At 47.4% G+C, this 45,573-nt stretch carries 40 protein-coding genes and 1 pseudogene; 23 read left to right on the top strand and 18 right to left on the bottom strand.

From position 1 onward, the window contains the following. Positions 1-79 precede the first annotated feature (79 nt). Together COW15_RS11260 and COW15_RS11265 are read left to right on the top strand one after the other, a co-directional pair. Positions 80-1,807, top strand: a pseudogene (locus COW15_RS11260) (EAL domain-containing protein); the annotation flags it as partial. 108 nt (positions 1,808-1,915) lie between these two features. Then, entirely contained in the window at positions 1,916-2,344 is a 429-nt protein-coding gene (locus COW15_RS11265; RefSeq protein WP_293632656.1) for a hypothetical protein, read from the top strand. 284 nt (positions 2,345-2,628) lie between these two features. Here the strand turns inward: COW15_RS11265 and COW15_RS11270 are convergent, their stop codons facing one another. From COW15_RS11270 to fadI, 3 genes are all read right to left on the bottom strand, one after another. Beyond that, positions 2,629-2,829, bottom strand: coding sequence for a hypothetical protein (locus COW15_RS11270; RefSeq protein ID WP_293632657.1), 201 nt, complete (start codon positions 2,827-2,829; stop codon positions 2,629-2,631). 343 nt (positions 2,830-3,172) lie between these two features. Next, positions 3,173-5,293 (bottom strand): fatty acid oxidation complex subunit alpha FadJ, encoded by a 2,121-nt coding sequence (fadJ, locus tag COW15_RS11275; RefSeq protein ID WP_293632658.1) that lies wholly within the window; start codon positions 5,291-5,293, stop codon positions 3,173-3,175. Positions 5,294-5,298: 5 nt separating this feature from the next. Further along, positions 5,299-6,609 carry an acetyl-CoA C-acyltransferase FadI gene (gene fadI / locus COW15_RS11280; protein ID WP_293632659.1) on the bottom strand — a complete coding sequence of 437 codons (1,311 nt, stop codon included), beginning with the start codon at positions 6,607-6,609 and terminating at the stop codon, positions 5,299-5,301. A gap of 251 nt (positions 6,610-6,860) precedes the next feature. On the opposite strand from fadI, the gene COW15_RS11285 reads away from it, so the two are divergent. The 17 genes from COW15_RS11285 to COW15_RS11365 all read left to right on the top strand — a co-directional run bounded on the left by COW15_RS11285 (position 6,861) and on the right by COW15_RS11365 (position 28,386). Further along, positions 6,861-7,817, top strand: coding sequence for a MoxR family ATPase (locus COW15_RS11285; RefSeq protein WP_293632660.1), 957 nt, complete (start codon positions 6,861-6,863; stop codon positions 7,815-7,817). Between the two features lie 24 nt (positions 7,818-7,841). Then, complete coding sequence (locus COW15_RS11290; protein ID WP_293632661.1) at positions 7,842-8,795, top strand: DUF58 domain-containing protein; 954 nt, start codon at positions 7,842-7,844, stop codon at positions 8,793-8,795. A 2-nt stretch (positions 8,796-8,797) separates the two neighbouring features. After that, positions 8,798-9,436, top strand: a complete 639-nt coding sequence (locus COW15_RS11295) for a DUF4381 domain-containing protein (RefSeq protein WP_293632662.1) — start codon at positions 8,798-8,800, stop codon at positions 9,434-9,436. Further along, a complete protein-coding gene (locus COW15_RS11300) occupies positions 9,430-10,449 on the top strand; it encodes a VWA domain-containing protein (RefSeq protein ID WP_293632663.1) in 1,020 nt (339 codons plus the stop codon). Before COW15_RS11295 ends, COW15_RS11300 begins: the two co-directional genes overlap by 7 nt. Further along, the gene (locus COW15_RS11305; RefSeq protein ID WP_293632664.1) at positions 10,449-12,437 is read left to right on the top strand and encodes a VWA domain-containing protein; all 1,989 of its coding nucleotides are present in this window, start codon (positions 10,449-10,451) and stop codon (positions 12,435-12,437) included. Before COW15_RS11300 ends, COW15_RS11305 begins: the two co-directional genes overlap by 1 nt. Continuing rightward, positions 12,431-14,152: a BatD family protein gene (locus COW15_RS11310; protein ID WP_293632665.1), complete on the top strand. Its 1,722-nt coding sequence runs from the start codon at positions 12,431-12,433 to the stop codon at positions 14,150-14,152. Before COW15_RS11305 ends, COW15_RS11310 begins: the two co-directional genes overlap by 7 nt. 72 nt (positions 14,153-14,224) lie before the next feature. Further along, positions 14,225-14,788, top strand: coding sequence for a sigma-70 family RNA polymerase sigma factor (locus COW15_RS11315; RefSeq protein ID WP_293632666.1), 564 nt, complete (start codon positions 14,225-14,227; stop codon positions 14,786-14,788). Beyond that, positions 14,781-15,485, top strand: a complete 705-nt coding sequence (locus COW15_RS11320; protein WP_293632667.1) for a DUF3379 domain-containing protein — start codon at positions 14,781-14,783, stop codon at positions 15,483-15,485. Before COW15_RS11315 ends, COW15_RS11320 begins: the two co-directional genes overlap by 8 nt. 157 nt (positions 15,486-15,642) lie before the next feature. Further along, on the top strand, positions 15,643-17,094 hold the full coding sequence (gene putP, locus COW15_RS11325; protein ID WP_293632668.1) for a sodium/proline symporter PutP: 1,452 nt from the start codon (positions 15,643-15,645) through the stop codon (positions 17,092-17,094). Between the two features lie 348 nt (positions 17,095-17,442). Further along, entirely contained in the window at positions 17,443-18,759 is a 1,317-nt protein-coding gene (locus tag COW15_RS11330; RefSeq protein ID WP_293632669.1) for an outer membrane protein transport protein, read from the top strand. 101 nt (positions 18,760-18,860) lie between these two features. Next, complete coding sequence (locus COW15_RS11335; protein ID WP_293632670.1) at positions 18,861-19,247, top strand: VOC family protein; 387 nt, start codon at positions 18,861-18,863, stop codon at positions 19,245-19,247. A gap of 108 nt (positions 19,248-19,355) precedes the next feature. Further along, positions 19,356-20,072 (top strand): SIMPL domain-containing protein, encoded by a 717-nt coding sequence (locus COW15_RS11340; RefSeq protein WP_293632671.1) that lies wholly within the window; start codon positions 19,356-19,358, stop codon positions 20,070-20,072. Positions 20,073-20,236: 164 nt separating this feature from the next. Then, positions 20,237-21,250 carry an efflux RND transporter periplasmic adaptor subunit gene (locus tag COW15_RS11345; RefSeq protein WP_293632672.1) on the top strand — a complete coding sequence of 338 codons (1,014 nt, stop codon included), beginning with the start codon at positions 20,237-20,239 and terminating at the stop codon, positions 21,248-21,250. A 36-nt stretch (positions 21,251-21,286) separates the two neighbouring features. After that, positions 21,287-24,520: an efflux RND transporter permease subunit gene (locus tag COW15_RS11350; RefSeq protein WP_293632673.1), complete on the top strand. Its 3,234-nt coding sequence runs from the start codon at positions 21,287-21,289 to the stop codon at positions 24,518-24,520. A gap of 42 nt (positions 24,521-24,562) precedes the next feature. Continuing rightward, on the top strand, positions 24,563-24,775 hold the full coding sequence (locus COW15_RS11355) for a DUF2892 domain-containing protein (RefSeq protein WP_293632674.1): 213 nt from the start codon (positions 24,563-24,565) through the stop codon (positions 24,773-24,775). A gap of 19 nt (positions 24,776-24,794) precedes the next feature. Beyond that, positions 24,795-25,208, top strand: coding sequence for a rhodanese-like domain-containing protein (locus tag COW15_RS11360; RefSeq protein ID WP_293632675.1), 414 nt, complete (start codon positions 24,795-24,797; stop codon positions 25,206-25,208). A 733-nt stretch (positions 25,209-25,941) separates the two neighbouring features. After that, positions 25,942-28,386, top strand: coding sequence for a S8 family serine peptidase (locus tag COW15_RS11365; protein WP_293632676.1), 2,445 nt, complete (start codon positions 25,942-25,944; stop codon positions 28,384-28,386). A 56-nt stretch (positions 28,387-28,442) separates the two neighbouring features. Here the strand turns inward: COW15_RS11365 and COW15_RS11370 are convergent, their stop codons facing one another. The 9 genes from COW15_RS11370 to COW15_RS11410 form a co-directional block, all read right to left on the bottom strand. Continuing rightward, positions 28,443-28,988 carry a YaeQ family protein gene (locus COW15_RS11370; protein WP_293632677.1) on the bottom strand — a complete coding sequence of 182 codons (546 nt, stop codon included), beginning with the start codon at positions 28,986-28,988 and terminating at the stop codon, positions 28,443-28,445. An 83-nt stretch (positions 28,989-29,071) separates the two neighbouring features. Next, positions 29,072-29,983 carry a bifunctional precorrin-2 dehydrogenase/sirohydrochlorin ferrochelatase gene (locus tag COW15_RS11375; RefSeq protein WP_293632678.1) on the bottom strand — a complete coding sequence of 304 codons (912 nt, stop codon included), beginning with the start codon at positions 29,981-29,983 and terminating at the stop codon, positions 29,072-29,074. Between the two features lie 42 nt (positions 29,984-30,025). Beyond that, the gene (locus COW15_RS11380; protein ID WP_293632679.1) at positions 30,026-30,343 is read right to left on the bottom strand and encodes a DUF2007 domain-containing protein; all 318 of its coding nucleotides are present in this window, start codon (positions 30,341-30,343) and stop codon (positions 30,026-30,028) included. Between the two features lie 235 nt (positions 30,344-30,578). After that, entirely contained in the window at positions 30,579-31,526 is a 948-nt protein-coding gene (secF, locus tag COW15_RS11385; RefSeq protein WP_293632680.1) for a protein translocase subunit SecF, read from the bottom strand. Positions 31,527-31,538: 12 nt separating this feature from the next. Next, positions 31,539-33,389 (bottom strand): protein translocase subunit SecD, encoded by a 1,851-nt coding sequence (secD, locus tag COW15_RS11390; RefSeq protein WP_293632681.1) that lies wholly within the window; start codon positions 33,387-33,389, stop codon positions 31,539-31,541. Between the two features lie 38 nt (positions 33,390-33,427). Further along, positions 33,428-33,760, bottom strand: a complete 333-nt coding sequence (gene yajC / locus COW15_RS11395; protein WP_007649452.1) for a preprotein translocase subunit YajC — start codon at positions 33,758-33,760, stop codon at positions 33,428-33,430. 26 nt (positions 33,761-33,786) lie between these two features. Next, positions 33,787-34,911 carry a tRNA guanosine(34) transglycosylase Tgt gene (tgt, locus tag COW15_RS11400; RefSeq protein WP_293632682.1) on the bottom strand — a complete coding sequence of 375 codons (1,125 nt, stop codon included), beginning with the start codon at positions 34,909-34,911 and terminating at the stop codon, positions 33,787-33,789. A 160-nt stretch (positions 34,912-35,071) separates the two neighbouring features. Continuing rightward, positions 35,072-36,109 (bottom strand): tRNA preQ1(34) S-adenosylmethionine ribosyltransferase-isomerase QueA, encoded by a 1,038-nt coding sequence (gene queA, locus COW15_RS11405; protein ID WP_293632683.1) that lies wholly within the window; start codon positions 36,107-36,109, stop codon positions 35,072-35,074. 64 nt (positions 36,110-36,173) lie between these two features. Next, positions 36,174-36,380 (bottom strand): hypothetical protein, encoded by a 207-nt coding sequence (locus COW15_RS11410; RefSeq protein ID WP_293632684.1) that lies wholly within the window; start codon positions 36,378-36,380, stop codon positions 36,174-36,176. A gap of 201 nt (positions 36,381-36,581) precedes the next feature. Here COW15_RS11410 and COW15_RS11415 point away from each other — a divergent pair, with 201 nt between their 5' ends. The 3 genes from COW15_RS11415 to COW15_RS11425 all read left to right on the top strand — a co-directional run bounded on the left by COW15_RS11415 (position 36,582) and on the right by COW15_RS11425 (position 38,659). Then, the gene (locus COW15_RS11415) at positions 36,582-37,208 is read left to right on the top strand and encodes an acyl carrier protein phosphodiesterase (RefSeq protein WP_293632685.1); all 627 of its coding nucleotides are present in this window, start codon (positions 36,582-36,584) and stop codon (positions 37,206-37,208) included. Positions 37,209-37,366: 158 nt separating this feature from the next. Then, positions 37,367-37,903, top strand: a complete 537-nt coding sequence (locus tag COW15_RS11420; protein ID WP_293632697.1) for a protein disulfide oxidoreductase — start codon at positions 37,367-37,369, stop codon at positions 37,901-37,903. An 84-nt stretch (positions 37,904-37,987) separates the two neighbouring features. Then, positions 37,988-38,659, top strand: coding sequence for an RluA family pseudouridine synthase (locus COW15_RS11425; protein ID WP_293632698.1), 672 nt, complete (start codon positions 37,988-37,990; stop codon positions 38,657-38,659). 56 nt (positions 38,660-38,715) lie between these two features. Here the strand turns inward: COW15_RS11425 and COW15_RS11430 are convergent, their stop codons facing one another. Beyond that, complete coding sequence (locus COW15_RS11430; RefSeq protein ID WP_293632686.1) at positions 38,716-39,150, bottom strand: hypothetical protein; 435 nt, start codon at positions 39,148-39,150, stop codon at positions 38,716-38,718. Between the two features lie 381 nt (positions 39,151-39,531). After that, positions 39,532-39,999: a DUF3617 domain-containing protein gene (locus tag COW15_RS11435; protein WP_293632687.1), complete on the bottom strand. Its 468-nt coding sequence runs from the start codon at positions 39,997-39,999 to the stop codon at positions 39,532-39,534. A 556-nt stretch (positions 40,000-40,555) separates the two neighbouring features. Between COW15_RS11435 and COW15_RS11440 the strand changes: the two genes are divergently transcribed. Continuing rightward, on the top strand, positions 40,556-41,941 hold the full coding sequence (locus COW15_RS11440; protein ID WP_293632688.1) for a Gfo/Idh/MocA family oxidoreductase: 1,386 nt from the start codon (positions 40,556-40,558) through the stop codon (positions 41,939-41,941). Here COW15_RS11440 and COW15_RS11445 read toward each other — a convergent pair. From COW15_RS11445 to COW15_RS11460, 4 genes are all read right to left on the bottom strand, one after another. Continuing rightward, positions 41,915-42,379, bottom strand: a complete 465-nt coding sequence (locus COW15_RS11445) for a CIA30 family protein (protein WP_293632689.1) — start codon at positions 42,377-42,379, stop codon at positions 41,915-41,917. The genes COW15_RS11440 and COW15_RS11445 overlap by 27 nt on opposite strands. Before the next feature lie 77 nt (positions 42,380-42,456). Continuing rightward, complete coding sequence (gene sstT / locus COW15_RS11450; RefSeq protein ID WP_293632690.1) at positions 42,457-43,683, bottom strand: serine/threonine transporter SstT; 1,227 nt, start codon at positions 43,681-43,683, stop codon at positions 42,457-42,459. 161 nt (positions 43,684-43,844) lie between these two features. Further along, positions 43,845-44,744: a chemotaxis protein CheV gene (locus COW15_RS11455; RefSeq protein ID WP_293632691.1), complete on the bottom strand. Its 900-nt coding sequence runs from the start codon at positions 44,742-44,744 to the stop codon at positions 43,845-43,847. Positions 44,745-44,903: 159 nt separating this feature from the next. Continuing rightward, positions 44,904-45,374, bottom strand: coding sequence for a dual specificity protein phosphatase family protein (locus COW15_RS11460; RefSeq protein WP_293632692.1), 471 nt, complete (start codon positions 45,372-45,374; stop codon positions 44,904-44,906). Positions 45,375-45,573: the final 199 nt, after the last annotated feature.

Consider the following 45,573-nt stretch of genomic DNA (forward strand, 5'->3'; position numbering starts at 1 on the left):
TCGTTAGCATAACATGCTTGCTCTGATCCTGTTTAAGCCTAAAAGTTTCCGTTAGTTAACAAAGTATGATCCCGCCCTGCTGCGAATGACTGGAACCATTAAAAACATTAGCCAGTTTAAGCAAAAAGAAGAACAGCTAAAACTATTTGAAAAAGCGATTGAAAATATTTCAGAAGGTATGTTTATTCTCGATAGTGAATATCGTTTTGTCGAAGTCAATGAAGCCTGTTGTAAAATTTCATTACGAAACCGCTCCGAGTTTATTGGTAATTTATTGACATTTGATTTGTATCCAGAGTCATTTTCGGTTCAAATTCGAACCATGCTTAAGCAACAAGGCCGCTGGGCTAACGAAGTAGAAGCAGCCAGAGGAGACAAGAGTCATTTCCATATGGAACTCACCATAGATGCTATTTATGACGAGTTAGGTGAACTTTCGCACTACGTAGGTGTTTTTTCTGATATTTCACGGCGTAAGCAGCAGGAAGAAGAACTGAGAAAATTAACCAACAATGACCTTCTCACTGGACTACCAAATCGCTCAAACCTACAGGTCACCCTAAGTAACTTAGTGAATAAAGAAATATCTCACACCTTAATGGTATTAGATTTAGATAATTTCAAACGTATTAATGATTCATTAGGCCATCAAATTGGCGATCAACTACTCAAATTAGTATCGATAAGAATTAAATCATCACTCCCAAGGAACACCAGTATTTATCGTCTTGGGGGGGATGAATTTGCAATAGTATTGGATAAAGAAGCAGATATTAGTGCCAGTGCAGTAATGGCTGGACGAGTCATAGAAGCTTTTAAGACTGCTTTTGATATTAATCACGAACAATTAGTCTTGGGACTCAGTATAGGTATCGTGCTTTACCCTGAGGATGAGCAAAATGAGCAAGCGTTACTCAGAAAAGCGGATATTGCCATGTACCATGCAAAATCAGCCGGTGGTAATTGTTATCAATTCTATTCAGAGTCACTGAATCAGCATGCTATTCGGCAGCTAGAGATTGAAAATCTGATACGCGAAGGGCTAAAAGAAGATCTATTTGAAGTTTACTATCAACCTAAGGTTGATCTAAAACGCGGCCGTGTTGCAGGCATGGAAGCCCTTGTCAGATTAAATCACCCGACACGCGGCTTAATTCCGCCCAATGATTTTATTCCTCTCGCGGAAGAAAATGGATTAATTATTGAAATTGGTGAGATTGTTTTACGCAAAGCTTGTTTCGCCGCCCAGAAATGGCGGGAGCAAGGTCTGTTCAATGGCAGAGTCGCCGTCAATTTATCGTCGCGCCAGTTTGCTCTACCCGATATTCAGCAACGAATAGAGTCAATTTTAAGACTGACCCAGTTACCAGCATGTCACCTCGAATTAGAAATAACCGAAGGTACGGTTATTAAACAGCCAGAAACGGCCATTATCGTTATGCAACAACTCACCAAAATGGGAGTGAGCCTAGCCTTGGATGATTTTGGAACGGGTTACTCATCACTTTCCTATTTAAAACGTTTTCCTATTCACACCCTTAAGATAGACAAAGCCTTTGTTGATGATATAGATAAATCGGATCGCGATTTAAAGATGGTCGACTCTATCATTACCATTGCCCATAATATGGGGCTTTCAGTGGTGGGAGAAGGTGTAGAACAAACTGCACAGTTAAATATTTTACGCGCACTCAACTGTGAGGAAATTCAGGGCTACATTTTCAGCAAAGCGATAAAAGAGACTGAGTTTACCCAGCTACTCCAACAGGATATGGAAAAGTCAAACACAAAAATCAACATAATTTAATCATCTTACTCTCAATTTGATTTTTATTTACAACATTGGCACAACAGATGCATCAATTATTTCAGTGTCAATAATAAATCAATATCAACTACCTGAGAGACAATGAACATGATTAAAGGAATCTTGACTAGTGCATTTTTATTATCTGCGCTTGGTTTTACTGTTAATAGTGTGGCACAAGAAGGTTCACCAAATGTGAAATTCAAGCCTATTGAAGTCGCTGGTTCACCCAACGTTAAATTCAAGCCTATTGAAGTCGCTGGTTCACCCAACGTTAAATTCAAGCCTATTGAAGTCGCAGGTTCACCTAACGTTAAATTCAAGCCTATTGAAGTTGCTGGTTCACCCAACGTTAAATTCAAGCCTGTTGAAGTCGCAGGTTCACCCAACGTTAAATTCAAGCCTATTGAAGTCGCGGGTTCACCGAATGTGAAATTCAAGCCTATTGAAGTCGCGGGTTCACCCAACGTTAAATTTAAGTCAATTGAAATAGCTGGTTCACCGAATGTGAAATTCAAATCTGTTGTAGCAGCGTAATCAGAAACGATTAAGGAGCTAACATGCTAAATTCAATCAAAAAAGCACTCGGTTTATCTAAGCCAGCGCGTAAAAAAGTTAAATTGCCTGAAGGTCTAAACCACCTTGAAGTGATTTCTGCAAAGGGTTGGTGGAACTAAATTTACTCATCTGTGGTAATCAGTTCGCTGATACTGCTGACTGAAATTAAGCTAGCGCAGCTTAGAAAACAATAAAGGGAGCTATGCTCCCTTTAGTTTTTAAATACCTAGATGACGTTACAAATATCTATAAATACTTATAAATCAGAACGCTAACATCAACTCTTTCTGGCAACGTATCTTCCTCAGTGCCAAATGACTATGGGCAGTAAAGAGCGGAAAAGCCAAAGGGCCTAATATAAAACCCACTATCGCCCAATACTTAACTGAAAGACCTGCGGTAAATGCTGCCAAGCCAAAATACCAAGCCGAGATAAATGCAAGTAAAACGATCAGCAAAACCACAAATAGCCCCTCTAGAAACAAATAGAATCATATCGTTAGGAAATATAATCCCTTATCAAAAAGTGCTCACACACTCACTGTTCTTAGCCATTTTTTGTAATCCCACTCAAATGGTTAAATAAGTTATGTGCACGACCCTCAGTAAAGCTCCTCAGTAAAGTCCCTCACTAAGAGCAAAACAGTTAGCGTAAACGGTTTCTACTCGAGGGCACGGATGATACAAGATATCCGCCCCTATTGTGAACACTTTTTAGGCAAAAATATGCCTTATGGCAATAAAAAAACGGCAATTTACTGCCGTTTTTTTGTTCAATTTAATGAGGGCTGACTGAAAACAAATGGCTTAGAAAAAACGCTTATTCTCTTGTGCCATCGCTTTTAAGCGCTCACAAGGTTCGAATCTGTTACCTAATTGACTTTGATAACCTTCAAGAATTCGCACTAAGTTCGCGGCGCCTAAAGTGTCAATATGGTGGAATGGGCCACCGAGGAATGGTGGGAAGCCAATACCGAAAATAGCGCCAATATCACCGTCTCTTGGCGATGCAATAATGCCATCATCCAAGCAACGCACCGCTTCATTAAGCATTTGCACCACACAACGCTCGGCAAGTGCTTTTGCGTCTTTATTGGTGCCAGGCTTAATGCCTAATACGCCATACACAGTCTCATCGACTGCTTTAGCTTTCTTGCTCGATGCGCCGTATTGATAGAAACCTTTGCCATTTTTGCGGCCTTTACGATCGTCAGCTAAAAGCTTGTCAAATGCGGCTGGCGCTTTAAAACGTTCACCCAGTTCTTTTTCGAGGATTGGTGAAATCTTAGCGCCCACGTCAATTCCCACTTCATCGAGCAAGGTAATAGGTCCCACAGGGAAACCAAACTTAACCAGCGCATTATCCAAATGCTCAACACTTTGGCCTTCAAGCAATAATTGCGCGGCCTCGTTCATGTAAAGCGCAAGAATACGGTTGACGTAGAAACCTGCGCCATCCTGCACAACTATCGGTGTTTTACCTTGCTTACGGGCAAATGCGACAGTAGTCGCAATGGTTTCTGGCGACGTTTTAGCATGGGCAATCACTTCCACCAGCGGCATTTTTTCTACTGGTGAGAAATAATGCAGACCAATAACGTTCTCAGGACGCGTTGCCGCCTCGGCGATTTGGCTAATAGGCAAAGATGACGTGTTAGTGGCAAAAATCGTGTGCTCACCACACTCCCGCTCGATGTCTTTCACCATTTGATGCTTAAGCGCTAAGTCTTCAAATACCGCTTCCACAACGATGTCGGCATCTTTAACGCCTTTATATTCAGTGGTTGTGGTCATCAGTGCCATTAAACTGTCGCGGGCAGCGGGTGTCATATGACGGCGCTTAACCCCTTTATCCAACAACTTATAGGCGTAGGCTAATGCATTGCTTAAGCCCTTTTCGCTGATGTCTTTGACGCGAACGGGAATTTTAGCCTTGGTCGTCGTCACAGAGGCGATACCGCCGCCCATTAAACCGCCGCCTAAGATCACCGCTTTTTTGACTTTACGCGGGCTCACGCCCTCAGCGCCGGTTTCTTTCTTCATTTCTGTGGTGGCGAAGAAAATACTGCGCAGCGCTTCAGACTCTTTCGATACCACTAATTCGGCAAAATGACTGGCTTCGACTTCTAGCCCTTTTTGCATGCCCTTCGTAACCCCTTGACGCACACAGTCAATGATCTTGGCTGGTGCAGGATAATTACCTTGGGTTTTCTTCTCGACCTGTTTTGCCGCTTGATCGAAAATAATGTTACGGCCAAAGCTCGTGCCTTCAAGCACTCGATTAACGAGTGACTTTTTAACAGGTTTCGGTGCACGTTTACCCGCAAGCGCCATCTCAACTGCGGTTTGCAGTAAAATGGTCTGCGGCACAACATCATTCACTAGGCCCATTTTCAAGGCTTGTTTAGGACGAATCTGTTTGCCGGTCAGCATCATATCTAAGGCGGTGGTAATGCCGACTAAACGTGGCAAACGTTGAGTGCCGCCACCACCTGGCAATAGTCCAAGTTGGACTTCCGGTACACCGAGCATGGTTTTACCATCGTCGCTGCATACCCTTTGATGACAGGCTAAGGCTAACTCTAAACCACCACCTAAACAGGCACCATGGATTGCCGCAATCACAGGGATTTTTAACGCCTCTAACTCATTAAAAACCACATGCCCCTGCTGGGATAAGGCTTTGGCATCGTCTGGCGTTTTACAGGCATCGAGCATAGAAATGTCCGCGCCCGCGACGAAAGAATCTTTTTTGCCCGAGATCAACACTAAACCGCGAATGCTCGAATCACTCTTGATTTCGGCTAGGATCTCACTGATTTCAGGGCCAAACTGTGCTTTTAGGGTGTTCATGGTTTCGCCAGGAACATCCATAGTCAAAATGGCAATGCCGTCGTCGCGGCGGGTTAAATTAAAGGTCTTTTCCATGCCGATTACTCCACTTCCACTATCATAGCCACACCCAAACCACCGGCCGCACAGGCCGTTGTTAGGCCAGTGCCACCACCGCGGCGCTTAAGCTCACGACACACTTGGGTGATCAAACGGGTTCCCGTTGCAGCAAAAGGATGGCCGTAGGCAAGCGAGCCACCGAGCACGTTAAACTTGCTCATGTCGATTTCACCAATCGCGCGGTTACGACCGAGTTTTTCTTCGGCAAATTTTTTCGAGGCAAACATCTGCATATTCGCTAATGTCTGCGCCGCAAAGGCTTCGTGCATTTCAATCAGAGTAAGATCTTCTAATTCCATTCCAGCACGTTTTAACGCCAGTGGCGTCGCGTAGGATGGTCCCATCAGCATGTCTTGCCACACATCAATGGCGCTAAAGGCGTAACTCTTAATGTAACCAATCGGTTGATAACCTAAGGCTTTAGCTCGACCTTCGCTCATCAGGATAATCGCTGAGGCACCGTCAGTCAGTGGCGTACTGTTGGCCGCCGTCACAGTACCATGCTGTTTATCGAATGCAGGACGCAACTTAGCGTATGACTCCAGTACCGAGTTTTCGCGGATATTGTTATCGCGATCGATAAACTGTTTATACGGCGGCACATGGGCAACCATCACTTCGTCACGAAGATGGCCCGAAGCCCAAGTTTCACTCGCTAAGGTGTGCGAGCGGTGCGCTAGGGCATCTTGATCGGCGCGGCTAATATGGTAGGTTTTTGCCATCTGCTCAGCGGTTTGTCCCATAGACAAGCCCGTCGAGTACTCTGCCACGGCAGGCGGCACAGGTAATAAATCTTTAATGCCTAAACGACGGAAAATTTGTAATTTTTGCCCAAAGCTACGGGCTTTATTCAGATCGACTAACGCATGGGCTAATTTTTTCGACACGCCGATAGGCAAGACAGAAGAAGAGTCGGCCCCGCCCGCAATACCGATGTCGATATTACCTGTCATGATAGATTCGGCCACGTTTACGGCAGATTGGAAGCTAGTCGCACAGGCACGAGTGACACTATAGGCATCGGTCGACACATTCATGCCAGTACCGAGTACGATTTCACGGGCGATGTTAGGTGCAGCCGGCATTTGCACCACTTGTCCATACACTAATTGCTCAATCAACTTAGGATCGAGTTCAGAACGCGCCAATAATTCATTGACCACCATTTTGCCCATATCGAGCGCCGATACACCGTGAAATGCCGTGGCTTGTTTTGCAAATGGCGTTCTTAAACCCGCTACTATTGCGATACGCTCGCCCTTGGCGTTCGTAACCTGTTGTCTATCACTCATTTGTCACCCTCTTTATGTGCGCAATCGCTGAGAGATTTCAGGCGGCGCTAGCTATTTCCGTGTTTGACCCATTGTTTTACGGCGAAAAACGCCCAATAACAGGTCTGACCATTAAAGTGTGATCTGATTCTAACTTCTTGTCAGCAAGTTTTAAACACCTGTTTGTTTTTTTAACACTAGCCAAACCCTAAGGGAATTCTTTACCATAGCGGTTGTCTATACATTTCCAACATAATAAAACGAGTAGCATCATGCCTTTGAGTCGCTTCCACGCATTACGCACTTACCTAAATAAGGTTGTTTTAGGGCAGCCAGTATTGACCGAAAATCTGCTCATTGCCTTAATTGCCAATGGTCACTTATTAGTTGAAGGCCCACCGGGACTGGCCAAGACCCGTGCGGTGAAAGCCCTATGTGACGGAGTTGAGGGGGATTTCCACCGCATTCAATTTACCCCAGATCTGCTGCCCGCCGACTTAACCGGCACAGATATCTATCGCTCGCAAACCGGCACCTTCGAATTTGAAGCCGGACCGATTTTCCACAATTTAATCTTGGCGGACGAAATTAACCGCGCTCCCGCCAAAGTACAATCGGCCTTATTAGAAGCCATGGCCGAGGGCCAAGTCACAGTCGGTAAGCACAGTTATAAGCTACCGCCGCTGTTTTTAGTGATGGCCACCCAAAACCCATTAGAAAATGAAGGCACATATCCGCTGCCCGAAGCGCAGCTTGACCGTTTTCTGATGCACTTAAACCTTGATTACCCGAGCGGCGAGACTGAGCTCGAAATTCTGCGTCAATCCCGTAAAGAAGCGCTAACCCACGAACTGCCAACCACTGAGCAGATTGCTCAGGCCGATGTGTTTGCCGCCCGTGACGAAGCCATGGAAATCTATCTCGCCGAGCCACTCGAAAAGTACCTAGTCGAAATCGTGATGGCGACCCGTGAGCCAAGCCGCTACAGCGAAGACTTAGCGAAATGGCTTGAGTACGGTGTTAGCCCACGCGCCACTATTTCGTTAGAACGCTGCGCCCGCGCCCGCGCTTGGCTGCACGAGCGAGACTTTGTTTCACCGGAAGACATTCAAGCCGTTGCGCCGAATGTGTTAAGACACAGGTTATTACTCAGCTACCAAGCTCAAGCCGAAGGCGTCAGCCGCGATCAGGTGATCAACCACATATTGAGTCAAGTTGCAGTACCTTAACGGTGAAGATAAAGGTGAAATAAGATGAGTGACACTGCACGACTCTCTGACTCGGTCTATGGTTTGCCGCTGTTTGCCGATGGCTTGCATTTAACCGAGCAAGAGCTGCTGGCGTGCCAAAATATCGCCCGTGCTATGCCCGAGCGTTATAGCCGTGCCCGCGCTAATTTAGCGGGCCATCGCAGCAGCTTAATTAAAGGCCGCGGCATGGAGTTTGCCGAAGTGCGCCACTATCAACAGGGCGACGATGTGCGCACCATTGATTGGCGCGTAACCGCTCGTACGGGCACAACTCACACTAAGTTATTTGTCGAAGAACGTGAGCGCCCTATTCTGTTGTTGATCGACTTAAGCCAAAGTCTCTATTTTGGCTCGAGTTTATTGCTGCAATCGGTGCAAGCAGGACACCTTGCCACCACCTTAGGTTGGAATGCCATTAACCATGGCGATCGACTCGGCGCCTTGATCGCCAGCGAATCTGAGCATCTAGAGCTTAAGCCCCGCAGTCGCCGCCAGGGCATATTGCAATTGATCTCGGGACTTCGCCGCATTCACGAAAATCAGCTCAATCATGTTGGCAGCGGCCAGCGCGATCCTGACCATATCCTGCGCGCCTGTCAGCGATTACAACGTATCGCCAAACCCGGTTCCTTGGTGTGGATAGTGACAGATGGCAGTCACTTTAGCCCCCAATGTATCGCGCCTCTCACCGAGCTTAAACGTCATTGCGATGTGGGCGCCTACCTTATTACCGATCCCCTGCGCCAAGGCACTCTGCCATTGCCGCCCAACTTTAGTTTGCCGGTACGGGATGGGGATGAAGATCTAGTGCTCACCCGTCACAGTTATCAGGCATGGCTCGACATTCAGCTGCGTCAGCAAAGGGACTTTATCGCCATGATGCAGCAACTGCGCGTGCACACCCAGCTCATCGATGCGGGTGCTCCCCTAGCCCATCAATTGGAATTATTGCGTTAACTATGGATCCAGCAACAGTGAATTCAGAAATAGTGACACCAGTGATAGAAAATCCACAGGCTGCAGTCCCCATGGCTTCAGCGACGCCAAACCCAGCGTTGGCGGATCTGCAGGATATTATTCATCCCGATCCAATCGGCGCTTGGCCTTGGGCAATCGGTTATTGGTTGGTTTTAGCACTTGTGATTGCCCTCATCACACTCTTAGTTATCTGGCTAAGAAAACGCGCCCGTGACTTAGCGCCGAAAAAAGCCGCGAAACAGTTACTCAGTCAACTTGATAAACAAGCGCCGTCCTATGTCTCTGATGTCAATAGCCTATTAAAGCGTACCGCCATGAGTTATATCAGCAGAGAAGCGATAGCCTCGTTAGATGGTGAAGCTTGGGCGACGTGGCTAGACAGCTATTTACCCGCGCCCAAACGCCAACGTATCGGTCCCTTGTTAGCCAAACGTCACCAACCAACGCCGTTGACCTTAGCTGAAGCCAATGAGTTACATGCACTCACAAAAGCTTGGTTGGCATCGAAAGCAACACTGAGTGCGCCCGTGCCTACTCAAACTCAAGCTCAAATCCAGCAAACTGGCACTAAAGCGCAAACCCAGCCAGCTGACACCAAACAACCGGAGGCACAATGTTAACCATTGCGTGGCCTTGGCTATTGATATTACTGCCTTTACCTTTGATTTTTTGGCGCCAACAAACCGTACAAGTGGATGGTGGCCGGCTGCAATTACCCGGAATAAGCCAAACAGGCAAACAAAGCTTAGCGGCCAACACGCGCCAGAGCCGCAAACGCTACTGGCTGATGTGGAGCCTGTTAGTGCTCGCTATCGCTCGTCCACAATGGCTAGGTGAACCTATCGAACTGCCGAGCCAAGGCCGCGATCTGATGATGGCGGTGGATTTATCCGGCAGTATGCAGATTGAAGACATGGTGGTAAATGGCAAAACCGTCGACCGTTTCACTTTAATTCAGCACGTTGTCAGTGACTTTATCGAACGCCGCAAAGGCGATCGTATCGGTTTAATTCTCTTCGCCGATCACGCCTATTTACAGGCACCGCTCACCCAAGATAGACGTTCAGTGGCGCAATTTTTAAAAGAAGCACAAATCGGCTTAGTCGGTAAACAAACCGCCATAGGTGAAGCCATCGCTCTAGCGGTAAAACGCTTCGATAAAATGGACGAGAGTAATAGAGTGTTGATTTTATTGACCGACGGTTCTAACAACGCGGGCAATATCGAACCAGAGCAAGCAGCGCAAATTGCCGCTAATCGTAAAGTTACTATTTATACGGTTGGTGTGGGCGCAGATGTAATGGAGCGCCGTACACTCTTTGGCCGCGAGCGGGTTAATCCTTCGATGGATCTGGATGAAAACCAACTTAAGCATATCGCCGACGTCACCCACGGCCGTTATTTTCGCGCCCGTAACAGCCAAGAGCTAGACCAGATTTACCAAGAAATCGATAAACTCGAACCCGTGAGTCGCGATCAATTAAGCTATCGTCCGCAGGCAGATCTGTTCTATTGGCCGCTGGCACTGGCATTACTGACGAGTCTGTGGATTGCCTTAGGTCAATTGCCACTGTTTGCAGCGCGCCGCGTTAAACCCTCTGTCGCAACCACTTCACAGGGGAACATCAAATAATGAGCCTACATTTTATTCGTCCTGAATGGCTACTCGCACTAGTACCGCTAGCCTTAGCCTTGTTGAGTTTATGGCGGCAACACGAGAGCCACAGCGCTTGGAATCGGTATATTGCGCCGCACTTAGCCAAGATATTGGTCACCCAAGGCAGCAAGAAATCCCGTCGTCCTTTGCATTTACTAGCTTTCACTTGGCTGATGGCGACTTTTGCACTCGCCGGGCCTGCCGTTAATAAACAGTCCTTACCTGTGTTCGCCGCCGAGCAAGGCCGCGTGCTGGTGATGGATATGTCCGTATCTATGTTTGCTACCGATCTTGCGCCAAACCGGTTAACCCAAGCCAAATTTAGGGCTACGGATCTGCTGCGTAATCTTAAAGAAGGTGAAACAGGTTTAGTCGCCTTTGCCGGCGATGCTTTTACTATCAGCCCGTTAACCCGTGATACCGGCACACTACTCAATTTATTGCCGACCTTAAGCCCTGAGATCATGCCGGTTCGTGGCTCAAACTTAGCGGCAGGTTTAACCCAGGCCAAAACGCTACTGGCTCAGGGTGGGCATATTCGCGGCGATATTATCCTGATGACAGATGGCATCACCGCGGCCCAATTTGATGACGCTAACTCGGCATTAAGTGGCACGCAATATCGCCTTGCTGTCGTCGCTTTTGGTACCAGCCAAGGCGCGCCAATTCGTCTACCCGATGGACAATTGCAGCGCGACAGCAGCAACGAAGTCGTTGTGGCTAGCACTGATTTTGGCCTGCTGCAAAAACTGGCCGCGGATAACAAAGGCGTGTTAATCCAAAATCGCACCGACGGCAATGATTTAGCCCAATTACAAGATTGGTTAAGTGATACGGGCGATGCCAAAGCCACAGATCTTGATGGTGAAACTTGGCAGGATCTCGGTCCTTACCTCGCCTTATTATTACTGCTCCCCGCCCTTTTCAGTTTTAGACAAGGAATCGTGGCAAGCATTGGATTTGCTACTCTCGCGGGCGGCATACTGCTCGCGGCTGCGCCTCAGCCTGTCCATGCCAGTCTGTGGGAAGATGTGTGGAAAACGCCAGATCAGCAAGGGATGCAGGCCTATCAATCCCAAGATTATGCCAACGCTGCTAAGCAGTTTGAGTCGCCCCAGTGGCGAGGCAGCGCCCAATATAAAGCCGGTGATTATGAGCAAGCGCTGAAAACCTTCGAGCAAGATAGCTCGGCCCAAGGCCTCTACAATCAAGGCAATGCCTGGATGCAACTCGGTAAACCCGATAAGGCCAAGGAGCGCTATCAAGCCGCACTAGAAAAACAAACCGATTTTCCTGCGGCAAAGGCCAACCTTGAACTGGCTGAAAAGTTATTGAAAGAGCAGCAAAAGCAGCAAGGTAAAAACGATCAACAGGATAAGAACCAAGATCAACAAGGCGATCAGCAGTCCGGCGACCAACAATCCGGTAATCAAAAAACGCAGGATAAACAGCAATCTGACCAAGATAGCGCTCAGAAAGATAAGCAAGATCAAGCTGAGCAAGAGTCTCAGGATCAACAGGACAATGCTCAGGACAAGCAGGATGAAGTTCAGCAAGATCGCGCTGAAGATAAAGCGCAACAGGCTCAACAAGCCGCGCAGCAAAATGCCGAGCAGGATGCAAAGAAACATGAACCTGTAGACGATTCACCAGCAGATAATGAAGCTAAGATACAAGCGCAGGCTAACGCCGATGCGAAGGAGCAAAAATCAGCAGAGCAAGCAAAGCAAGGCGTTGGCGCCAAAGAAGCGCCAGAGCAAAATGCGCAAGATAAACAAGAAGCTGCCATGAGTAAATCCGTCGAAGCGCCGCCCACCAATAGCGAACCGCTTCCCGCAGAAATGCAGCGAGCGCTGAGGGGCGTGAGTGAAGACCCCCAAGTGTTACTGCGCAACAAGATGCAGTTGGAATATCAAAAACGCCGTCAAAATGGCCAAATATCAAAGGGGAACGAACAGTGGTAATCAGACAATTTTTTATCCTGCTACTCCTTGCCATCGGAGTGGCTCAGCCCGCCTTTGCACTCAGCAAAATTGAAGCATCGGTCGATCGCAATCCTGTGATGGAGGGCGAATACTTTGTGCTCAACATCAGCGTCGATGATGAAATCGATACCGGTAAGCTAGATACATCAGCCCTGCTGAAAGACTTTATTGTCGGCCGCACCAGCGTGAGTCGCAGCACACAAATCATGAACTTCGATGCGGTCAAAGAAACCCGCTGGCAAGTGTTGCTCGCGCCAAAACAACAAGGTCAGTTAACCATTCCAGCCTTTATTATCGATGGCATCAGCTCGGCGCCGATCCCACTCAAAGTGGTCGAAACGGGCAGCCAGCCCGCGCAAATGAATAACCTATTCATCGATGCCAAAGTGTCAACCGACGAGGCCTATGTCGGCCAGCTCATTACCTACAAGGTAAAACTCTATCTAGCGGTGGAATTACAAAGGGGCGTATTGAGCGCACCAGTAATCGAAGGCGCGCAGATCAAACAAATCGGTGAAGATAAGGATGGCTCAGAAATAGTCGATGGCCGCCGTTACCGCGTGATTGAACGCACCTATGGCATCATTCCCGACCTACCCGGCCAAGTGAACATCAAAGGTGCAACCTTTGCGGGCGATGTGCTCGTCGAATCCCAACGTCGCGGCGGCATGTTTGGCTTTAATGAAAGCCGCCCAATGCAAGCGGGTGCGCCCTCACTCACAGTGCAAGTGAATCCTGCACCGACAAACTTCCAAGGCCAATGGCTGGTTGCCGATTTAGTGGCGCTAAAAGAAAACTTTCCCGAGGATATTAAGGAATTTACCGTCGGTAGCCCTATCACTCGCACTATTACTTTATTGGCTTCCAATGCCGATGAAAATAGCCTGCCAGATATAGTGCAAACCCTGCCGAATGAACTAAAGTCATACCCAGAAAAACCTCAGCGACAAACCTTTGTACGCGATGCACAAATTGTCTCCCAGTACAGTATGACTTCGGCAATCGTTCCCAGCAAAGCAGGAACATTTACCCTACCCGAAGTCAAAGTGCCTTGGTGGAATCCACGCCTTAAACGTCAAGAAACCGCAACGCTCCCCGCACGTACCATAGTGGTAACAGGCGGTGTTGTCACAGAGGCTCCCGCCCAAGCCTCTTGGCAAGCAAATTCAGCGGCCGATAACAATACCCCGTGGATGGTTAAGGTGTTTGCTGCGCTATGGCTGGTCACTCTCGTCGCTTGGATCATCACTTTAATCGCCTGGCGCCGCGCCTTAAAAAACCCATCGGCCGCCCCGACGGCACTTAACGCTTCCCTTAACGCCTCAATAAGTTCAGCACAATCAGCGAATATTGCGAGCTTACAAGGACTAGAGCAAGCCTGCGCCAGTGGCGATGTGAGCCGCATTATGTTGCAGTTACAGCACTACTTCAGCGAGTTACAGCAAACGCCTATGACACTGGATAAGATTGCCGAGCAGTCAGTGCAACTCGCACAGGCGATACAACAACTGCAAATTGCCGCCTATAGTGCGAAGGCCGATGCCAGCAGCCATACTGACAGTGCGAATACTAACAATGCTAATACTAACAAGCTGAACGCCGAGTGCGCCGCGTTGCTTAACGCAGTTAAGGCCTGTGCACATAAGCATTCAACCCCCAAATCAGCGCCATTAAGCCCACTGAACCCTAAGTAAATTAAGGGTTTAATGACAGATAAGCGAGTTCAACAATGCTAAACATTCAGCCAACAAACCGAAAAATTAAAAATGTTTGCTAACTGGCGTAAGAAATCCGTCGAGCCCGCGGTCTCTTCTGACATGCTAAGCAAACAACGACGATATAACAGCCTAGTCAAGGCGCTACATGCAGACATCTTCCGCTACGCCTACTGGTTATGCGGCGATAAACACGTGGCAGAAGACATTACCCAAGAAACCTTCTTGCGGGCGTGGCGCTCTTTGGATTCCCTCAAGGATGATAAAGCGGCGAAGGCATGGCTGATCACGATTCTTAGGCGTGAAAATGCTCGGCGTTTCGAGCGTAAACAGTTCGATTATTCCGACGTTGAACAAGATACCTTAGAGGACAATATCTCCAATAGCAGTGAAGAGCAGACCGAGCAATATTTGATCCGTAGGCAAATTGGCAAGCTGGATATCGAATACCGCGAGCCACTGTTACTCCAGCTGATTGGTGGTTTTAGCGGCGATGAAATCGCAGAACTGATGGAGCTCAATCGCAACACCGTCATGACGCGTTTATTTCGGGCGAGGAGCCAATTGAAAGAATTACTTGAGAAGAATGATCTGAGAGGTCAATCCAATGGATGAGCTTAAATTTAGACGTCAAGCTTACGAAGACCCTCATAATCAAGATGCTGATTTTCTGACACAAATTAATGCTAAGCCAGAAAACCAAGCCTTAATCAATGAGCTTAAAAACCTTGATGCCAAACTGACAAATGCATTGAAAGTCGATGTAGCGGACGATCTCGCCGATAAGCTGATTTTGCGTCAGCAGTTACAGCAGCACCATAAACAGCGTCGTCAGACGGGCTTTTTAGTCGCAATGGCTGCCTCAATTGCTTTTGTGATCGGCGTGAGTTTTAGCTTACTGCGCTTAGGCCCAGTCGATTTAGCCGAGCATGCGCTGGCCCATGTCTACCATGAAGATATGGCCTTACATCTTGACCAAAACGTCAACTTTAATCAGGTCAATGCCCAGCTCGCATCACTTAAAGATTTTGGTAATGCCAAGTTCACCCAACAACCGGGCAAAGTGTATTACACCTCCTATTGCGATTTTCAGGGTGTAAAAAGCCTACATCTGGTCGTGCAAGCTGAGCAGGGTAAAGTCACACTGTTTATTGTGCCGCTAGAGAAACGTATGGTGCTAGACCAAACCTTCGCCGATGGTAAATACCAAGGCATGGGCTTTGAAACCGCCGACGCCTTTATTTTACTCGTGGGTGAGGATAAAGCCGATTTAAGCTACGTAAAAGAAGAAATCAAGAATACCTTTATCTAACCCCATATTATCTAAACTTTTTTAAAATGAACCTCCGATATTTTTATGCTATCGGAGGTTAGATTTTAATCACATTTTTATCTGCTAATGGGCGATTGCTCAAACATCTGGTAGCATGCTTGCCACTTTTAATAATAAAAAGATGGGAAAAGGCAAGATGACGATTGAAACCCCGATTTTAATCACATTTGTTGGTTATTTAGTATTGATGATGGCCATAGGTTTTTGGGCTTACCGCGCTACCGATACTGTAGATGACTATATTTTAGGTGGCCGTAAAATGGGCCCCGCCGTTACCGCACTGAGCGTCGGAGCATCTGATATGTCCGGCTGGTTATTACTGGGTTTACCCGGCGCCGTCTATTTAGGCGGTTTAGGGGAAGCTTGGATCGGCATAGGGTTAATTTTTGGTGCTTGGCTTAACTGGCTATTTGTTGCCAAACGCCTGCGTATTTATACCCAATTAGCAGACAACGCCCTTACCCTACCGGATTTTTTCGAGAAACGGTTCCACGATAACCAGGGTTATTTGAAGTTGGTTTCCGCCGTGACTATTTTAGTTTTCTTCACTTTTTATGCATCCTCCGGCATGGTGGGCGGCGCAATATTATTTGAGAAAGTCTTTGGGCTCGATTACAACGTCGCCTTAGTCATAGGTTCGGCCATCATTGTCGGTTATACCTTTATCGGTGGTTTTTTTGCGGTAAGTTGGACCGATTTCTTTCAAGGCTGTTTAATGTTAATCGCCTTGCTGATTATTCCCTTCGCCATTTTCTCCAACCCAGAGAGCCATGCGGGCATAGAATCTCTCGATCCCGCCATGTTGACACTCGTGAGTGACAAAACCACCGTCATTGGCATGCTGTCCTTACTCGCTTGGGGGTTGGGATATTTTGGCCAGCCACATATTTTGTCGCGCTTTATGGCGATTGGCAGTGCCGATGCCCTGCCCTTGTCGCGCCGTATTGCCATGAGCTGGATGATACTGTCGTTACTAGGTGCGCTCGCAACGGGACTGGCTGGTTCACTGTATTTTGCCAAAGAACCGCTATCTAACCCTGAAACCGTGTTTATCCACTTAGCACAAGCCGCGTTTAACCCTTGGATAGGTGGGCTGCTTATCGCCGCTATTTTATCGGCGATTATGAGTACTATCGATTCACAGTTACTGGTGTGCTCAAGCGTCATCACCGAAGATTTCTACCGTAAATGGTTACGCCCACAGGCAGACGATCGCGAGTTGATGATGGTCGGTCGTTTAGGTGTACTGGCTATCGCTGTGATTGCCGGCGTGATTGCCCTTAATCCTGAAAGCAGTGTATTAAGCCTTGTGAGTTATGCTTGGGCTGGCTTTGGTGCGGCCTTTGGTCCGGTTGTTCTACTATCTCTCTTTTGGAAGCAATACAGCCGTAATGGCGCTATTGCCACTATTATTGTCGGCGCATTAACCGTAGTAGTTTGGAAGCAATTAACCGGGGGGATTTTCGACTTATACGAAATACTTCCTGGTTTTATTTTTGCGATCCTCGCGGGAATAGCCGTCAGCAAATTGTCCACACCCGATGCCAAAGTCACCGCGGAATTTGAACAGTTCAAGTCCGCGTTATAAGCCACTCCCTTCAATGATGGCAGTAAAAAGCGTACACCTGTACGCTTTTTACATTTTGTATCTTTTTATCCGCAAAACAGAAGTCACAAACTGTTAACCAAAATTAAAACTCCTCCGACCATCCAAAACCTTTGGTATCGGGCATCTGGCCAGACCATTCAATCACACTAGAGCATAAACCCCGTTTAATTCGATTTTAATTAACTGAAAATTAACATTATTCGCATCTGGTCGGACTTGTTGAGGTTACAGCCAATCCCTAAGATGCCACAGACTATAAAAGGGTTTCAGCACTTCTGGGCACTAGGGCCAGACAAAATCCGATACTTATAAATAGAGAGAATAATAATGAAAACATTCAACAAGACACTCATTGCCGTTTCTGTCGCATTAGCAAGTACACAAACCTTAGCTTCAGGTTTCCAACTCAACAGCCAATCAGCCACAGGTATGGGCCGTGCATTTGCCGGTGACGCTGTGATTGCCGATAACGCTTCTGTATTATCACGTAACCCAGCGGCTATGGCATTATTCGATAAAGATGCGATCTCCTTCGGCTTAACCTATGCCGATATTACTGTTGATGTTAAAGACGTTAACTTTGCCGGTGGTGCCATTGACTTAGGCAGCATCGATGATGCGGGTAGCTCTAAAGTCATCCCTAATATTTTCTACATCCACCCAATCGACGATAAGTTCGCCGTCGGTTTTGCCGCTTTCTCTAACTTCGGTACCGGTACCGATGCCAGCTCACTTTCTAAGAATTTACCCGCAGGCTCACCAGCACCCTATGATCTGCTTGGCGAAACAGAAGTAACCACGGTTAACTTCAACGCCAGTGTGTCGTACCGCATCAACGATATGTTCAGTATCGGTGCGGGTGTGGATGCTATTTACGGCGAAGGCCGTCTTACCCGTAATGCGGGCACGACACCCCTGGTTGACGTCGACGCTGACGGTTGGGCATTTGGCGGTATCGTGGGCGCCACTGTAGAGTTAGATAAAGATAACCGCTTCGGTATTAGCTACCGTTTCAGCCCGACCGTAAACGTAAAGGGTGATATCAACACGATCAGCACTAAAGATTTATCTGCCGTTGGTTTAGGTGCAAAAACGACTCTAGCAACAAGCTTTGATAGCTTAGACGTACCGCTGGCGGATATTTTCCAATTTGCAGGTTTCCATCAGCTAACCTCTAAATTTGCAGTGCACTACACAGCGCAATACACCCAATGGGGTAACTTCGACCAAATCACCGCTAAAGATGGTGTAGCAACTATTCTACCTGGTCAAGCGGGTGCTGGTACTCAACTTCAAGCTGGCGACGTTGCACTGAAAGAATATCAATGGAAAGATTCATGGTTATTCAGCTTAGGCGGAACTTACACTATCAACGAGCAATTTACTGTGCGTGCGGGTTACATGCATGACCAAGGCGTTGTGGACGAAATCAGCTCTATTTCATTCCCAGATTCTGACCGTAACTGGTACACAGCGGGTATGAGCTACCACATCAACCCACAAAACACGGTTGACTTCGGTATCGCTTATATTAAAGGCGAAGAAGTTCACCTGATCGAAAACAGTGCCATCACAGGCCCTGTGAACGCGGTAACTGAATCGAGCGGTATGTACTACTCAGTACAGTACAGCTACCAATTCTAAGCTGTTTTTACCTCAAAAAGCCGCATTTTTTGCGGCTTTTTTGTATCTTAAGCATTTATTGCCTAAAGTTAATCCACGCTCCTCTTCATACGACAACGGTTATGGCTAAAGTCATTGGACTCGGTGGAATTTTTTTTAAAAGTACAGATCCCGTTGCCTTGGCAACTTGGTATAGGACCCACCTCCAAGTGCCGATTGAGGACTGGGGCGGCGCCGCATTTTACCACAATGACAAATCGACCCCCGGCTACCATGTCTGGACCCCCTTCGCCAACAGCACCGACTATTTTGCACCGGCCGATAAAAGCTTTATGTTCAACTTCGTTGTCGATGATCTAGCACAAGCACTTGCCCAAGTGAGTCAAGGTGGAGGCCAGCTTATCGGCACCATCGAAGACTCTGAATTTGGCCGCTTTGGCTGGTTTATCGACCCAGATGGCAATAAAGTCGAACTATGGCAACCCTGCGCTATCCCGCCTGAAAACTAAGCCTTTACAGAGTACTTTCCAACTTAAGTGGCATCGATTCGAAACCCTGTGCATGTCCAGCACTTATTAGGTATGGTTAGCTGAGTTAACTCACCAAGGGATTGTACTATGGAAAAAAATAACTTGTTTCCCGCCCTGTTGTTGGGCGGTTTTTTATGTGCAGGGCTCGTTTATATTGGACAAAGTGCGAGTTCTGCCCTACTGCAAATGAAATCGATGGAACGCACAGTCACGGTAAAGGGCTTAGCGGAAAAAGAAGTCAAAGCCAATGTGGCCATTTGGCCGATTAACTTTACTGAGGTGGATAATAATCTGCCAAAACTCTATGAAACCGTGCAGCAGAAAACCGATAGCGTCGTGACATTTCTCAAGGAACAAGGCTTTAGCGACAGTGAAATTACCGTTTCGCTTCCCTCCATAGAGGACCGTCAGGCCCAGGGTTATGTCGACCCCAATGTCAGATACCGCTATTCGGCCAAAGTGAATTTATCCGTCTATACCAACCAAATAGATCTTATGCTCGTTTCACGTAAGCAAATGATTAATCTTGTGAAAGAAGGTATCGCCATCGCCAGCCAAGACTACGATAATCGCACCGAGTTTTTGTTTACCGATCTCAACTCAGTCAAACCTGTGATGGTACAAGAAGCCACCCAGAATGCCCGGGAAGTTGCTGAAAAATTTGCGAAGGATTCAGACTCTCGTCTCGGTAAGATCAAAAGCGCCAGCCAAGGCCAATTTACGATTGCCGACCGTGATAGCAGCACGCCCTACATTAAACAAATTCGCATTGTTTCCACACTCACCTATTATTTAAACGACTAAAGGCTTAATCGAAACCCACTGAAATAATAGGAATAAGGTATTTGTCTGCCCTATTCCTATATTAGGGATATCGATTACATTAATTTTTTCTAATAAATATTAATTGCCTATTGAAAACAACTCCATTAGAATTTACTCATAAATTGTATTTGGGATGGTTTAGTATGGCTACAATACCTCGTGTTCTTTTGGTTTTACTCGCGTTTTCTGGTGTGCAAGTACATGCAGCTTCGCTGGAAACGATGGAAGTAATGAGCAAGCCCTATGCAAACTGGGTGACGTTAGATGCCACTATTGAGGCGGTAAAAGCGGCGACTGTGTCGGCACAAACCTCTGGTCGCATTATCAAACTCAACTACGATGTTAACGATGTCGTCCCCGAGGGCGCTGCGCTACTGGAAATCACCAGTAAAGAGCAAGGTGCCGAGTTGGCCAGTTTTGAGGCAGATTTAGCCAAAGCCAGAGCCCTGAATGTCGAATCTCAGGCCCAGTACAAGCGCTATAAAGAGCTTTTTCCCCAAGGCGCAATTTCTAAGGGCGCAATGGATGAAGCAACCGCCAATGCCAAGGCGACTGAGCAAGCCGTCAGCGCAGCACAGGCCCGGGTTATCAAGGCGACGGAATCCTTAAAGTACACTGTGGTATCCGCCCCCTTTAGTGGCATAGTCACAGAGCGATTTGTGCAGTTAGGTGAAACTGTCAGTCCAGGGCAACCTTTGCTCTCGGGGTTTTCAGCCAATCAAATGCGGGCTATCACTCAAGTGCCGCAGTGCTATATTAATCAACTCAAGAATGCCCCAGAATTTATTGTCCGTTTAAGTGACGGCCGTGAGCTAACCTCAAGGGATCTCATCATTTTTAGCTTCGCCGATCCCGTTAGCCACAGTTATCAAGTGCGGATTAATCTGCCAGAAAATGAAGCCAATCTACAACCCGGCACATGGGCAAAGGCCTCCTTTAAAAATGGCGAGCGGGAAAAAATTCAACTTCCCGTATCGGCGCTGATCACTATGAATGAACTGAGCAGTGTTTACCTTAAACAGGGTGAAGTCTTTGTGCTGACTCAAGTGCGCGTCGGTGAACCCTTAAATGGGGAAGTAGAAGTGCTTGCGGGGCTGAAGTCCGGTGACACTGTAGCCATGGATGCTTATCAAGTGTTGCTCAATAAAAAGCAATAAATTCCTAAGCGACGCAAGCTTTGTCGAGGTTGTTTTATGAAACATGATCCTGTACCACAGAACACACTTGGGATTTCGGGCCGAATTGCCGCGGCCTTCCAAAATAGCGCCATCACCCCGCTGCTCGCCCTACTCGGGTTGCTACTGGGTTTATTTGCGATTCTCGTGACCCCAAAGGAAGAAGAACCACAGATTGACGTCACCTTCGCCGACGTATTTATTCCATTTCCCGGTGCAACTCCCACAGAAGTGGAAAATTTAGTCACTCTGCCTGCAGAGCAAGTGATCTCTGAAATCAAAGGGATAGATACACTCTATTCCTTTTCCCAACCCGATGGTGCGCTGATTATTGTCATCTTCGAGGTGGGTGTCGCTCGAAACGATGCCATTGTCAGCCTGTATAACCAAATTTATTCCAATATGGATAAACTGCCCCTAGGTGCGGGTGTCGGTGAGCCCTTGATTAAGCCCCGCGGCATCGATGATGTACCCATCGTTAGCCTGACGCTATGGTCAAAGGACAAACAGGTCTCGGCGGAACAACTCACCCATGTGGCTCTCGGCCTAGAAACTGAGATAAAACGTATCCCTGGAACGCGCGAAATTTACACCCTTGGCCAGCATGAGATGGTGGCCAATGTGCGGATCGATCCCGCCAAGATGAACAGCTTTAATCTGACCTATGACAAGCTAAGACAGAGCCTGAATGATAATAACCATATTTCAATGCCCGCATCTCTAGTGCAAGGTAATCAAGAGATTAAAGTTCAAGCCGGGCAATTTCTACAATCTATCGATGATATCAAACAACTGGTTGTCAGTATTTCACAGGATAAAAGCGGTAACACCATTCCCGTTTATTTAGCGGATATTGCCGACATCAGTTTAAAGAGTGATATCCCCAAGAAGAGTGTTTGGCACGCCGATAAAACCGCTATTTACCCCGCCGTCACTATCGCCATAGGTAAGCAGCCAGGGCAAAACGCCGTCGATATTGCCGATGCAGTGCGTGAACGTATGGCACAGGTCGACAATGTGCTCATCCCTGACAATGTGGAAGTCACTGTATCGCGTAATTACGGTGAAACCGCTGCAGACAAATCCAACACGCTTATTTTAAAACTGATTTTTGCCACCAGCGCAGTGGTTGTGCTGGTCTTCCTCACCATGGGAGCCCGGGAATCCTTAGTCGTTGGCGTGGCGATTATCATCACGCTGGCCATTACCCTCTTTGCCTCTTGGGCCTGGGGATTCACCTTAAACCGTGTGTCACTTTTCGCCCTGATTTTCTCCATCGGTATCTTGGTCGACGATGCCATTGTGGTGGTAGAAAACATCCACAGACATATGGCGCTTGGCAAAAAATCCTTCAGCGAGCTTATCCCCGTGGCCGTCGATGAAGTGGGTGGTCCCACCATTTTAGCCACCTTTACCGTCATTGCCGCACTTCTGCCCATGGCATTTGTCTCGGGCTTAATGGGACCCTATATGAGCCCAATTCCCATTAACGCCAGTATGGGTATGCTCATTTCCCTCGCCGTCGCCTTTATCGTTACGCCATGGCTGAGTCGCAAACTGTTAAAACATGAGTCCCACAATGACACTCATACGGCGCAAACAGATGAGGCTGAGAGCAAGATGGTGCGCCTCTTTAGCCAATTAATAGGCCCGTTTCTACTGGGTAAGAATGCCCGTAGGGCCAGAGTCGGTTTGGCCGCGGGAGTGTTTGTCCTAATAGGTATCGCCGTTGCTTTGCCCGTAGGTCAGCTTGTCGTGCTTAAAATGCTGCCCTTCGATAACAAGTCGGAATTTCAAGTGATGGTGGATATGCCTGAGGGCACCCCCGTAGAGCAAACCCAAAGAGTGCTACAGGATTTAAGCCGCTATCTGGCGACTGTGCCCGAGGTCGAACACCTACAACTCTACGCGGGCACCAATGCACCGATGAACTTTAACGGCTTAGTGCGCCATTACTTCCTGCGTAACAGTCAGGAACTGGGTGATATTCAAGTCAACCTGGTGGATAAAAAGCACCGAGACCGTGACAGCCACAGCATTGCCGTGTCGGTGAGGGAAGATCTGCAACATATTGGTGCCCAATATCGAGCCAATATCAAAGTGGTTGAAGTCCCCCCCGGCCCACCCGTTTGGTCGCCCATAGTCGCCGAAGTCTATGGTCCAAGCCCCATCATCCGTGAGCAAGCCGCCTATGAAATGCAGGCACTATTTCACGAGACGAAAGACGTAGTCGATATCGATATTTTCTTGCCCGCCGCCCAGCAAAAATGGCAAGTGATGATCGACCGCTCTAAAGCCAGCCTGATGGCCGTGCCCTACAGCAATATTGTCGATTTGATCGCCACCTCAGTCGGCGGCAAAGATGTGAGCTATTTACATCAAGCCCAGCAAAAACAACCGATACCGATCCGCCTGCAATTAAACGAAGGTGCTAAGGTCGATTTAGAGCAAGTGCTGAATATGAAGTTACAGAGCCAAACAGGACGATCCGTGCCTGTCTCTGAGCTAGTGACCATCAAACGCGGCAAAATCGATGCCCCTATTATCCATAAGAATATGATCCCTATGATCATGGTCGTCGCCGATATGTCTGGGCCATTGGACAGCCCGCTCTACGGCATGTTCGATATGGCGGGCAAAATTGATGGCGCCGATGGCTTAGGTTTTGATCAGCATTATATTCACCAACCCACAGGGCTAGACTCAGTCGCCGTGCTCTGGGATGGCGAATGGAAGATCACCTACGAAACCTTTAGGGATATGGGCATCGCCTATGCCGTTGGCATGATAGCGATTTATTTACTGGTGGTGGCACAGTTTAGATCCTATCTGGTGCCGCTTATCATCATGGCGCCTATTCCACTGACAGTGATTGGTGTGATGCCAGGGCATGCCCTGCTCGGCGCCCAGTTCACTGCGACATCCATGATAGGCATGATTGCCTTGGCGGGGATCATTGTGCGTAACTCCATATTATTAGTGGATTTTATCAATCAAGAAACCGCATCCGGAGTGCCCTTTGAACGGGCAGTGATCCATTCGGGAGCGGTGCGGGCAAAACCCATTATGCTCACCGCCCTAGCGGCCATGATAGGGGCCTTATTCATCCTCGATGATCCCATTTTCAATGGGCTTGCGATCAGCCTGATTTTCGGGATTTTTATCTCAACACTGCTGACCTTAATCGTGATCCCAGTGCTGTATTACGCGGCCATGAAAAACCGCATAAACTTAACTCAACCGTCCAATTAATCACCACATTGGCAGCCATAGCGCTGCCTCAAGGAGCAAGGTATGTCTTTAGAACGCAGTATTATGGCTTTTGCAGGATTTATGGTGTTACTGTCTTTGGTATTAACCGCCTTAGTACACCATAACTTTGTCTGGTTAACGGCCTTTGTTGGCGCTAACCTATTCCAGAGCGCATTCACAGGCTTCTGCCCCGCCGCCATGGTGTTACGTAAATTGGGGGTAAAATCAGAAGCTGAGATTGCAAAACAAAGTTAGTTCTTCAAGGAGAGATAAAGTGATCCACAATATACTGTTACGCAGTCAAAGTGTGCTGCGCCTTGCCCTATTTTGCCTGCTATCACTGGTACTCATGCCACTGCTAGTGCCAACGATGGCAAATGCCGCCGATCAAGACTCTGCAATCGCCTGGGATAAAATTGCCGCCGGCGCTATGGTGGTCGATGTCAGAACGCCCGAAGAATTTGCCGAAGGTCATTTAGCCAATGCGGTGAATATCCCCTTCGAACAAGTCGCAGAGGAATTTGCCAAGCGTGGCATAGCCAAAGATGCGCCCGTCGTCTTGTATTGCCGCAGTGGTCGCCGCAGCAGCATGGCAATAGAAGCCCTAGTCGCCGCTGGGTATACCCAAACCTATAATGCTGGCGGCTATCAGACCTTAGTCGAGGCGCAAAAAACGCCCGCTAAGTAAGAAGGAATGAACTCTGGTTTGGGCTGGGGTGCGGGACGTGAAGAGTCGGTGTAAATCACTTCGCACTTTAAGCCCCGCCCGATTAATTCAGTTTTACCCGCAAAAGCGCCCTATGGCGCTTTTCTATTGCCTAAGTTATGCAAAATTCGAGATAGACTCTGCCACCTCCTTATCAATCACGCCGCACCTTATACACGGCAATATTCTCCTCTTATTCAAGGAATATCTCAGCAATTTGTGCCAGAGGCTTATCGTCAGTGGTTAAATATCGTCAACCAATTGGCAACTGCCACCCCATTGACAATACTTTGCAACAATTTCGCATAATCAATCACTTGAGAAAAATTCACTGCGATACTTAGGATTTAATATTATAAATCATTATTTTAAATTCCAAAAAAATATATATATTTATTTCAGTAAGATAGAAAAACAAAATTCAGCCTTTGGTATTAACAATCTCGGTAAATTCGCTTTACCTTATTCATTTTTTCCACATAAAAAAACATCATTTCAGCCAAAAAATCGTTACAGTTTGTTACATATTGAATTTTTATTCTATTTTGCTGCTTAAAAATAACGAGTCGTTACCAATCACCGTACCGTTAACAATTAATTTACAACACCATCAACCAAAGATAAATTCACTAACCGAGTAACACCTAAGTCGTAGTTATTCTTTAAAAATACAAAATAATAATGATTAACACTAAATTGACCATGGAAGAAATACATGACAATCAACAGAACCACAAAAATAGCGTTAAGCCTATCAAGCTTAGCTATTGCAATCTCAGCCGGAGTACAAGCAGCGCCGCAGGCGCCCGGTTTTGCTGCAGCGATGCAAGCACAAACCTCTCCCCTGCCAAAACGCTACATAGTTAAATTTAAAAATGCCGGTGCGGCAGTGATGTCTGCTGACAATCTGCAAGCGACCAATGATGCTCAAGCAAATGCCCTCTCCACCTCGATGAACTATCAACCACAAGTGGCAGAGATCAGTGCGCAACATAGTGTACTCAATAAAGCTCAAGCAAAAGAAATGAAGCGTATTGGCCGCAGTAACAGTTACTCGGTTAAACTCGATGCCAAGGGTATCAAAGCGCTAAAGTCCCGTGCCGATGTGGAATATGTTGAAGAAGACATGCCGCGTCACTTACTGAGTGAAAGCACGCCTTGGGGCCAAACCTTTGTCGGTGCAACCCAATTAAGCGATAGCCAAGCGGGCAATCGCACGATTTGTATTATCGATTCTGGCTACGACCGTGGTCACAGCGAATTAGGTGGCAACAATGTCACGGGCACCAATAACTCAGGCACTGGCAATTGGTTTGAGCCTGGCAACAACAACGCCCACGGTACCCACGTTGCGGGCACGATTGCGGCGATCGCCAACAATGACGGCGTGATCGGCGTCATGCCGAATCAAAATGCCAATATTCATGTGGTGAAAGTGTTTAACGAATCAGGCTGGGGTTACTCTTCATCCTTAGTGGCCGCGGTAGATACTTGCGTTGCCAACGGCGCTAACGTTGTCACTATGAGTCTAGGCGGTTCGGGGTCAAGCACGACTGAGCGTAACGCTCTGGCTGCCCACTATAATAATGGCGTACTCTTAATTGCCGCTGCGGGTAACGCGGGTGACAGCACTCACAGCTACCCTGCATCCTACGATGGCGTTATGTCTGTCGCCTCAGTGGATAACCATAAAGACCACTCAGCTTTCTCCCAATATACCAACCAAGTGGAAGTCTCTGGCCCAGGTGAAGCGATTCTGTCGACTGTGACCCGTGGTGAAGGCCGTTTGGCAGATATCACTATCGGTGGCCAGTCTTACTTTGATTCAGGTGTAGTACCACATAATCGTCTGATTTCATCGGGCGGCAACTATGTGCCTGCGCCTTACAATGGTACAGCGACGGCCACACTCGCCGAATGTAGCGTCAGCGGTTCGACCTTCAACTGCGGCAACATGACTAACAAAATCTGTTTAGTCGAACGTGTGGGTAATCAAGGCACAAGTTACCCTGAAATCAATGCGGCTAAAGCCTGTAAGAGTGCTGGCGCGAGCGCAGCAATCGTTTACAGTAACGTGGCATTACCTGGCTTACAAAACCCCTTCCTTGTCGATGCAAACAATGAAATCAACATGGTTTCAGTGTCAGTAGATCGCGCAACAGGTTTGGCACTGCGTAATCAACTGGGTGCAACCGTGACGGTTAGCAACCAAGGTAATAAAGATTACGAGTACTACAACGGCACTTCAATGGCAACGCCACACGTATCAGGTGTTGCAACCTTAGTGTGGAGCTATCACCCAGAATGTAGTGCGGCGCAGGTTCGTAACGCATTGAAAATGACTGCAGAAGATCTCGGTACTGCGGGTCGTGACAATTACTATGGTTACGGTTTAGTCAACGCAGTGGCCGCGAAAACCTTCTTAGATGCCTCTTGTGATGGTCCAACCGATCCTGTCGACCCTACACCTACCGACGGTGTGCTGGTTAACGGTGTCGCTAAAACGGGCTTAACTGGCGGCGCGAGTGAAGAATTACACTTCTCCTTTGACGTGCCACAGGGTGCGACAAACTTAGGCTTTGTGATGAACGGCGGCACAGGTGATGCGGACTTGTATGTGCAATATGGTGCAGCACCAACAACCTCGAACTACGATTGCCGTCCTTATAAAGGTGGCAATAGTGAGTCTTGCCCAATCACCAACGTACAATCAGGCACTTACTATGCCATGTTGAAAGGCTATTCAGCCTTCTCTGGTGTATCGTTGACGGCAAGTTACACGGCATCAACTGGCGGTGGTACACCTCCAACGGAACCATCAAGCTATAGCAATACTGATAACTACAATATCCCTGACAACAAAACAGCTGGGATCACTAGCCCTATTACCGTCACTCGCAGCGGTGATTCTGGTACTGTGACTGCGGTAGTGAACATAGTTCACCCTTATATCGGTGACTTAAAAGTGCAGTTAGTCAGCCCAACGGGTCAAATCACCACGCTCCACAGCAATAGCGGTGGCAGTGCTGACAATATCAACAAGAGCTATACCGTTGATATGACTGGTGTTGAATCAAGCGGTGTATGGATGTTAAAAGCCATCGACAGTGCAAGCAGTGATGTAGGCTATATCGATAGCTGGGAACTGAAATTCCAATAATCTTTCACTGAAAAGACCAGAGCCTGCCATTGCAGGCTCTTTTTTTATAGGAAACGTTATTCAATATCTTTGAGAATTTCGGGTTCAACTAACACGCTGTTGTTATTATCCGAAAGCCAGATTTGCCCTTCACTGATAGACACCTGCAGTGCCATAGTGCGGCTGACCAGCGCCTCCATTGCGGATACCGACTCTTCGGTGATATTCCACACCTTAAGATTTTGATAGCGCTCTAATGCTTGCTGATTCTGCTTCCACCAAATAGGCACACTACGACCACCATAGGTGAAGAGTTGTACCGCTTTGGCCCGGCCACTGGCTTTTCTAAGCCATTTTTCATCGGCTTGGCCAAACTCAACCCAAAGGTCAATTTCACCGGATAAGGCCTTGTCCCATAGCTCAGGCTCATCATCGACGCACAGGCCTTTACTAAATGCTAAGGTCGCGCTGGCATTGATAATAAAAGCGAGTAAACGCACCATCATGCGGCCATCGGTTTCCGATGGATGCTGGGCCAGTGTCAATTGATGATCCTGGTAATAACCACGGTCCATATCGGCGATCTGAAGGTTGACCTTAAATACGGTCGCTTTGAGGGCCATAGTAAATCCTAATTAACGATAAAAAATAACGGCGAGTCTACCTAAGACTCGCCGCTAGCTCAAACAAAGTCGATTGAGAACGACTAAATCGCACCGGGACGCAAATGCTTCGCCACCGGGAAGTGCGCCTTTAGCTGATTAATTTTCTGGGTATCTGCAACAATAAGCATTCTTGTACCCAGCTCATATTCATGGCTTATTTCGCTCAGCGCAGGTAATTCAGCACGATTCGCATCCCGGCGCACCAGTTCAGTGAGTGCTGTGCTCAATTTATCCTGACTATAAATCCAATCGAGACGCTGCAATAACGGCATAGCCGCAAGTGGCAATAAATCCACTTGGGTTGAATCCTCCAGCAACAGGATTTCACCGCGACTGACTAGATTATCAAAGGCATTCTGGTAATGATCTAAGGTACAGCTATCGAAACGGTCGCCATTGGTATCGAAAAAACGTTCCCAAAATAGGCGCCGTGTTGCAATAGACTCGAGCCTCTGTTGCACTTCGACACGCCTATCGGCGACAAAGTCGAATAAAGGTGTCAGTGATTGCGGCAGGCTGGCTTCTAAACGTGAGCGGATAGTGCGGGCAAATACTGGCGCAGCCCCCGCGGTGCTGATCGCCACCACTAAACGGCCACGATCGACAATCGAGGGGGTGATAAAGCGGCAAAGGGCCGGATTATCGACCGCATTCACCCAAATCCCCCGCGCGGTGGCTAGGGTCGCCAACTCGGCATTGAGGTCATCGTTTGCCGTGGCGAGATACACCAGATCATAATTTTGAATATCGGCGTGGGCCACTTCCCGCACGGATAACAAAATGCGGCCCGCATCGGCATAATGTTGAACTTGTGCACTCACATGTGGCGCGATCACATGGATATTCGCCTCGGTTCGAGTCAATAGTGCTAACTTACGACTTGCGATATCACCCGCCCCAACGAGCAACACATTGAGATTAACGGTATCGATAAACAGGGGGAAATATTGCATTAATGGGATCCTAAATCCGGCTTGATAAATAACGAACTGGGCTTAGTTATGACTCTCGCTGCGCTCTGAACTGCATTGCCAGCATAACTCAAAATTACCCTCGTTAAGTTCATGGCATTGTACACATTGCCACTGGGGACTGGCCACATCCAATGCACTTAGCTGTGCCTGCGCTTTAGCAAATTGTGATTCACCGACCCATAATTCCACATTGTGCAGATCGGCGGGCAATTCCCCCACACCACCTAATAATGCCTCACCACGTAACTCGACATGAATACCACAGGCTTCTAACAACCCTTTCCATGTATGGGCCTGTAATAAATTACCACCAGCGATTAAACTCTTACGTTCTTCCATGCGACATCCTACGGCTACAACTCTCTAGAATATGGGGGTGCCGACATCCTACTGCTAAATAGCCGAGCCTGTCGAGCGCTGATTTTTAGACCAGTTGTTAATTTAATTAACATTCCACTTTTACAGCATAACTGACTATAACTTTGTGAGTTTGCTAGCAGAATGTTAGATTTAGCTCAAAATGGTGACAAAAAAAAGCCACCTCATCGGTGGCTCTTTAACGCTAATGTCACCGTTAAGGCATCATAGCAGGTTGGTCTGCGCCTTCTTTTTCAATCTCAACTGGCATCATATGTTCACGATTGATACCCAGTTTAATGGCCAGGAAGCTCGCCACATAGATAGAAGAATAAGTACCGACAAAAATCCCCATCAGCAATGCAGTCGCAAAGCCATGGATCATAGTGCCGCCCTTAAGGAACAAGGCGATCACCACCACTAAGGTGGTACCCGTTGTAATAATGGTACGGCTCATGGTTTGAGTAATGGACACGTTAACTACTTCTTCAGGGTCGCTTTTACGCATCTTAAGGAAGTTTTCACGGATACGGTCAAATACCACGATAGTATCGTTGAGTGAGTAACCCACAACCGTCAATAGACCCGCCAGAACGGTCAAGTCGAATTCCAATTGGAATACCGAAAACACGCCCAAAGTCACGATCACGTCGTGGGCCAGTGCCGCCACAGAACCGAATGCTAAACGCCATTCAAAACGGAATGACACGTAGATCATGATACAGATAAGCGCGACCAATACCGCTAAACCGCCCTGCTCTGCCAGCTCTTTACCCACTTGTGGACCAACGAACTCAACACGCTTCTGCTGGACTTGTGGGTCAACTTTCTGTGCGGCTTCCATCACAGATTTAACCTGCACATCACTCTTCACGCCTTCTTTAACGGATAGACGCACTAATACATCACGGCTCGAACCGAAGTTTTGCACCACGGCGCCATCTAACTCTGGCGTCGTCAGTTGCACACGCAGCACATTTAAATCAACCGGCTGAGTGAACTCCATCTCAACGACAGTTCCGCCAGTGAAATCGAGCCCCCAGTTAATGCCTTTAGTCGCCATAGACACCAGCGAACCCAGCACTAACACGGCAGACATGATGCTGATGGGCAGCGCATGGCGGAGGAAGTTAACCGTATTTTTTAAAGATAAAATTTCTAACATTATCGCTTCCCCTTAGATAGACAGCGTCTTCACGCGCTTACCACCCCAAATCGCGTTAACGATTGAGCGAGTACCCACGATGGCGGTAAACATAGACGTTGCAATACCTATCATCAAGGTCACCGCGAAGCCTTTAACTGCCCCAGTACCTACGGCAAACAGAATAAGCGCCGTGAGGAAAGTGGTAATGTTCGCATCGGCGATGGTGGAGAATGCATTACCATAACCTTCATGGATAGCTTGCTGCACACTGCGACCCGCACGTAACTCTTCACGAATACGTTCATAAATCAGCACGTTACCGTCAACCGCCATACCTACAGTCAACACCATACCGGCAATACCGGGCAGGGTTAACACGGCACCAGGGATCATAGACATCACGCCGACCACCATGACTAAGTTTGCAGTCAGTGCGATATTGGCAATAAGGCCAAAACCTCGGTAGTAAACCAGCATAAAGAGTAAGACAACCGCCATACCCCAGATCATCGCTTGCACACCGTTCTCGATGTTTTCAGCACCTAAGCTTGGACCTATGGTACGTTCTTCCACAATCGAAACAGGCGCAATCAGGGCACCAGCACGCAGTAATAGCGCAAGGTTTTGTGCTTCACCGTGGCTTAAGCCGGTGATCACAAAGTTACGGCCTAAACGGGCTTGAATGGTCGCGACAGAAATCACTTCTTGGATTTTCTGCATCTTAACGCTGCCATCGGCATTGCGCTCACCACTGTCTTTATATTCGATAAATAAGGTCGCCATCGGTTTACCGATATTGTCCTTAGTCACGTTAGAGAAAATGGTACCGCCTTTCGCATCGAGGTTAATGCTCACCTGTGGACGGCTATATTGATCAAAGCTAGGTTGCGCACCAGTGATATGGTCACCGGTCAACATCACTTCTTTCTTCAATATCACAGTGCCACCTTCACGGCGTTGGTACACTTCAGAACCAGCAGATACTCGCCCCGATTGCGCCGCATTAGGATCGGCCTTGTCATCCACCATGTGGAATTCAATCGATGCGGTAGCCCCTAAGATCTCCTTAGCACGGGCCGTATCTTGCACACCTGGCAGCTCAACGATAATGCGCTCGGCGCCTTGACGTTGCACTACAGGCTCGGCTACTCCTAACTCGTTAACACGGTTACGGATAGTGGTAATGTTTTGCTGCAGCGCTTCTTCTTTAATCTGCTTAAGATAGGTTTCACTCATCACGGCCTGCAGGGCGAAATCTTCGCCACGGCTCGCATCACTGAATACCATATCGTTGCTGCGGGATTTAAGGAAACGCTCGGCACTCGCTAGACTTTCAGCATCACGGAACTTAACCTCGATACCATTAGCGTTGCTGCGAATACCGGCATAACGAATTTTTTCTTCGCGTAATTGCGCCCGAAAATCGGCAATTTTAGCTTCTTCCATCTTGCGGATGGCTTCGCCCATGTCCACTTCCATCAGGAAATGCACACCGCCGCGAAGGTCGAGGCCGAGTTTCATTGGACTGCCGCCCATGGATTCGAGCCACTTAGGTGTCGCTGGTGCTAAGTTGAGCGCCACGGTAAACTTGTCACCTAAATTTTCGGCAATCACTTCTTTTGCCAGTAATTGTTGATCCGCATTTTGCACACGGACCAACAATTGACCTTTTTCAAGCTCAGAGCGCTTTACCGCAATGCCCTTACTGGCTAACAGCTCGTTCACTCTGGCTTGGGTAGATGCTGTGACTTCAGCACCTCGAGTCGCCACCACTTGCACCGCATGATCTTCACCAAACAGGTTCGGTACGGCATAGAAACAACCTATGGCGATGACGAGCACCACCATAATGTTTTTCCACATTGGGTATTTATTTAACACGCCTGAGCTCCCTTGGCTTACAAAGACTAAATACTGACTTACAGCGACTGAATAGAGCCCTTAGGCAATACAGCTGCAATATAGTCTTTTTTGATCGTGATTTGCGTTGTGTCGTTTAAGCTCAGTAACACGTAATCGCTTTCGTCGCTGATTTTTGCAATCTTGCCTAAAATCCCGCCACTGGTCAGCACTTCATCGCCTTTCCCTAATGATGACATTAGGTTTTTGTGCTCTTTAACGCGTTTTGATTGCGGACGGAAAATCATGAAATAGAAAATCAGGCCGAAAATCGCCAGCATAAAAATCAATTCCATGGTGCCGCCACCCTGGGGTGCTCCAGCTGCGCTTGCATATGCATTTGAAATAAACATAGTTTTCTCTTCTTATTAGCAAAAAATCAATCGACTAACTCTGGTACTTCACGACCTTGACTGGTATAGAAGTCCTTCACAAAGGCGTCTAATGTACCCGTCTCAATCGCACCGCGCAAACCTTCCATTAACATTTGATAGTATCTCAAGTTGTGAATGGTGTTTAAACGCGCACCCAGAATCTCATTACAACGATCTAAATGGTAAAGGTATGCCCGTGAATAGTTTTTACAGGTATAACAATCACACTTAGGATCGAGCGGTGAAGTGTCATCACGGTGCCGCGCATTGCGGATCTTAATCACACCTTCACTGGTAAACAGGTGACCGTTGCGGGCGTTACGGGTTGGCATCACACAGTCAAACATGTCGATACCGCGGCGCACACCCTCAACGAGATCCTCTGGCTTACCGACCCCCATCAGATAGCGAGGCTTGTCCGCAGGAATTTGTGGACAGATATGCTCAAGAATGCGGTGCATATCTTCCTTTGGCTCTCCTACGGCCAAACCACCGACGGCGTAACCGTCGAAACCAATCTCGACTAAGCCTTTTAAGCTTTCGTCGCGTAAATCTTCATACACACCACCCTGGATAATGCCAAATAAAGAATTCGGATTTTCTAGGCGATCAAACTCGTCACGGGAACGTTTAGCCCAGCGCAGCGACATCTGCATGGACTTGCGCGCTTCATCTTCGGTCGCGGGATATGGGGTACATTCATCAAAAATCATCACCACATCACTGCCCAATGCATCTTGAATTTGCATTGATTTTTCAGGATCTAAGAAGATTTTCTCGCCGTTGATCGGTGAACGGAAATGCACACCTTCTTCGGTGATCTTACGAATATCCCCCAAACTGAACACTTGGAAACCACCCGAATCGGTCAGAATAGGGCGCTGCCAGTTCATAAAGTCGTGCAGGTCACCATGCTTGCGCATGATTTCTTCGCCAGGGCGTAACCATAAATGGAAAGTGTTACCGAGTAAAATATCCGCACCAGTGGCACGTACTTCTTCCGGCGTCATCCCTTTAACTGTGCCGTAGGTTCCCACGGGCATAAATGCGGGGGTTTCTACTGTGCCACGGTCAAAAATCAATCGGCCCCGGCGCGCTCGGCCGTCGGTAGTATCTAATTCAAACTTCATATTTCACCTCGCCAGATAAACAGTCTGACTACATTTGTAATGGCTAATGCCATTTTGATTAACAATAGAGATGGGGACAGCGCTAAAAGGTTCAACCTTTAGATATAAAAAATGCCGCACCAACTCAATTTGGGCGGCCATTTTAAAACAAAATCTTGCTCTAGTGAGCTTTTTTCGTCACAAACATAGCATCGCCATAGCTAAAGAAGCGATATTTTTCCGTGATAGCATGTCGATAAGCCGCCATAACATGATCAAAACCCGCAAAGGCACTGACCAGCATGATCAGCGTCGATTCAGGTAGATGAAAGTTAGTCACCATGGCATCGACCACTTGGAATTGGTAACCGGGGTAGATAAAGATATCGGTATCGCCGCTAAAGGCTTTAAGTTCACCTTGGCTTGCGCGGGCCGCACTCTCTAAGGAGCGCACAGAGGTCGTGCCCACGGCCACCACACGTTTGCCCGCCGCTTTGGTTTGGGTGATTAAGTCCACCACATCCTGCGGCACATTGGCCCACTCGGAGTGCATCTTGTGCTCAAGAATGGTATCGACACGCACCGGCTGAAACGTGCCCGCGCCCACATGCAAAGTCACAAAGGCAATATTCACGCCCTTGGCTTTTAATGCTTCGAGCATGGCATCGTCAAAATGTAACCCCGCCGTTGGCGCCGCTACTGCGCCTGGGTTTTGGTTATAGACAGTTTGATAACGCTCTTTATCAGCATCCTCATCGGGGCGGTCGATATAAGGCGGCAGTGGCATATGCCCTACCGCTTCGAGCACTTCTAAAATGGTGAGTTCGGATAACAATACAAGTTCAAACAAGGTATCGTGACGGGCGACCATCTTCATTTGATAGCCACCGTCGAGCAGAATTAACGAATCCACCTTAGGAGATTTAGAGCTGCGAACATGGGCGAGGATACGTTTATCATCGAGCATGCGCTCGACCAAAATTTCCAGCTTGCCGCCACTGGCCTTTTGGCCAAACATCCGCGCAGGGATCACTCGGGTGTTGTTAAACACCATTAAATCGCCGGGATTTATCATTCCCAGCAGATCGGTAAACTGTTTGTCAGCGAGCGCACCAGTATTGCCATCTAAGGTTAACAGACGTGACGCATTACGCTGCGCCATAGGATAACGAGCGATCAGCTCATCGGGAAGATCGAAGGAAAAGTCTGCAACACGCATGGATTGGCCTCTACATAGCTTAGAACGGCGGCTAGTCTATGGTTAGAGGCCAATAAGATCAAGATTACTTGTTATCCAGATGCACTTCTTGCACCGGATCCAATTCATCTAAGTCCGTCAGTTCTAATGTATCGTCGGTATCGAACTTAGGTCGATTACGAGCAAAATCATCCAAACTAAAACGGTGTTGTTCATAGGGGATATCGATAAACACTTTCTTGCGCTTGGAACGCTCGTCTTTACCGAGCATTTTGATGAACCAGTTCCACATCGTCCATGATCCTAAAAGGTTATTGATTTGATACCAGATTAACAAGCCACTCCATTCCAGTGTCCACATTGGAATACTCAGCTATCTGGCTAAAAATGTGCTCGCTAAAAAGAAAAAAGCACGGCATTTTTGCCTGTTGCACTTTCCTAAGCGCGCCTGCACATGATACCGTGAGCAGACGCGATTAACCAAGCACAAAAAATGAACTTTCTTACACACTTACATCTCGCCGATATTAGCAGAACCCATCTCGCCGCTAATCTCGCGGGTAACTATATCACCGCACCGATAGCCAACGCACCCGTGCCATTGCGTCAGGGCTTATGGTTAAACCAAGAAATTAACCAACTCTGCACTACCCATGAGCTGACTCAAGAACTCATGGCACTATTTCCTCCCCAGTTAACAAGCATAGCAGCGGATCTGATGTACGTAAGCTTCGATCATTATTTAGCCTACTACTGGGAAGAATATCATCACCTGCCTCTGCCCGAGTTTAGCCAGAAAGCCTATGAAGAGCTGGCCCAATTTTCCGCACAAACCGATGAATATCATCCACAGCCACTCCTTAGCCTAATTGCCGATATGCGCCGCGAGGATTGGTTAAACGGCTATGCTACACCTAAAGGCATACAACAGGCATTAGCACAAAGGGCAAAGAATCATCCACAAAGCGCCTTGTTTAAAGGGGCGGATAAGATTTTAGCCAAGATGCAGATTGAGACAGAAACTGCATTTCGCACCTTCTATCCTCAATTGATGGCGTATACCCGTATTTGGAGCCGCAAAACTCCGAGTAACTATTTACCAAATGAGTTAGCAGAATAAGTTACCCGACTAATGTACTGAAATAATTTAGCTCAATGCTCTAGCCAAATGACTTAACTCCGTTATCAATCCTTTTTTAAGCTTAAGGGCTTAAACTAACCGCTTTGCGATAACGTATAAAAACCTAGGATAATACTCTAGTGACGCCTGCAAACCCAATGGCCAAGCGATCTCATCCCCAAGGTTGGAGACAAAAGCTTCAAAGCCCTAAATTTTGGCTCAAACAGTTTAGGGATCTCGCCATCATGGCGCTGGTACTCTATGGCGTCAGCCTCTATTTGCAACGGGATATGGTCACAGGTCAAGCCCCAGCACTCAGCGGCATCGCCATTGATGGTAGTCATCTTGCACTCAATACCACCAAGACTGAGCCCACTTTAGTGTATTTCTGGGGAACCTGGTGCCCTGTGTGCCGCGTCACCTCCCCTATGGTTGAGACCATCAGTCAAGATCATCGGGTGATTTCAGTCGCAGCCGCTTCTGGCAGCGATAGCGATATTCAGATCTATATGAACGAACATCAATATCACTTCCCGGTGTTTAACGATGACAGTGGCGAACAAAGTGCCAACTGGGGTGCAATGGCGTTTCCCGCCATTTATATTATCGATACTCAAGGTAACATTCGTTATGTTACCTCTGGAGTCACGTCTACCTGGGGCATGAAATTCAGATTGTGGTTGGCACAGTTTTAATACAACCACGGTATCGCTAGATAGAGAATCTACTGCTTAGTGACTGATATTTTGCTAGTATTAGCGCGCAAAGATGAGGACAAGATGCAGATATTTGATTACCAACCCCCGGCAGTGCCTTGGCTAGACATCCGCTATAAAGATAGAGACCTGGTTATTATCAATAAACCCTCGGGTTTATTGTCTAATCCGGGGATCGCGGCCCACACCTATGATTGCGCATTGACACGCCTACAAACCCTTTATCCAGAAACGATTTTAGTGCATCGGCTCGACTGCGCGACCTCGGGCATTATGGTGTTCGCCCGTAATAAAAAAGCCGAATCCCATTTAAAGACCCAGTTTCAAGATAGGCAGAGCAAGAAAATCTATATTGCCGAAGTGATGGGACATGTGCCGCAGCAACAGGGCATGATTGACCTCGCGATTGCGCCAGACACTGAGCATCCACCCTATCAAAAGACACTGCAGGCGGGAGAAACGGGCGGCAAGAGCGCTATCACCCATTATCGAGTGTTGGAACGCAGGCAAAACAGCACCTTAGTCGAGCTTTCGCCGGAAACAGGCCGCACCCATCAGTTACGTGTGCATATGCTTGCCCTTGGGTATCCTATTTTAGGGGATGAATTTTACGGCAATGCAGAGGTTATCGGCGCTAAGCCACGGTTATGCCTACACGCCCAAGGTTTATGTTTTAGCCATCCCTACTCTGGCAAAGCCATGTGCTTTTACAGCAAACATCCTTTTAGTGAATAAGTCATTGTATAAACCTAAGGGGCCTCGTTAATGCGGCCCCTTGGCGAGCACAGGCTTTAAGCAACGCGCTGATTAAAATCGATGTCAGCCATTACTTTATCGACTTGAAAGTAGCAGCCCTGTTCATTACAAAATTGTAGTTGCAACGAGGGAGTCACCAGAAAGTATTCACCAAAGAAATTGCCGCCCACATCTTCGACTTTGCGACCTTCGGGCAGATCAGTCATACGGACTTCATCTAAACTATGGCAACCATCGCTAAACCAGGTTTCTAAAAAATACGTTCCGTCTTCTTTATATAAAGTGATCTTATCCCCCAATAGAGGACGCTCATCTAACCAACGACCTATAATTTCACGATTTTGCATATCTGTCTCCCGCCAATGAAGGCGACGGCGTTTTTCAATCCCAGACATCCTGATATCCTTATGCAATACCCAATCACCTAAAGTGAAAGTCAGTTGTGGTAGTACATTAAGCATAGAACCCATTTAACGCTTTACTCCCCTGAGCAGCAAATTCCCCTCAACCAACCCAAAATGTAACTTTTTAGTTAATTAAAGTTTGCTAAATATTTAAAATATAAAAGATAAATCCCCTAGGCCAATTAATCGGCAGTGTAGCTCAATCGGAAAATAAAAACGCGATCTTTATCACTATTTACTTATCGCTAAAGTAAAGGCAGCTAAAAGACTTATCTAGCGAGTTGAATAAAAAACCGCTCGGTTTAAACGTCGATACAATGAGAGCGGCAGCCAGACATATCAACTGGAATGTCTGCAAAAGTTCAGTTAATCCCCACTATATAACTAACCGCCCTCATAACATCCTTGTTAACCGTTATGCGTCAAGTTGAAGAACTTGTATGGCACTTAGTCACAAGCGCCAATATATTTTCCATTGCCAACGAGTTTCGACTTGATTTTCATTGACTCTTCCGAGCGTGTCACTTCAAGCTTAGAAGTGGACGTTTTCCCATTGAAATGCATTTCACCCACTGTTTTAGTTGCACCATCAGGGCTAGTGCATGATGTTTCAAACACCATCTTGTTAGCACTGATCCGATTGCTGTTTGTTTGACATTCTTCACCTTCATTTTCTTCAGACTCTAAATTAACTGTAGAGGCGATATCATTTATGCATTCAGTTTCCGTGTAATCAGACCTATTGGCCATGCTCCGCAACATTTTCTCCATTTCAGGAGGTGCGTCTATTTCTACTATTTCGGATTTCCAAGTGGTTTCCCATAAACCCGGTTTGAAGTCATAGTTTTCAGCGTGAAGATGAGTTGATGCCACTATGAGTCCAGTGAACATCACTTTAGTAATTAGGTGGGTCATTTATTATTCCTTTAATTAATGAAAAACAAGCAAGGTTTTAGTGCCTAACGCCCAAATTTAGCACGGAAAGCCGCGCAGCGGGTTGACGTCGCAGCCAGCACTTTTGCTGGCGTTAACATTTTTTAGGGCCGACATCCACTTAATCGTCCGACCCACTATAAACATCTAAATTTAAAACAATTCTACGTTGACCAAGTGCCAGCATGATTTCAGGTGACAAGCTTAAACCATCATTCCAGTTGCCCACAAACAAGCCACAGAACATGTCATCCTTTGGTATGAATATGTTCCACATATTGCCAGCTTTCGCTTTTTAGTTTGGTTTGGTTTGAATATATTGATGAATCCGCAACAAAAACAACTCAACTCATTGTTTTTTTAAGTTTTATATCAAGCTAATAATGTTGTGCGTTTTATACCAAATTGACTTATAGGAGCTTGTTACATCTTTTATTGCCAATTTAAATGGGGTTTCTGATATAACCCATAAGTGACTTACCCCACAAATAAGACCAAGTGATATTTTAATATCCCTACAAAATAAAGCAGGAAGCCTATGCATAATATTCACCGTCGCAATTTCCTTAAAGCCGCTGGTGCCGTCACCGCAGGACTTGTCACCGCCAATATTGCCCTCAATGTCAATGCCAGTAGTGTTGCCCCTAAACCGCAGGCGGGTAAATCTGTTATCGGACTCATAGCACCCAAGATGGACGTGGTTAGAGTCGGCTTTATCGGTGTCGGCGAGCGGGGTTTTAGCCATGTCGAGCAATTCTGTCATTTAGAGGGCGTGGAACTCAAAGCCATTTGTGATACTCACCCTGCGGTGCTGGACAGAGCCGTTAATCATATTCTTAAGCAAAATCGGCCAAAACCGGCTGTCTATACCGGTAACGATCTGAGCTATCGCGAATTATTAAACCGCGATGATATCGATATTGTGATTATTTCAACCCCATGGGAATGGCATGCTCCAATGGCGATAGACGCCATGGAGAGCGGTAAACACGCCTTTGTAGAAGTACCACTGGCACTGACAGTGGAAGAATGCTGGCAAGTTGTCGATACCGCCGAGCGCACCCAGAAAAACTGCATGATGATGGAAAACGTCAACTACGGCCGTGAAGAACTGATGGTACTCAACATGGTACGCCAAGGCGTATTTGGTGAGCTGCTCCACGGAGAAGCCGCTTATATCCATGAATTGCGCTGGCAAATGAAGGAAATAGACCATAAGACAGGTTCATGGCGCACTTACTGGCACACTAAACGCAACGGTAATTTGTATCCGACCCACGGTTTAGGACCCGTCGCCCAGTATATGAACATCAACCGCGGTGACAGATTCGATTACTTAACCTCGATGAGTTCCCCCGCCCTTGGCCGTGCGCTCTATGCTAAACGTGAATTTCCCGCCAATCATGAGCGTAATCAGCTCAAGTACATTAATGGGGATATCAATACCAGTCTGATAAAGACCGTTAAGGGTCGGACCATCATGGTGCAGCATGATACCACCACCCCAAGACCTTACAGTCGTCATAACCTGATCCAAGGCACCAATGGTGTGTTTGCCGGTTTTCCCAATCGTATCGCCATCGAAAATGGTGGCTTTGGAAAAAGCTATCACGAGTGGGATATGGATATGCAAAAGTGGTACGACAAATATGACCATCCACTGTGGCAGCGCATAGGCAAAGAGGCTGAAATCAACGGCGGCCACGGCGGTATGGACTTTGTGATGCTATGGCGCATGATTTATTGTCTACGCAATGGCGAGGCTTTAGATCAGGATGTGTACGATGGTGCGTCTTGGTCCGTGGTGAATATTTTAAGCGAGCAATCGCTGAATAATCGCAGTAATTCAGTCAACTTCCCCGACTTTACCCGCGGCGCTTGGCAACATGCCGCTCCTTTAGGCATAGTTGGCATTCAGTCCTGATATCACAAATGCCACACGGGTACTGGGTTTACCGCGGCATTGGGGCAGAAAGTCACTGAAGGGAATTTCAATACGCTGCCAGTGCAACGCACTCGTGCCATTAACCCCAAAAGCTTGGTGACTCGGTGCAGGCATGGGAGCCTGATAAACCGTGCTCTGCGGAGTATCCACATCCTTTAAATTCACTTTATAGTCTTTAGTTCGGCCACCATCGAGTTCAAGGTAAATCCCGGTGAACGCGCTCACATCCACAGCGTTAAACTCCGCGCGCACCGAGGCAAACCCACCACCATTAGCCAAGGACACATGGCCACTAAAGACACCATAACCTAAGGGGGAAATGGTGAGCTTACTGCGGGATAAACCGCCCATCACAGTGTCGTTAACACCATACCAAGGCTTTGCCGCATCTAACGCGTTAAAATCAAAAAGGATCATAATGACTTCCATAAAAAAGCAGCCACCTAAGTGGCTGCTCCTATGATGCTTTCTGTTTACACTAACAACAGCACACTTTATCCAAGTTTAGCTTTGTTTTCAGCAGCTTCACAAGCGGCGGCGGTAAAAATCACGTCCGTAGAGCTATTCAATGCGGTTTCAGCCGCATCTTGGATAACACCGATAATAAAGCCGACGGCAACCACTTGCATGGCCACATCATTCGAAATACCAAACAGGCTACAGGCCAGCGGGATCAGCAGTAATGAACCACCCGCGACGCCGGACGCACCACAGGCTGAAATGGCTGCAACCACGCTTAATAGTAATGCCGTCAGCAAGTCGACTTGAATACCTAAGGTGTGCGCCGCCGCTAGGGTCAGCACGGTAATAGTGATCGCCGCGCCGCCCATATTGATGGTAGCACCTAAGGGAATGGAAACTGAATAAGTGTCTTCATGCAGCTTTAACTTCTCACACAGCGCCATATTGACCGGGATATTGGCGGCACTCGAGCGGGTAAAAAAGGCCGTTACACCGCTTTCTCGCAGACAACGTAGTACCAACGGATAGGGATTACGTTTGATTTTCACGTACACTATCAGTGGGTTAACTATGAGCGCAATAATCGCCATGGCTCCCAATAATACCGCCAGTAACTGGGCATAACCCGCAATGGCGGCAAAGCCTGTTTCGGCAAATGTCGCCGCCACTAGACCAAAAATACCGATAGGCGCTAAACGAATGATAAAACGTACCATTTGTGAAATACCATGGCTCACATCGGCAAATACTTGCTTGGTCGAATCACTCGCATGGTGCAGTGCGAGTCCTAAACCCACCCCCCATGCCAAAATGCCGATGTAGTTACCCGTCATTAACGCATTCACAGGGTTATCCACCAACTTAAAAAGCAAGGTATTGATCACCTCACCAATGCCCTGTGGTGGACTGGTGCCTTCAACACCCGCCACTAAGACTAAATTGGTGGGGAAAATGCTACTGAGAATAACGGCGGTGAGTGCGGCGGCAAAAGTCCCCAATAAATAGAGCACGACGATTGGACGCATATTGGTTTGCGTATTTTTCTTTTGATTGGCAATGGAAGATGCCACTAGGATGAACACCAGAATAGGTGCTATTGCCTTTAACGCACCCACAAATAAACTGCCTAAAAATGCAACTTGCTTAGCCCAGTCCTGTGAAAAGCTGGCTAAGATAATACCTGCCACTATCCCCACGAGAATTTGCAAAACTAAGCTGCCATTAGCCAACTTAGCTAGAAATGATGATTCTTGTTTCATTACTTAACCTATCGTTATTATATTTCGGTCGAGTGTTCCCAACCCACGCCTTCGGATCTGAGGCCAATAAGGTTTTTATAGGATGTGATGGAACTTGTCTAGTTTTGCAGGAAAATAAGCAAACTTTATCCCCTCATCCCACAAAAAACAGACAAAATAATTTACTTAGACTTTTTTGCCGCCAGATCGGCACCACGCAACATGGCATCGATAAGCTCATGGGCATCAAACTTAGTCAGCGCTTCATTAGCGCCCACTTGATGGGCCTGGCTGACGCTGATCTCACTGGAAAGTGAAGTATGCAGAATAATATAAGCATTCGCCGTTTGCGGATTATCGCGCACTTCAAATGCCAACTCGTAACCATCGAGCCCAGGCATTTCGATATCGCTCACTAAAATATCGATAGGATGATGCTCGGCCGCAGCCTGCTCCATCATGGCCAGAGCCTCTTTACCATCGGCGGTGACAAAGTAAGGAATATTAATGGTATCTAAGGCGTCGGATAACTGCTTACGGGCAACCTTAGAATCATCCACCAGCAGAATATTCATCGGTTTGAGTTTTTCACGTTGCACATCGGTCAAAATCGCGCGATTGGCCTGTGGATTATCGGGGAAGATTTTCGATAGCAATAACTCCACATCGAGTAGTTGCACCAACTGATCCTCAAAACGCGTCACCCCAGTTAAGAAGGCATTTTTGCCTAAGTTGGCAGAAGGCGCTTCAATATCGCGCCAATTACACTCAATGATTTTATCTATGCCACGCACGAGAAAGCCAATAATCATGCGCTGGCAATCGGTAATGATGATATAGCAATGTTCACGCTCCTCATCCGTTATCGGACGATAGCCAATGGCCGCAGCCATATCGATCACGGGAATGGTATGGCCACGGATCGTCGCCGCGCCAAGAATGGTCGGATGGGATTGGGGGATTTTACTCAGCGGTGTATAGGGCACTAATTCACGCACCTTAAGCGTGCCTAAGGCGAAGACCTGTTTCTGTGATAACCGGAATAATAATAGTCCCTGCGACTGACTGGCTTTACTCTTCATAATTAGATAGATAACTCACTAAAACCAACCTACGGATAGCTTAACCTTAACACACTAAAAATTTGATGACTAAGGTCAAACGAATGAAACTATTATGTATGCCTATTAATGAATATGCCTCTTACTGAATAGGTTTGACGCTGAGTCGCCTAAAAAGGTTTAGTCTTGTAATGCGTACAACACATCGAAGGCAAATTGATCCCAACCTTCGGCCGTAAAAGCAATATCACGGATACTGCGCACTTGGCTCACCGCATGCAGTGGCGCGGCACCATTCACCATCAGGTAATAGGCCATAATGAGTCCAGTGCGATCCTTACCCGAGCGGCAATGGATAACGACCGGAATATTCTCCGCCTCACATTGGCGAATAAAACTCAATGCCTTAGGAAGTTGAGCGACACAGATAGTCACATCCCCCTCCTGTGGCGGAACATTTCTCGAGAAAGGAATACACTCATACCTTAGGCCATGGTGCTTAAACGTGCCGGGCTCACACCCTTCCCCACCATTAACCGACAGTACCGCACCAATACCAGCCGACTTCAACTCGGCTAAATCCCAAGGATCTTTATTTGGGCCACTGCGGCCAGCAATCTTACCTTCAACTAACCAAAATAAATGCTGCATACTGCTCCCCCCACCAGTGGGATAACTTGGGGCATAAGAATAAACTAAGCATAGCTCGTGCCCAACGACTTAAGACTTTTTGCCCCAAAATTCAACATTGGCAGTCGGTAACTGTTTACGTTTTTTTTTACCCGTACCTTCGGGCTTAGCGGCGGGTTTGCCTTGCGCTAACAGCTCGGTCGGCATGTCAGCATCGGCC

Origin of the sequence: Shewanella sp. CG12_big_fil_rev_8_21_14_0_65_47_15, assembly GCF_002783505.1 — a bacterium.
Taxonomy (GTDB): domain Bacteria; phylum Pseudomonadota; class Gammaproteobacteria; order Enterobacterales; family Shewanellaceae; genus Shewanella.

Excerpts from the sequence above, each read along its gene's own strand:
- COW15_RS11265 (WP_293632656.1), top strand. The coding sequence starts at position 1,916 with ATGATTAAAGGAATCTTGACTAGTGCATTTTTATTATCTGCGCTTGGT.
- fadJ (WP_293632658.1), bottom strand. The coding sequence starts at position 5,293 with ATGGAAAAGACCTTTAATTTAACCCGCCGCGACGACGGCATTGCCATT.
- fadI (WP_293632659.1), bottom strand. The coding sequence starts at position 6,609 with ATGAGTGATAGACAACAGGTTACGAACGCCAAGGGCGAGCGTATCGCA.
- COW15_RS11285 (WP_293632660.1), top strand. The coding sequence starts at position 6,861 with ATGCCTTTGAGTCGCTTCCACGCATTACGCACTTACCTAAATAAGGTT.
- COW15_RS11290 (WP_293632661.1), top strand. The coding sequence starts at position 7,842 with ATGAGTGACACTGCACGACTCTCTGACTCGGTCTATGGTTTGCCGCTG.
- COW15_RS11295 (WP_293632662.1), top strand. The coding sequence starts at position 8,798 with ATGGATCCAGCAACAGTGAATTCAGAAATAGTGACACCAGTGATAGAA.
- COW15_RS11300 (WP_293632663.1), top strand. The coding sequence starts at position 9,430 with ATGTTAACCATTGCGTGGCCTTGGCTATTGATATTACTGCCTTTACCT.
- COW15_RS11305 (WP_293632664.1), top strand. The coding sequence starts at position 10,449 with ATGAGCCTACATTTTATTCGTCCTGAATGGCTACTCGCACTAGTACCG.
- COW15_RS11315 (WP_293632666.1), top strand. The coding sequence starts at position 14,225 with ATGTTTGCTAACTGGCGTAAGAAATCCGTCGAGCCCGCGGTCTCTTCT.
- COW15_RS11320 (WP_293632667.1), top strand. The coding sequence starts at position 14,781 with ATGGATGAGCTTAAATTTAGACGTCAAGCTTACGAAGACCCTCATAAT.
- putP (WP_293632668.1), top strand. The coding sequence starts at position 15,643 with ATGACGATTGAAACCCCGATTTTAATCACATTTGTTGGTTATTTAGTA.
- COW15_RS11330 (WP_293632669.1), top strand. The coding sequence starts at position 17,443 with ATGAAAACATTCAACAAGACACTCATTGCCGTTTCTGTCGCATTAGCA.
- COW15_RS11335 (WP_293632670.1), top strand. The coding sequence starts at position 18,861 with ATGGCTAAAGTCATTGGACTCGGTGGAATTTTTTTTAAAAGTACAGAT.
- COW15_RS11340 (WP_293632671.1), top strand. The coding sequence starts at position 19,356 with ATGGAAAAAAATAACTTGTTTCCCGCCCTGTTGTTGGGCGGTTTTTTA.
- COW15_RS11345 (WP_293632672.1), top strand. The coding sequence starts at position 20,237 with ATGGCTACAATACCTCGTGTTCTTTTGGTTTTACTCGCGTTTTCTGGT.
- COW15_RS11350 (WP_293632673.1), top strand. The coding sequence starts at position 21,287 with ATGAAACATGATCCTGTACCACAGAACACACTTGGGATTTCGGGCCGA.
- COW15_RS11355 (WP_293632674.1), top strand. The coding sequence starts at position 24,563 with ATGTCTTTAGAACGCAGTATTATGGCTTTTGCAGGATTTATGGTGTTA.
- COW15_RS11365 (WP_293632676.1), top strand. The coding sequence starts at position 25,942 with ATGACAATCAACAGAACCACAAAAATAGCGTTAAGCCTATCAAGCTTA.
- COW15_RS11370 (WP_293632677.1), bottom strand. The coding sequence starts at position 28,988 with ATGGCCCTCAAAGCGACCGTATTTAAGGTCAACCTTCAGATCGCCGAT.
- COW15_RS11375 (WP_293632678.1), bottom strand. The coding sequence starts at position 29,983 with ATGCAATATTTCCCCCTGTTTATCGATACCGTTAATCTCAATGTGTTG.
- COW15_RS11380 (WP_293632679.1), bottom strand. The coding sequence starts at position 30,343 with ATGGAAGAACGTAAGAGTTTAATCGCTGGTGGTAATTTATTACAGGCC.
- secF (WP_293632680.1), bottom strand. The coding sequence starts at position 31,526 with ATGTTAGAAATTTTATCTTTAAAAAATACGGTTAACTTCCTCCGCCAT.
- yajC (WP_007649452.1), bottom strand. The coding sequence starts at position 33,760 with ATGTTTATTTCAAATGCATATGCAAGCGCAGCTGGAGCACCCCAGGGT.
- tgt (WP_293632682.1), bottom strand. The coding sequence starts at position 34,911 with ATGAAGTTTGAATTAGATACTACCGACGGCCGAGCGCGCCGGGGCCGA.
- queA (WP_293632683.1), bottom strand. The coding sequence starts at position 36,109 with ATGCGTGTTGCAGACTTTTCCTTCGATCTTCCCGATGAGCTGATCGCT.
- COW15_RS11410 (WP_293632684.1), bottom strand. The coding sequence starts at position 36,380 with ATGTGGAACTGGTTCATCAAAATGCTCGGTAAAGACGAGCGTTCCAAG.
- COW15_RS11415 (WP_293632685.1), top strand. The coding sequence starts at position 36,582 with ATGAACTTTCTTACACACTTACATCTCGCCGATATTAGCAGAACCCAT.
- COW15_RS11420 (WP_293632697.1), top strand. The coding sequence starts at position 37,367 with ATGGCCAAGCGATCTCATCCCCAAGGTTGGAGACAAAAGCTTCAAAGC.
- COW15_RS11425 (WP_293632698.1), top strand. The coding sequence starts at position 37,988 with ATGCAGATATTTGATTACCAACCCCCGGCAGTGCCTTGGCTAGACATC.
- COW15_RS11430 (WP_293632686.1), bottom strand. The coding sequence starts at position 39,150 with ATGGGTTCTATGCTTAATGTACTACCACAACTGACTTTCACTTTAGGT.
- COW15_RS11435 (WP_293632687.1), bottom strand. The coding sequence starts at position 39,999 with ATGACCCACCTAATTACTAAAGTGATGTTCACTGGACTCATAGTGGCA.
- COW15_RS11440 (WP_293632688.1), top strand. The coding sequence starts at position 40,556 with ATGCATAATATTCACCGTCGCAATTTCCTTAAAGCCGCTGGTGCCGTC.
- COW15_RS11445 (WP_293632689.1), bottom strand. The coding sequence starts at position 42,379 with ATGATCCTTTTTGATTTTAACGCGTTAGATGCGGCAAAGCCTTGGTAT.
- sstT (WP_293632690.1), bottom strand. The coding sequence starts at position 43,683 with ATGAAACAAGAATCATCATTTCTAGCTAAGTTGGCTAATGGCAGCTTA.
- COW15_RS11455 (WP_293632691.1), bottom strand. The coding sequence starts at position 44,744 with ATGAAGAGTAAAGCCAGTCAGTCGCAGGGACTATTATTATTCCGGTTA.
- COW15_RS11460 (WP_293632692.1), bottom strand. The coding sequence starts at position 45,374 with ATGCAGCATTTATTTTGGTTAGTTGAAGGTAAGATTGCTGGCCGCAGT.